General features: G+C 68.7%; 48 protein-coding genes, 2 pseudogenes and 1 riboswitch (1 of these 51 cut by a window edge). Of the genes and pseudogenes, 30 read left to right on the top strand and 20 right to left on the bottom strand.

Annotated elements, in window-relative coordinates:
- Positions 1-39: 39 nt before the first annotated feature.
- The 3 genes and pseudogenes from ACIGHN_RS22945 to dnaA all read right to left on the bottom strand — a co-directional run.
- Positions 40-1509 (bottom strand): annotated as a pseudogene (locus ACIGHN_RS22945) (ATP-binding protein); the annotation flags it as partial.
- Between the two features lie 181 nt (positions 1510-1690).
- The gene (dnaN, locus tag ACIGHN_RS22950) at positions 1691-2809 is read right to left on the bottom strand and encodes a DNA polymerase III subunit beta (RefSeq protein WP_056171502.1); all 1119 of its coding nucleotides are present in this window, start codon (positions 2807-2809) and stop codon (positions 1691-1693) included.
- A 166-nt stretch (positions 2810-2975) separates the two neighbouring features.
- Positions 2976-4400 carry a chromosomal replication initiator protein DnaA gene (gene dnaA, locus ACIGHN_RS22955; RefSeq protein WP_056171500.1) on the bottom strand — a complete coding sequence of 475 codons (1425 nt, stop codon included), beginning with the start codon at positions 4398-4400 and terminating at the stop codon, positions 2976-2978.
- A gap of 488 nt (positions 4401-4888) precedes the next feature.
- Here dnaA and rpmH point away from each other — a divergent pair, with 488 nt between their 5' ends.
- The 7 genes from rpmH to ACIGHN_RS22990 all read left to right on the top strand — a co-directional run bounded on the left by rpmH (position 4889) and on the right by ACIGHN_RS22990 (position 11101).
- Positions 4889-5023 (top strand): 50S ribosomal protein L34, encoded by a 135-nt coding sequence (gene rpmH / locus ACIGHN_RS22960; RefSeq protein WP_005798102.1) that lies wholly within the window; start codon positions 4889-4891, stop codon positions 5021-5023.
- Positions 5024-5096: 73 nt separating this feature from the next.
- The gene (locus ACIGHN_RS22965; protein ID WP_396506306.1) at positions 5097-5675 is read left to right on the top strand and encodes a ribonuclease P protein component; all 579 of its coding nucleotides are present in this window, start codon (positions 5097-5099) and stop codon (positions 5673-5675) included.
- Positions 5672-5974 (top strand): membrane protein insertion efficiency factor YidD, encoded by a 303-nt coding sequence (yidD, locus tag ACIGHN_RS22970; protein ID WP_056171749.1) that lies wholly within the window; start codon positions 5672-5674, stop codon positions 5972-5974. The genes ACIGHN_RS22965 and yidD overlap by 4 nt, the downstream gene beginning before the upstream one ends.
- Positions 5971-7686, top strand: a complete 1716-nt coding sequence (yidC, locus tag ACIGHN_RS22975) for a membrane protein insertase YidC (RefSeq protein ID WP_056171498.1) — start codon at positions 5971-5973, stop codon at positions 7684-7686. Before yidD ends, yidC begins: the two co-directional genes overlap by 4 nt.
- 90 nt (positions 7687-7776) lie before the next feature.
- Positions 7777-9267: a tRNA uridine-5-carboxymethylaminomethyl(34) synthesis GTPase MnmE gene (gene mnmE, locus ACIGHN_RS22980; protein ID WP_396506307.1), complete on the top strand. Its 1491-nt coding sequence runs from the start codon at positions 7777-7779 to the stop codon at positions 9265-9267.
- A 188-nt stretch (positions 9268-9455) separates the two neighbouring features.
- Positions 9456-9947, top strand: a complete 492-nt coding sequence (locus ACIGHN_RS22985; RefSeq protein WP_056171495.1) for a Crp/Fnr family transcriptional regulator — start codon at positions 9456-9458, stop codon at positions 9945-9947.
- A gap of 110 nt (positions 9948-10057) precedes the next feature.
- On the top strand, positions 10058-11101 hold the full coding sequence (locus ACIGHN_RS22990; RefSeq protein WP_396506309.1) for a hypothetical protein: 1044 nt from the start codon (positions 10058-10060) through the stop codon (positions 11099-11101).
- Positions 11102-11258: 157 nt separating this feature from the next.
- On the opposite strand, the gene ACIGHN_RS22995 is transcribed toward ACIGHN_RS22990, so the two are convergent.
- On the bottom strand, positions 11259-11813 hold the full coding sequence (locus ACIGHN_RS22995; RefSeq protein ID WP_056410858.1) for an adenine phosphoribosyltransferase: 555 nt from the start codon (positions 11811-11813) through the stop codon (positions 11259-11261).
- 209 nt (positions 11814-12022) lie between these two features.
- Here ACIGHN_RS22995 and ACIGHN_RS23000 point away from each other — a divergent pair, with 209 nt between their 5' ends.
- Complete coding sequence (locus tag ACIGHN_RS23000; RefSeq protein WP_056410862.1) at positions 12023-15076, top strand: EAL domain-containing protein; 3054 nt, start codon at positions 12023-12025, stop codon at positions 15074-15076.
- 218 nt (positions 15077-15294) lie between these two features.
- On the opposite strand, the gene ACIGHN_RS23005 is transcribed toward ACIGHN_RS23000, so the two are convergent.
- Entirely contained in the window at positions 15295-17280 is a 1986-nt protein-coding gene (locus tag ACIGHN_RS23005) for a monovalent cation:proton antiporter-2 (CPA2) family protein (protein ID WP_056410865.1), read from the bottom strand.
- A 128-nt stretch (positions 17281-17408) separates the two neighbouring features.
- On the opposite strand from ACIGHN_RS23005, the gene ACIGHN_RS23010 reads away from it, so the two are divergent.
- The 4 genes from ACIGHN_RS23010 (at position 17409) to ACIGHN_RS23025 (ending at position 20600) form a co-directional block, all read left to right on the top strand.
- Entirely contained in the window at positions 17409-18410 is a 1002-nt protein-coding gene (locus ACIGHN_RS23010; RefSeq protein WP_396506312.1) for an SIS domain-containing protein, read from the top strand.
- 109 nt (positions 18411-18519) lie between these two features.
- On the top strand, positions 18520-19080 hold the full coding sequence (locus ACIGHN_RS23015; protein WP_056410875.1) for an HAD family hydrolase: 561 nt from the start codon (positions 18520-18522) through the stop codon (positions 19078-19080).
- Between the two features lie 70 nt (positions 19081-19150).
- On the top strand, positions 19151-19762 hold the full coding sequence (gene lptC / locus ACIGHN_RS23020; RefSeq protein ID WP_396506450.1) for an LPS export ABC transporter periplasmic protein LptC: 612 nt from the start codon (positions 19151-19153) through the stop codon (positions 19760-19762).
- Between the two features lie 61 nt (positions 19763-19823).
- The gene (locus ACIGHN_RS23025; protein ID WP_396506314.1) at positions 19824-20600 is read left to right on the top strand and encodes an SDR family oxidoreductase; all 777 of its coding nucleotides are present in this window, start codon (positions 19824-19826) and stop codon (positions 20598-20600) included.
- 257 nt (positions 20601-20857) lie between these two features.
- On the opposite strand, the gene ACIGHN_RS23030 is transcribed toward ACIGHN_RS23025, so the two are convergent.
- Positions 20858-21394, bottom strand: coding sequence for an RNA recognition motif domain-containing protein (locus ACIGHN_RS23030; RefSeq protein ID WP_396506316.1), 537 nt, complete (start codon positions 21392-21394; stop codon positions 20858-20860).
- Positions 21395-21793: 399 nt separating this feature from the next.
- On the bottom strand, positions 21794-22216 hold the full coding sequence (locus ACIGHN_RS23035; protein WP_056411609.1) for an RNA-binding protein: 423 nt from the start codon (positions 22214-22216) through the stop codon (positions 21794-21796).
- Positions 22217-22542: 326 nt separating this feature from the next.
- Positions 22543-22716, top strand: a riboswitch (yybP-ykoY riboswitch).
- 22 nt (positions 22717-22738) lie between these two features.
- Here ACIGHN_RS23035 and ACIGHN_RS23040 point away from each other — a divergent pair.
- The 4 genes from ACIGHN_RS23040 (at position 22739) to ACIGHN_RS23055 (ending at position 26694) form a co-directional block, all read left to right on the top strand.
- A complete protein-coding gene (locus tag ACIGHN_RS23040) occupies positions 22739-23308 on the top strand; it encodes a TMEM165/GDT1 family protein (protein WP_056410882.1) in 570 nt (189 codons plus the stop codon).
- Between the two features lie 239 nt (positions 23309-23547).
- The gene (locus ACIGHN_RS23045) at positions 23548-24753 is read left to right on the top strand and encodes a homoserine O-acetyltransferase (protein ID WP_396506319.1); all 1206 of its coding nucleotides are present in this window, start codon (positions 23548-23550) and stop codon (positions 24751-24753) included.
- Positions 24750-25334, top strand: a complete 585-nt coding sequence (gene metW / locus ACIGHN_RS23050; RefSeq protein WP_396506320.1) for a methionine biosynthesis protein MetW — start codon at positions 24750-24752, stop codon at positions 25332-25334. The genes ACIGHN_RS23045 and metW overlap by 4 nt, the downstream gene beginning before the upstream one ends.
- Before the next feature lie 208 nt (positions 25335-25542).
- Positions 25543-26694 carry a glycerophosphodiester phosphodiesterase gene (locus ACIGHN_RS23055; protein WP_396506322.1) on the top strand — a complete coding sequence of 384 codons (1152 nt, stop codon included), beginning with the start codon at positions 25543-25545 and terminating at the stop codon, positions 26692-26694.
- Here ACIGHN_RS23055 and ACIGHN_RS23060 read toward each other — a convergent pair.
- Positions 26660-27325, bottom strand: coding sequence for an NAD(P)H-dependent oxidoreductase (locus ACIGHN_RS23060; protein WP_396506324.1), 666 nt, complete (start codon positions 27323-27325; stop codon positions 26660-26662). The genes ACIGHN_RS23055 and ACIGHN_RS23060 overlap by 35 nt on opposite strands.
- 102 nt (positions 27326-27427) lie before the next feature.
- Positions 27428-27895, bottom strand: a complete 468-nt coding sequence (locus tag ACIGHN_RS23065) for a MerR family transcriptional regulator (RefSeq protein WP_396506326.1) — start codon at positions 27893-27895, stop codon at positions 27428-27430.
- A gap of 183 nt (positions 27896-28078) precedes the next feature.
- Between ACIGHN_RS23065 and otnI the strand changes: the two genes are divergently transcribed.
- The 4 genes from otnI to ACIGHN_RS23085 all read left to right on the top strand — a co-directional run bounded on the left by otnI (position 28079) and on the right by ACIGHN_RS23085 (position 32977).
- Positions 28079-28909 (top strand): 2-oxo-tetronate isomerase, encoded by an 831-nt coding sequence (gene otnI / locus ACIGHN_RS23070; RefSeq protein ID WP_396506327.1) that lies wholly within the window; start codon positions 28079-28081, stop codon positions 28907-28909.
- A gap of 115 nt (positions 28910-29024) precedes the next feature.
- Entirely contained in the window at positions 29025-30266 is a 1242-nt protein-coding gene (locus ACIGHN_RS23075) for a GGDEF domain-containing protein (protein ID WP_396506328.1), read from the top strand.
- Positions 30267-30437: 171 nt separating this feature from the next.
- Entirely contained in the window at positions 30438-31910 is a 1473-nt protein-coding gene (locus ACIGHN_RS23080; protein ID WP_396506330.1) for a M20 family metallopeptidase, read from the top strand.
- Positions 31911-32110: 200 nt separating this feature from the next.
- Positions 32111-32977 (top strand): lysophospholipase, encoded by an 867-nt coding sequence (locus ACIGHN_RS23085; RefSeq protein ID WP_396506332.1) that lies wholly within the window; start codon positions 32111-32113, stop codon positions 32975-32977.
- Positions 32978-33011: 34 nt separating this feature from the next.
- On the opposite strand, the gene ACIGHN_RS23090 is transcribed toward ACIGHN_RS23085, so the two are convergent.
- The 4 genes from ACIGHN_RS23090 to ACIGHN_RS23105 form a co-directional block, all read right to left on the bottom strand.
- Complete coding sequence (locus ACIGHN_RS23090; RefSeq protein ID WP_396506334.1) at positions 33012-33422, bottom strand: hypothetical protein; 411 nt, start codon at positions 33420-33422, stop codon at positions 33012-33014.
- A gap of 70 nt (positions 33423-33492) precedes the next feature.
- Complete coding sequence (locus tag ACIGHN_RS23095; RefSeq protein WP_396506336.1) at positions 33493-33927, bottom strand: DUF2628 domain-containing protein; 435 nt, start codon at positions 33925-33927, stop codon at positions 33493-33495.
- A 214-nt stretch (positions 33928-34141) separates the two neighbouring features.
- Positions 34142-34624: a YidB family protein gene (locus ACIGHN_RS23100; RefSeq protein WP_396506338.1), complete on the bottom strand. Its 483-nt coding sequence runs from the start codon at positions 34622-34624 to the stop codon at positions 34142-34144.
- Positions 34625-34919: 295 nt separating this feature from the next.
- A complete protein-coding gene (locus ACIGHN_RS23105) occupies positions 34920-36284 on the bottom strand; it encodes a M20/M25/M40 family metallo-hydrolase (protein ID WP_396506340.1) in 1365 nt (454 codons plus the stop codon).
- Positions 36285-36444: 160 nt separating this feature from the next.
- Between ACIGHN_RS23105 and ACIGHN_RS23110 the strand changes: the two genes are divergently transcribed.
- On the top strand, positions 36445-37350 hold the full coding sequence (locus ACIGHN_RS23110) for a LysR family transcriptional regulator (protein ID WP_396506342.1): 906 nt from the start codon (positions 36445-36447) through the stop codon (positions 37348-37350).
- Here ACIGHN_RS23110 and ACIGHN_RS23115 read toward each other — a convergent pair.
- A complete protein-coding gene (locus ACIGHN_RS23115) occupies positions 37313-38518 on the bottom strand; it encodes an MFS transporter (RefSeq protein ID WP_396506344.1) in 1206 nt (401 codons plus the stop codon). The two genes, ACIGHN_RS23110 and ACIGHN_RS23115, sit on opposite strands and share 38 nt — an antisense overlap.
- A 330-nt stretch (positions 38519-38848) precedes the next feature.
- Here ACIGHN_RS23115 and ACIGHN_RS23120 point away from each other — a divergent pair.
- Positions 38849-40467 (top strand): annotated as a pseudogene (locus ACIGHN_RS23120) (long-chain-fatty-acid--CoA ligase).
- A gap of 121 nt (positions 40468-40588) precedes the next feature.
- Positions 40589-41836 carry a branched-chain amino acid ABC transporter substrate-binding protein gene (locus ACIGHN_RS23125; RefSeq protein WP_396506346.1) on the top strand — a complete coding sequence of 416 codons (1248 nt, stop codon included), beginning with the start codon at positions 40589-40591 and terminating at the stop codon, positions 41834-41836.
- Between the two features lie 155 nt (positions 41837-41991).
- Here the strand turns inward: ACIGHN_RS23125 and ACIGHN_RS23130 are convergent, their stop codons facing one another.
- Together ACIGHN_RS23130 and ACIGHN_RS23135 are read right to left on the bottom strand one after the other, a co-directional pair.
- Positions 41992-42798, bottom strand: coding sequence for a VOC family protein (locus tag ACIGHN_RS23130; RefSeq protein ID WP_396506348.1), 807 nt, complete (start codon positions 42796-42798; stop codon positions 41992-41994).
- Positions 42799-42861: 63 nt separating this feature from the next.
- Positions 42862-43452, bottom strand: a complete 591-nt coding sequence (locus ACIGHN_RS23135; RefSeq protein ID WP_396506349.1) for an OsmC family protein — start codon at positions 43450-43452, stop codon at positions 42862-42864.
- Positions 43453-43762: 310 nt separating this feature from the next.
- On the opposite strand from ACIGHN_RS23135, the gene ACIGHN_RS23140 reads away from it, so the two are divergent.
- The 7 genes from ACIGHN_RS23140 to ACIGHN_RS23170 all read left to right on the top strand — a co-directional run bounded on the left by ACIGHN_RS23140 (position 43763) and on the right by ACIGHN_RS23170 (position 51682).
- A complete protein-coding gene (locus ACIGHN_RS23140) occupies positions 43763-45472 on the top strand; it encodes a TIGR04028 family ABC transporter substrate-binding protein (RefSeq protein ID WP_396506350.1) in 1710 nt (569 codons plus the stop codon).
- Positions 45473-45628: 156 nt separating this feature from the next.
- Positions 45629-46567 (top strand): ABC transporter permease, encoded by a 939-nt coding sequence (locus tag ACIGHN_RS23145; RefSeq protein WP_396506351.1) that lies wholly within the window; start codon positions 45629-45631, stop codon positions 46565-46567.
- A gap of 11 nt (positions 46568-46578) precedes the next feature.
- A complete protein-coding gene (locus ACIGHN_RS23150) occupies positions 46579-47559 on the top strand; it encodes an ABC transporter permease (protein ID WP_396506353.1) in 981 nt (326 codons plus the stop codon).
- Positions 47556-49280 (top strand): dipeptide ABC transporter ATP-binding protein, encoded by a 1725-nt coding sequence (locus tag ACIGHN_RS23155; protein ID WP_396506355.1) that lies wholly within the window; start codon positions 47556-47558, stop codon positions 49278-49280. The genes ACIGHN_RS23150 and ACIGHN_RS23155 overlap by 4 nt, the downstream gene beginning before the upstream one ends.
- Complete coding sequence (locus ACIGHN_RS23160; RefSeq protein ID WP_396506357.1) at positions 49213-50370, top strand: putative FMN-dependent luciferase-like monooxygenase; 1158 nt, start codon at positions 49213-49215, stop codon at positions 50368-50370. Before ACIGHN_RS23155 ends, ACIGHN_RS23160 begins: the two co-directional genes overlap by 68 nt.
- A complete protein-coding gene (locus ACIGHN_RS23165; protein WP_396506358.1) occupies positions 50367-51065 on the top strand; it encodes a CMD domain protein in 699 nt (232 codons plus the stop codon). The genes ACIGHN_RS23160 and ACIGHN_RS23165 overlap by 4 nt, the downstream gene beginning before the upstream one ends.
- Positions 51062-51682: an alkylhydroperoxidase domain protein gene (locus ACIGHN_RS23170; protein ID WP_396506360.1), complete on the top strand. Its 621-nt coding sequence runs from the start codon at positions 51062-51064 to the stop codon at positions 51680-51682. The genes ACIGHN_RS23165 and ACIGHN_RS23170 overlap by 4 nt, the downstream gene beginning before the upstream one ends.
- Positions 51683-52025: 343 nt before the next feature.
- Here the strand turns inward: ACIGHN_RS23170 and ACIGHN_RS23175 are convergent, their stop codons facing one another.
- From ACIGHN_RS23175 to ACIGHN_RS23190, 4 genes are all read right to left on the bottom strand, one after another.
- A complete protein-coding gene (locus ACIGHN_RS23175; RefSeq protein WP_396506362.1) occupies positions 52026-52844 on the bottom strand; it encodes an SOS response-associated peptidase in 819 nt (272 codons plus the stop codon).
- Between the two features lie 204 nt (positions 52845-53048).
- Positions 53049-54182: a diguanylate cyclase domain-containing protein gene (locus ACIGHN_RS23180; protein ID WP_396506363.1), complete on the bottom strand. Its 1134-nt coding sequence runs from the start codon at positions 54180-54182 to the stop codon at positions 53049-53051.
- Between the two features lie 187 nt (positions 54183-54369).
- Complete coding sequence (locus tag ACIGHN_RS23185) at positions 54370-55134, bottom strand: 16S rRNA (uracil(1498)-N(3))-methyltransferase (RefSeq protein ID WP_056410932.1); 765 nt, start codon at positions 55132-55134, stop codon at positions 54370-54372.
- A gap of 75 nt (positions 55135-55209) precedes the next feature.
- Positions 55210-55903, bottom strand: partial view of an aminoglycoside phosphotransferase family protein gene (locus tag ACIGHN_RS23190; RefSeq protein ID WP_396506365.1) — the 3' portion only. The gene runs 485 nt beyond the window's last position; 694 of the gene's 1179 nt are visible here — the last part of the coding sequence; its start codon lies off the right edge, out of view; the stop codon is at positions 55210-55212.

Genomic DNA, 55903 nt, shown 5'->3' on the forward strand with positions numbered 1-55903 from the left:
GGGCAGGAAGGCCTGGAACTTGCGGTCGCGGCCTTGCTAGGCAGAGCCGCCGGCGGAGTCACCCTCGACGATGTAGATCTCGCACAGGGCGGGGTCTTTTTCCTGGCAGTCGGCCAGTTTGCCGGGCAGGCCCATGCCGTCGAGCACGCCCTTGCGGCGGGTCATTTCGCGGGCCTTGCGGGCGGCTTCGCGGGCGCGGGCGGCCTCGACGATCTTGCCGCAGATGATCTTGGCGTCGTTGGGCTTTTCCTGCAGGTAGTCGGTCAGCAGCTTGCCCACGATGTCTTCCACGGGGGCGCGCACTTCGCTCGATACCAGCTTGTCCTTGGTCTGGCTGCTGAACTTGGGCTCGGGCACCTTCACGCTCAGCACGCAGCACAGCCCTTCGCGCATGTCGTCGCCGGTCACTTCGACCTTGGCCTTCTTGGCGAATTCGTTTTCTTCGATGTACTTGTTGATGACGCGGGTCATCGCGGCGCGCAGGCCGGTCAGGTGGGTGCCGCCGTCACGCTGGGGGATGTTGTTGGTAAAGCAGAGCACTTGCTCGCTGTACGCGCTGTTCCACTGCATGGCCACTTCGACGCCGATGTGCGTGCCGGGGATGCCGCCATACGTCTCGGCGGGGCGCTCGCCTGCCGCGTAGAACGAGGTGGGGTGCAGCACCGTCTTGCCCTTGTTGATGAACTCGACAAAGCCGCGCACGCCACCGGCGCCCGAGAAGTCGTCTTCCTTGCCGCTGCGTTCGTCCTTCAAGCGAATGCGCACGCCGTTGTTCAAAAACGAGAGTTCGCGCAAGCGCTTGGCCAGGATCTCGTAGTGGAAGTCGTTGTTCTCTTTGAAGATCTCGGTGTCGGGCAAGAAGTGCACTTCGGTGCCGCGCTTGTCGGTGTCGTCCAGCACCTGCATGGGCGAGACTTCGACGCCGTTCACGGTCTCGACGATGCGGTTCTGCACAAAGCCCTTGCTGAACTCCAGCACATGGACCTTGCCTTCGCGGCGCACGGTCAGGCGCAGCATCTTGCTGAGCGCGTTCACGCAGCTCACGCCCACGCCGTGCAGGCCGCCGGAGACCTTGTAGCTGTTCTGGTTGAACTTGCCGCCCGCGTGCAGCTCGGTCAGCGCGATCTCGGCGGCCGAGCGCTTGGGCTCGTGCTTGTCGTCCATCTTCACGCCGGTGGGTATGCCGCGGCCGTTGTCGGTGACGCTGATGGAGTTGTCGCTGTGGATCGTCACCACGATGTCATCGCAGTGGCCGGCCAGGGCTTCGTCGATGGAGTTGTCGACCACCTCGAACACCAGGTGGTGCAGGCCGGTGCCGTCGGACGTGTCGCCGATGTACATGCCGGGGCGCTTGCGCACGGCCTCCAGGCCTTCCAGGATGGTGATGGCGCCTTCGCCGTAGCTTTCGCTGGCCCCTGCCTGGTTGGTGTCGATCTTGGCGAGGGTGGGCTCAACATGGCCGGAGACGCCGGTGTCTTCGGGCTCGGAAGGGATGTTGTCTGCGGTCATGGTGGGCCTTGGGATCCGTGGAGGCCGGGGTCGGCGTCCAATGTGTTCAATAGGGGTCTAATAGCACTCTACCGCTTGTCCATCCTGCGGTAGCAGCTATCATTACAGTAGCAAAAGCGAAGCAGCCCCGTTCAGGCCATGCACATGCGGACGCACAGGCATGCCGGGCCGGGGCCGGTGGCTAGATGCGCATCGGCATCACCACGTACTTGAAGCTTTCGTTGTCGGGGATGGTCATCAGCGCGGAGCTGTTGCCGTCCGAGAGCTCCACCTTCACCATGTCTTGGCCCATGTTGGCCAGGGCGTCGATCAGGTAGGTCACGTTGAAGCCGATCTCGATGGTGTCGCCACCGTAGTCGATGTCGAGCTCGTCCACGGCCTCTTCCTGCTCGGCGTTGTTGGACGCCACGCGCAGGGTGCCGGGCTCCAGGTTCAGGCGCACGCCCTTGAACTTGTCGCTGGTCATGATGGCGGTGCGCTGCAGGCTGGCCAGCAGCGGCGCGCGGCCCAGGGTGATGCTGTTCTTGTGGTTCTTGGGGATCACGCGGTTGTAGTCGGGGAACTTGCCCTCGACCAGCTTGGTGACGAACTCCATGCCGCCGAAGGTGAACTTCGCCTGGTTGTTGGCGAACTGCATCTCGATGTGGGGCTGGTTCTCGCCGCCGGCGTCCGACAGCAGGCGCTGCAGCTCGATCACGGTCTTGCGCGGCAGGATGACTTCCTGCTTGGGCACTTCGACATCCAGCGTAGCGCTGGCAAAGGCCAGGCGGTGGCCGTCGGTGGCCACCAGGGACAGTTGCTTGCCCTCGGCCACGAAGAGGATGCCGTTGAGGTAGTAGCGGATGTCCTGCACGGCCATCGCGAACGACACCTGGGACAGCAGGTCCTTCAGCACCTTCTGCGGCACGCTGAACGCGGGGCCGAACGCGGCGGATTCCTGCACCAGCGGGAAGTCTTCGGCCGGCAGGCTTTGCAGCGTGAAGCGGCTCTTGCCGCCCTTGAGGATGAGTTTGGACTGCTGCGACTCCAGGCTCACCGTCTGGTCGCTGGGCATGGTGCGCAGGATGTCGATCAGCTTGCGCGCGCCCACGGTGGTGGTGAAGTCGCCGGTGTCGCCGCCCAGCTCGGCCGTGGTGCGGATCTGGATTTCGAGGTCGCTGGTCGTCAGCTGCAGGGCATTGCCCGTCTTGCGGATCAGCACATTGGCCAGGATGGGCAGGGTGTGCCGGCGCTCGACGATGCCAGCCACGGACTGGAGTACCGCGAGAACCTTGTCTTGTGTTGCCTTCAGGACGATCATGTCATCAACCTCTTGTGGATTTTCTAAAACGGTGCGTCGGCAGCGGCACGGGTGGTGCCCCCCTGCTGCCCAATCCGTCATTTTGCCTTGTAAGAACGTGTTTGCTGCCTCGGCATGGCAACGAACAAGTTCTTACAAAAGCGGGCCTGGCTGGACACACGGGAGTTCAGCCTTTCAGCGTCTGCTCCAGCACGTGCAGCTGCTGGTTCAACTCGGTCAACTGCTGGCGCTCGCCGGAGATCTTGCGCACGGCATGCAGCACGGTGGTGTGGTCCCGCCCGCCGAACAATTCTCCGATCTCCGGAAGGCTCTTTTGCGTCAGCTCCTTGGCCAGGTACATCGCGATCTGGCGCGGGCGGGCAATGCTGGCCGGGCGCTTCTTGCTGTACATGTCCGCGACCTTGATCTTGTAGTAGTCGGCCACCGTCTTCTGGATGTTTTCCACACTGATCTGCCGGTTCTGGATGGACAGCAGGTCGCGCAGCGCCTCGCGGGCCAGCTGGATGGAGATTTCCTTCTGGTTGAAGCGCGAGTACGCGAGGATCTTGCGCAGCGCGCCTTCGAGTTCGCGCACGTTGGAGCGCACGTTCTTGGCGACGAAGAAGGCGACTTCCTCGGGCATTTCGGTGCCTTCGACGCGGGCCTTGTTGATCAGGATGGCCACGCGCATTTCGAGTTCGGGCGGCTCGATGGCCACCGTCAGGCCCGAATCGAAGCGCGAGACCAGCCGCTCGTGGATGTTGGCCAGGCCCTTGGGGTAGGTGTCCGACGTCATCACGATGTGCGACTTCTTGGCCAGCAGGGCCTCGAACGCGTTGAAGAATTCTTCCTGCGTGCGGTCCTTGTTGGCGAAGAACTGCACGTCGTCGATGAGCAGCAGGTCGAGCGAGTGGTAGCGCTCCTTGAACTCGTCGAAGGTGCGGCGCTGGTAGGCCTTAACCACATCCGACACGAACTGCTCGGCATGGATGTAGAGAACTTTGGCGTCGGGCTTGTCCTGCAGCAGGCGGTTACCCACAGCGTGCACCAGGTGGGTCTTGCCCAGGCCGACACCGCCGTAGATGAACAGCGGGTTGTACAGATGGCCCGGCATGCCGGCCACGTGCATCGCCGCGGAGCGTGCCATGCGGTTGGCCGTGCCCTCCACCAGGGTCTCGAAGGTGAGGGCCGCGTTCAGGCGGTTGCGGAAGGCACCGGCCGAGGCGTCGTCGCTGCTGGCGGCGGGCGATTCGGCGGGCTGCGGGGTGTTGGTCGGCTCGGCTGCGGCGGGGCGAACGTAAGTGCGGGCCACGGATTCCCGCTGAGCGAGCGCTAACTCTAGCGTGACGGGCTGGCCGTACAGGCCTTCGAGCAGCGACGCGATGCGGCCCGCGTACTGCGCGCGGATCCAATCGAGCTTGAAGCGGTTGGCCACCAGCAGGGTGACCTTGGAGAAGTCTTCGGCCACCTGGGCGGTCAGCGGCTTGATCCAGGTGTTGAACTGCTGCTCGGGCAGGTCTTGCGCCAGTTGCTCTACGCAGGCTTGCCACAGGCCCTGGCCGGCGTCGGAGCCGGACGATGGAAGGGTGCTGCGGGAGGGTTCCTCGGTCATTTCGGGGGAATTCTTGTTGTGGATAGGAGGAACGGGGCTGGGCGGGGGATTGTACCTTGTCAAGGAGTTATCCACAATTTGCGGCCTGCCCGCAGCCGGGTGATTCCCGGGGTTGAGTTTTGGTCGTGGCTGTGCTCGCTGGAGGGCTGTCGGGACCCGCTCGTCGGTGAACATATCTGTGCTTTGGCCGCGCGTTTTAGTGGGGCTCAAGGGGTACGACAACGCGCCGGCCAGCCCGGCCAGGCCTGTCTTTCAACGGCCCCGGCCAGTGCGAACAAGGCCCGTCCAGCCGAAAGGCATTGCCAGCGGCCACCAAGCCTGCGATAATTTTGGGTTTCCCTGAATGTGTTCAGGGTGATTTGACCCGGCGCGCCGTTATTTCTGCCCCGTGGGTCTGCCGCCGAAGCGCTGTTTTATATGGTGTGGCTGTGCAGATTGCAGGGGGTTCAAGAGCAGCAGTCCGGAACTGAACCTCAAGGAATAGCACCATGAAACGTACTTACCAGCCCTCCAAGACGCGCCGCGCGCGCACCCACGGTTTCCTCGTCCGCATGAAGACCCGCGGCGGCCGTGCCGTCATCAACGCACGCCGCGCCAAGGGCCGCAAGCGTCTGGCCGTCTAAGGCAGACCCGGTCTACGGCCTGCACGCCGCCTGCTCCCGGTTTGTACCGTCAGGTTCCAAACGGGGCGCTTGCATGCAACGGCTGAAAACCCGTCCGCAGTTCCAGGCCGCCATGGCGGGGGGCACCGTCTCCCGCACTGCGCATTTTGCGTTGCACCGCCTGGTGCTGGGGGCTGAAAGCAGCCTCGCCGCTGCCGACTCCGCCAGTGCGGCACCCACAGGGCCCGGTTCCTTGCCTTCAACGCAGGGGCCGCAGGCCCTGTTTGCCGTGCAGGGCGTTTGGCTGGGTGCCATGGTGCCCAAGCGCTGGGCGCGTCGCGCCGTGACGCGCAACACCATCAAGCGGCAGATCTACACCGTGGGCGACACCTTCGAGTCGCGGCTGGAACAGGTCGCGCCGCAGTCCGCCCATGTGGTGCGCCTGCGCTCGGGGTTCGACCGCAAGCAGTTCGTGAGCGCCACGTCCGACCAGCTCAAGGCCGCGGTGCGCGCCGAGCTGCTGCAGCTGTTTGGCTATGCCACGCGGCGTGCGGGCGGCAGTGCGCCGGCGGCCAGCGCTGCCGTCACGGCTGCGGGCGCGACGACTGTGACTGTGACTGCTGCCGCCATGGCCCCGCCCCAGCCCCCGGCCGAGGTGCCTGCGCCATGCTGATGCAGCGCCTGCTCATCGGCGTGGTCAAGGGCTACCGGCTGTTCCTCAGCCCCTGGCTGGGTTCGGCCTGCCGCTTCGAGCCGACCTGCTCGGTGTATTCGCTCAAGGCGCTGGAGTTGCACGGCGCCGGCGTGGGCAGCTACCTCACGGTGCGCAGGCTGGTACGCTGCCACCCCTGGTGTGACGGAGGCCACGATCCGGTGCCTCCGGGCCCGCACGATCTGCCGCGCAGTCTGCGGCTGTTTTCGCGGCTCTCCGATTCCAACACCCAACCATCCTCACCAAAGAAGTCTTCATGAACGACATTCGCCGCACCATCCTGTGGGTGATTTTTGGCTTTTCCATGGTTCTGCTGTGGGACAAGTGGCAACTGCACAACGGCAACAAGGCCACGTTTTTCCCCAGCGCCACCGAAGCCGCGGCACCTGCTCCCGTGGGCACGGCCTCCGGTGCGGCGGGTGCGGCCAGCGTGCCGTCTTCGTCCAGCACCCCGGTCGCGGCCACTGCGGGCGCGGCGGCAGTGCCCGGCCAGCAGGCACCCGCTGCGGTGCCCGCTGCCCCGGCCGCGCGTGAGCGTGTGCAGGTGACCACCGACGTGTACCGCCTGACGTTCGACAGCGAAGGCGGCTCGCTCACCCATGCCGAGCTGCTCAAGCACGCCGACATGGCGGACAAGGCCCGCAACTTCCTGCTGCTGGACGAGAGCGCACAGCGCGTCTACGTGGCGCAGACGGGCCTGATCGGCGGCAACTTCCCCACGCACAAGACCCCGATGACGGTGGTGCCCGGCCCGCGCGAGCTCAAGGACGGCCAGGACGAACTCAGCATCCGCTTCGAATCGCCCGACCTGGGCGGCCTGAAGCTGGCCAAGACCTGGACGATCAAGCGCGGTGTCTACGACATCGCCGTCAAGCACGAGGTGGTCAACACCGGCACCGCAGCCGTGTCGCCGCAGCTGTACTTCCAGCTGGTGCGCGACGGCAACAAGCCGCCGGGCGAGTCGTCGTTCTACTCCACCTTCACCGGCCCAGCGGTCTACACCGAAGCCAAGAAGTACCAGAAGATCGAGTTCAAGGACATCGAGAACGGCAAGGTCGACATCCCCAAGGATTCGCCCAACGGCTACGTGGCCATGGTGCAGCATTACTTCGCCACGGCCTGGCTGCTGGCCGACGGCACGCAGCGCGAGCTGTTCACCCGCAAGGTCGACACCAACCTGTACTCCGTGGGCATGCTCACGTCGCTGGGCGCCATCGAGCCCGGCGCGACCAAGACCGTGGACGCGCGCCTGTTCGCCGGCCCGCAGGTCGAGACCATGATGGAAAAGCTGTACCCCGGCCTGGAGCTGGTCAAGGACTACGGCTGGCTGACCATCTTGTCCAAGCCGCTGTACTGGCTGCTGGACCAGCTGCACAAGCTGTTGAACAACTGGGGCTGGTCCATCGTGGCGCTGGTGCTGCTGCTCAAGATCGCGTTCTACTGGCTCAACGCCAAGGCCTACGCCAGCATGGCCAAGATGAAGGCCATCAACCCCAAGATCATGGAGATGCGCGAGCGCCTGAAGGACAAGCCGCAGCAGATGCAGCAGGAGATGATGCGCATCTACCGCGAGGAAAAGGTCAACCCGATGGGCGGCTGCTTCCCCATCATGATCCAGATCCCCGTGTTCATCGCCCTGTACTGGGTGCTGCTGTCCAGCGTGGAAATGCGCAACGCGCCCTGGATCGGCTGGATCCACGACCTGTCGGCCCCGGACCCGTTCTTCATCCTGCCGCTGCTGATGACGCTGTCGTCGCTGCTGCAAACGGCGCTGAACCCCGCGCCACCCGACCCGATGCAGGCCAAGATGATGTGGTTCATGCCGCTGATCTTCAGCGTGATGTTCTTCTTCTTCCCGGCCGGCCTGGTGCTGTACTGGCTGACCAACAACATCTTGTCGATTGCGCAGCAGTGGCTTATCAACACCCGCATGGGCGTGCCGCCGCAATTTAACTTGCCTAGCTTCAAGTGACCTTGAGTCGCTGAGAAAGCACGAACCCCGAAGGCCGCGCAAGCGGCCTTTTTCATTCCACCCGCACCCCACCCTTGTAAAGTCACCCCCATGCTTGCCCGCCACCAGGACCCCATCGTCGCCATCGCCACCGCTCCGGGCCGGGGTGCCGTCGGCATCGTGCGGGTGTCCGGCCGGGCCATCGGTGGGCTGGTGCAGGCGCTGTGCGGCCGGGCGCTCAAGCCCCGCGAGGCCACCTACCTGCCCTTTCGGGATGCGCAGGGCCAGGCCATCGACCAGGGGCTGGCGCTGTACTTCCCCGGCCCGCACAGCTACACCGGCGAGGACGTGCTGGAGCTGCAGGCCCACGGCGGCCCCGTGGTGCTGCAGCTGCTGCTGGCCCGCTGCCTGCAGGCGGGCAGCGCGCCCGACGCCGCCACCGGCCAGGCCTGCCTGCCCGGGCTGCGCGTGGCGCAGCCCGGCGAGTTCACCGAACGCGCCTTCCTGAACGACAAGATCGACCTGGCCCAGGCCGAGGCCATCGCCGACCTGATCGACGCGAGCACCGAGGCGGCGGCCCGCAGCGCCAGCCGGTCGCTGACGGGCGCGTTCTCGGCCGAGATCCACGGCCTGCGCGACGCGCTCATCCACCTGCGCATGCTGGTGGAGGCCACGCTCGACTTTCCGGAAGAAGAAATCGACTTCCTGCGCAAGGCCGACGCGCACGGGCAGCTATCGAATCTGCAGCAAACGCTGGCCTCGGTGATGCAGCGCGCACGCCAGGGCGCGCTGCTGCGCGAGGGCATCAAGGTGGTCATCGCCGGCCAGCCCAATGCGGGCAAGAGCTCGCTGCTCAACGCTCTGGCGGGGGCCGAGCTGGCCATCGTCACGCCTATTGCCGGCACCACGCGTGACAAGGTGCAGCAGACCATCCAGATCGAGGGCGTGCCCCTGCACATCATCGACACCGCCGGCCTGCGCGACAGCGAGGACGAGGTGGAGCGCATCGGCATTGCCCGCGCATGGGACGAGATCGCCGGGGCCGATGCCGTGCTGTTCCTGCACGACCTGGAGCGTGCCGATGCTATTGAATACATAGCTGCTGACGCTGACATAGCAAGCGCTATCGCCCAAAGGCTGCCCGCTTCCATCCCGGTCATCGACGTCTGGAACAAGCTGGACCGTGCACCGGCCGCACCGGCCGCACCCGCTGCAGCGCTGCCCGCGGACACCACGGCAGCTGCGTCCACTGCCGCTGCGGTGCCAGCCCCCGCCAATGCCGGCGCGCGGCCCAGCGTTCGCCTGTCCGCCCGCACCGGCGAGGGGCTGGACAGCCTGCGGCGCGTTCTGCTGGACGTGGCCGGGTGGCAGTCAGCGCCCGAGGGCATCTACATCGCCCGCGCCCGGCATGTCGAGGCGCTGCAGGCAGTCGGCGCCCACCTGCAGGAGGCCGCCGACCAGCTCGGCGCCCAGGGCCCGGCGCTCGACCTGCTGGCCGAAGAGTTGCGGCTGGCGCAGAACGCACTGAGCGCGATCACCGGGGAATTCACCTCCGACGACCTGCTGGGCGTGATCTTCTCGAGCTTCTGCATCGGCAAGTGAACGGTCGACCGGCCGCTTTTGGGTCTAGCCGGTCACTGCCTGCGCAGGGTCGAAAATCAGGCCGCCCCCCTTGGCCCCGCCCCGGTTTGCCCCGTAGAACAGCCCCAGCCCGCCGCCTGTCGCTAATGTTGTAAACGGACGTAAACAGCGCTTGTGTCCAACCTGTAACAAGGGTAGCTTCGCGCCCCATGAACGTTTCCTCTCCATTGGCGCCCAAGGTTGACCTGCAGGGCCTGATCGACGCCATCGCGCAGGCCAGCGCCGATGACAGCATGACCAACCCCTTGACCCCCGCGCAGTGGGAAATCCTGTCGTCGTACCTGCTGCCCGTGGTCATGCCCGCCGGGCAGGTGCTGTTCTCGCAAGGCGCGACGGACCGCACGCTGTACCTGGTGGAAAGCGGCAGCCTCAGCGTGCACTACCAGGACGAAAAAGAGCGGTTGCGCCTGGCCATCGTCGGCGCGGGCTCCGTGGTGGGCGAAGGCGCTTTCTTCTCGCACCGCTCGCGCAGCGCCACCGTGCAGGCCAGCGCGCCGTGCAAGCTGTGGAGCCTGCCGGCCCTGCGGTTCACGGAATTGACCAATCGCCAGCCCGCCATTGCGCTCGGCCTGGTGATGGCGGCCGGGGCCGTGCTGGCCAAGCGGCTGGGTAACCGCCGCCGCCGCGTTGCGGCCACCTGACAGGCGGGCGGTTCAGGCGGGCCTGCGGGCTTTTGCGGGGCGATATCGGGTGTACACCGCGTTACACTCAATTTTCGATTTCCCCGGGCGCCATCTGTAGAAAGCAAGTCATGTCCCTGTTCAGCTGGTTCAGCCGCAAACCTGCCCCTCCCAAGCCCCGCCCGGCCGCCGAGCCCTCGGGCTTGCTGAATGCCGACGCCACCGTGCCCCTGTCCCCGGGCCGCCTGGGCAAACCGCTGCTCGAACCCGTGCCCCCGGAGCATGCCGCCAACCGCAAGAACGAGCGCATGGAGCGCCGCGAGCTGCTGTACACCGTGGTGCGCGATGCGATGGTGCGTGCCGGCGTGCTGTCGGCCAGCTACAAGTTCAAGGTGCTGTCGCTGGACCAGCGCGGCCGCCAGTTCCTGGTGATGATGGACCTGGCCCGCGAATACGGCGGCGAAACCGTGCGCCTGTCCGAGATCGAAGCCCTGATCGCCCAGACCGCCAAGACCCGCTACGACATCCTGGTGACCGCCGTGTACTGGCGCATCAACGACCACGTGGCGGTGGGCATTCCGCAAAAGGGCGTGGCGCCGCTGGGCGCCTCGCTGCAGGCGGCTCCGGCGCCCGCCGTGCGCCGCCCGGCGCCCGTGCTGGCAACGCCCGCCCCCGCCCCCGCCCCTGCGCCCGCTGCCATGCCGGCACGTGCGGCCGCTGCGCCCGTGCCTGCGGCGCCAGCCCCGGCGCCTGCGGTGCGCCCGGCTGTTGCAGCGCCCGCGCCAGCGGCATCCGCCCCTGCGGCGGCCGTCCCGCCGGTGCGGCCGGCCGCGCCCACACTCGCGGCCCAGGCCACGGCGCCCGCGCCGCTGCTGCCGGCCGCTCCCACCCTGGCCCCGGCCCCGGCCCCCGCGCCAGCCACGCGCCCGTCGCCGCGCTACGAGCCCATCGAGGCCGACGAGGTGGCCGCCTTCAAGCGGGCGCTGGCCAATGCCGCAGGTGCCAGTGCCGCGGCGCCCGCAGCCGCCGCTGCCGCCCGGCCGGGTGTGCCGGTGCGCTCCGGCCCGCTGCTGCCGCCGTCGTCGCACTCCACAGGTTTCGAAGACACCGAGATGCCTGGCTCGGACGGTCCGTCCCCCGACCTCAGCAGCACCCAGTATGGCGAGCTGAACTGATTGCATGGACCGGATCGGTGGCGGCGGGCGTGGGTGCCCGCCCCGCCGCTGATGGATGCAAGCCCTCCGCATGGAGGGCTTTCCTTTTGGCGCGCCCGAAGCGACGGGTGGGGCTGGTGTCCCGCCCTGCTGCCGCTGCCTGCGCCGTGGCGTGGCCTCAGTGCCCGGCGAAGTCGACCAGGGTGTACAGCGGCAGGCCGCCGTCGCGCAGGCGCTGCGAGCCGCCCAGCTCGGGCAGGTCCACGATGGCGGCGCCTTCGGTGACGGTGGCGCCCAGCTTTTCCAGGAGCTTCTTGCCGGCCATCATCGTGCCGCCGGTGGCAATCAGGTCGTCGATCAGCAGCACGCGGTCGCCCGCCTTCACGGCGTCGGTGTGCAGCTCCACCGTGGCGCTGCCGTACTCCAGCTCGTAGGTTTCTTCCACCGTGGTGAAGGGCAGCTTGCCCTTTTTGCGGATGGGCACGAAGCCCACGTTCAGCTCGTACGCCACCACGGCGCCCAGGATGAAGCCGCGCGCATCCAGCCCGGCCACCACGTCGGGACGCAGCGCCTTGTCCATGTAGCGGTGCACGAACGCATCGATGAGCACGCGGAACACCTTCGGGTCCTGCAGCAGCGGCGTGATGTCGCGAAACTGCACGCCCGCCGCGGGCCAGTCGGGCACGGTGCGGATGTGCTGGCGAAGAAAGTCGTTGACGCTGAGTGGCTGCATGAGCGGGCGGTGTGGGCTTGTGGGAGAGAGGGGCGGTGCGGCGCCACGGGGCTGCGCGCCGGGCGCGCGGGAGGGCACGAGTGTAAACACCGGACAACGGTGGGCCAGACAGGTGCCGCGCGGGGCTGTCAACCGCCATAATGTTTCTGTGTTGTTACATACTCCCGCCCGCACCTGCCGCCGCGCACCCCTGCACTGAAGATCGGCACATGCCCATCACCGTCCTGCTGATCGAAAACGACCCCGCCCATGCCCAGGCGGTGGCGGATGCCTTGGCGGACCCGTGGTCGGGCTGGCGCGTGGACGTGGTGGGCTCGCAGGCCCAGGCGGGCGCGTACCTGCAGCACCAGCGGCCCGACATCGTGCTGGCCGCCCAGCGCACGGTGGGTGGCTCGGCCTTCGACCTGCTGCAGTTGCTCGGCGGCGTGCCCGCCATGATCCTCGTGCGCGCCGGCGCCGAAACCCATGCGGCGCAGGCCATGCGCTACGGGTTCGAGGACTTCGCGGTGCAGGACCCTGCGCTTGATTACCTGCTGGAACTGCCCGCGCAGATCGACACCGTGCTCGAGCGCCACTCCAGCGCGCGGGCGCGCCAGGTGGCCGAGGCCATGCTGGCCCGCCAGCACCGCCTGCTGCAGGCCATCTCGCGCGCGCAGGCCATGTTCATCGCCAGCTCCGGGCCGCGGGCCGCGTTCGAGGCGCTGCTGCAGGAGCTGATGTCGCTCACGCACAGCGCCTTCGGCCTGGTGGGCCAGGTGGTGCGTGCGGAGGACGGCCACCCGCTGCTGCGCGTGCATGCGATGACGGACATCAGCTGGGACGAGGCCTCCCGGGCCCGCTACGCCCAGCACGCCGACGAAGGCATGGTGTTCGACAACCTGCAGTCCCTGCTGGGCGCGGCGCTGGTGTCGGGCGAGCCCGTGCTCACCAACGATGCGCGCCAGGACCCGCGCAGCGCGGGCACGCCCCCGGGCCATCCGCCCCTGACCACCTACCTGGGCCTGCCCATCCATGCCGCGGGCGAGCTGGTGGCGCTGGTGGGCCTGGCGAACCGCAGCGAGGGCTACACCGCCGCCGACGTGGAGTTCCTGCAGCCCCTGCTCAACACCATCGGCCAGTTGGAGATGGCCCGCCGCGCCGAACTCGCGCGCCGCGAGGTCGAGGCCGAGCTCGAGCGCACCAGCGGCCTGCTCGCGGACAAGACGCGTGCGCTGGAGGCCACGCTGGCCAGCGTGTCGCAGGGCATCACCAACGTGGACGCCGAGGGGCGCATCCGCGTCTACAACCGCCGCTACCTGGAGCTGCTGGACCTGCCCGAAGCGCTGCTGGCCACGCAGCCGCGCTTCGAGGAAGTGGTGCGCTTTCAGACCGAGCGCGGCGACTTCGGGCCGGGCTTTCAGTACATCGAGCCCATGGCGCGCAGCTATGTGTCGTCGCAGGCCGACACACCCGACGGCAACGTGCAGATGCCGGCCGCTTACGTGCGGCGCACGCACACCGGCCGCTACATCGAGGTGCGCACGCGCAGCCTGGAGCAAGGCGGGCGGGTGCGCACCTTCACCGACGTCACCGACTACCTGAGCACGCTGGAGGCCCTGCGCCTGAGCGAGGCGCGCTGGCGCAGCCTCACGCAGCTGTCGTCGGACTGGTACTGGGAGCAGGACGCGCAGTTCCGCTTCGTGCGGCTGGATGGCAACCCCTACCGCGAGGCGGGTGTGCCCGACGAGATGCACTACGGCCGCACCCGCTGGGAGCTGCCCGACACCTTCGTGACCGACGGGCAGTGGCGCGAGCACCGCGAGAAGCTCGAAGCCCGCCAGGTGTTCCACGACTTCGAGATGCAGCGCATGACCGAGGACGGCAAGCCGGTGTGGGTGTCGATCAGCGGCGAGCCCATCTTCGACGCCGAGGGCCAGTTCACCGGCTACCGGGGTGTGGCGCGCGACATCACCGAGCGCAAGCTGGCCGAGGCCGAGATCCAGCGCCTGGCCTTCTACGACGAACTCACCGCCCTGCCCAACCGGCGCCTGCTGATGGACCGCCTCGAGCGCGCCGTCACGGCCTGCGCGCGCGAGGGCTGCCACGGCGCGCTGCTGTTCCTGGACCTCGACAACTTCAAGGGCGTGAACGACACCATGGGCCACGAGTGGGGCGACCGGCTGCTGGTGCAGGTGGGCCACCGCGTCAGTGCCTGCGTGCGTGCCACCGACACCGTGGCCCGGCTGGGCGGCGACGAATTCGTGGTGGTGATCCAGGGCCTGCACGCCCACGCGGACGAAGCCGCCGCCGAAGCCGAGGCCGTGGCGCAGAAGGTGCTGGCCTCGCTCAACCAGCCCTACCTGGTGCAGGGCAGCGAGGTGCACAGCACGCCCAGCATCGGCATCGCGCTGTTCCGCGACGTGGAGCTGCCGGTGCAGGAACTGCTCAAGCGCGCCGACCTGGCCATGTACCAGGCCAAGGCACAGGGCCGCAACACGATGTGCTTCTTCGACCCCGCCATGCAGGCCGCGGCGTCGGCGCGATCGGCGCTGGAGGGCGACATCCGACAGGGCATCCTGCGCAGCGAGTTCGTGCTGCACTACCAGCCGGTGGTGAACGAGTCCGGCCAGGTGCTGGGCGCCGAGGCCCTGGTGCGCTGGAACCATCCGCAGCGCGGCATGGTGCCGCCGGGCGAGTTCATCTCGCTGGCCGAGCAGACCGGCCTGATCCTGCCCCTGGGGCGCCAGGTGCTGGGCATGGCCTGTGCGCAGCTGGCCCGGTGGTCCCACACGCCGCACAAGGCCCACTGGAGCGTGGCCGTCAACGTGAGCGCGCACGAGTTCCGCCAGGCCGACTTCGTGCAGGAGGTGCTGGCCGTGCTGGAGAGCTCGGGCGCCGACCCGCGCCGGCTCAAGCTGGAGCTGACCGAGAGCCTGCTGCTGCAGGACGTGGAAGACAGCATCCGCAAGATGCAGGCCCTGCGCACGCTGGGCGTGGGGTTCTCGCTGGACGACTTCGGCACCGGCTACTCGTCGCTGTCCTACCTCAAGCGCCTGCCGCTCGACCAGCTCAAGATCGACCAGAGCTTCGTGCGCGATGTGCTCACCGACCCCAACGACGCCACCATCGCCTGCACCATCATCACGCTGGCCCACAGCCTGGGCCTGGACGTGGTGGCCGAAGGCGTGGAAACCGAAGGCCAGCACGCCTTCCTGCTGCGCAACGGCTGCCAGCGCTTCCAGGGCTACTTCTTTGGTCGGCCCGGACCTGCAGAATTGTTGTGAATGCTATACAAAAGATAGCTGTTGGCGCTTGATACACAATCGCCAGAGGCTGTTTTTGCCATCAATTCGCCACAGCGGGCAAAACGGGCACGCCCCCGGCCAGCGACCGCCGCGCAAGGGCCGCCCCGCCGCGCTGGCGGTGTCCCCCTTCCCGAATGGCGCAGCCGTTAGAGAGAAGGGGGAAGGCGCGAAGCGCCTCAGGGGGATGCACGTCTTGCTTATCCCTTGAGCAGCTTTTCCTCGGCCAGCGACAGCGCCGCCGGGTGGCCCGAGAGCACCAGCGTGTCGCCCACCGCCAGCAGCGCGTCGTCCACCGCCGAGCTCATGTGGCCGCTGCTGCGCCGCAGGTTCACCACCCGCACGCCCATGGCCGACAGCGCCAGCTGCCCCAGGCTCTGGCCCAGCGCGGTGGAGCCCGGCGGCAGGTTGATGGTGGACAGGCGCTCCTGGTCGCGCTCGTTGGCGGTGTCGTCGTCGGCGCCGTGGAAGTAGCCGCGCAGCAGGTTGTAGCGCGCGTCGCGCTGGTCCTGCACCAGGCGCAGCACGCGGCGCATGGGCACGCCCACCAGCGCCAGCGCATGGCTGGCGAGCATCAGCGAGCCCTCGATGGCCTCGGGCACCACCTCGGTGGCGCCGGCGGCCTGCAGCTTGTCCAGGTGGGCGTCGTCCTGCGTGCGCACCACCACCGGCACCTGCGGCGCGTGGGACCGGGCATTGGCCAGCACCTTCAGGGCGGCGGGTACGTCGATGTAGGTGATGGCGACGGCGCTGGCGCGCACCAGGCCCGCGGCCATCAGCGCCTGCAGCCGGGTGGCGTCGCCATACACCACCGAGTCGCCGGCCGCGGCGGCCTGGCGCACGCGGTCCGGGTCCAGGTCGAGCGCCATGTACGGGATGCCTTCGTGCTCCAGCATGCGCGCCAGGTTCTGGCCGCAGCGGCCGTAGCCGCAGATGATCACGTGCTTGCTGGTGTTGATGGACTTGCGCGCGATGCTCGTCATCTGCAGCGACTGCTGCAGCCAGTCGCTGGCCACCAGCTTCATCACGATGCGGTTGCTGTACATGATGAGGAACGGCGTGGCCAGCATCGACAGCACCATGGCCGCGAGGATGGGGTTCATCAGCGCCGGCTGCACCAGGCCGTTGGCCTGCGTGAGCGACAGCAGCACGAAGCCGAACTCGCCCGCCTGCGCCAGGTACAGCCCCGTGCGCAGCGAGATGCCGGTGGTGGCCCCCATGCCGCGCGCCAGCACCAGGATGATCACCAGCTTGAGCACCAGTGGCACGGCCAGCAGTCCCAGCACCATGGCCCAGCGGTCGACCAGGATGTGCCAGTCCAGCATCATGCCGATGGTGATGAAAAAGAGGCCCAGCAGCACGTCGTGGAAGGGCCGGATGTCCGTGCCCACCTGGTGCTTGTACTCCGTCTCGGACACCAGCACCCCCGCGATGAAAGCCCCCAGGGCCAGGCTCAGCCCCGCTACCTCCGTCAGCCAGGCCAGTCCCAGCGTGATCAGCAGCAGGTTGAGCATGAACAGTTCGTCGCTCTTGCGCCGCGCCACCAGCGTGAGCCACCAGCGCATCACCCGCTGCCCGCCGGTGAGCAGCAGGCCCACCAGCACCGTGGCCTTGATCAGCGCCCAGCCCAGCGCGGGAAGCAACTGCTCGGGCGACGAACTCAGTGCCGGGATCAGCACCAGCAGCGGCACCACGGCCAGGTCCTGGAACAGCAGGATGCCCATCACGCGGCGGCCGTGCTCGCTCTCCAGCTCCGCGCGCTCGGCCATCAGCTTGACCACGATGGCCGTGCTGCTCATGGCGATCACGCCCGACAGCGCCAGCGCCGTCTGCCAGCCCATGTCCCACACGCCGCCCACGAAGCGCGACAGCAGCAGTGCTGCGCCGGCCACGATGGCCATGGTCAGCACCACCTGCATCAGCCCCAGGCCAAACACCTGCCGGCGCATGGCCCGCAGCTTGGGCAGGCTGAACTCCAGGCCGATGGCGAACATCAGGAACACCACGCCGAACTCGCCCAGGTGGCGCACGCCTTCGGAGTTCTGCGCCAGCGCCAATGCGTGCGGCCCGATCAGCACGCCCGCCGCCAGATAGCCCAGCATGGGCGGCAGCTTGAGGCTGCGGCAGGTCACCACCCCGAGGACGGCGGCCAGCAAATACAGCAGGGTGAGGGCGAGCGAAGACATGGTTTCGATGCTATCCGAGGCGTGGGGCGTGGTTACAGTTTTTTCGGCCCTGCATGCATGCGCCGTGCCACCGAAGGACAAAATGCTGTCGCCGCGGGCGGGCATGCCCCGCTCGATAGAATCGCCGGATGACTCCCGCCCCTGCCGCGCTGCCCCCCTTCGATGCCGAACAGGCCCTGCGCCTGGCCCGCGAGACCTTCGACATCGAGGCCGCCGCCCTGCACGGCCTGTCGGCGCGCGTTGACGGCGTGTTTGCGCAGGCCGTGTCGATGGCCCTGGAGACGCGGGGCCGCGTGGTGGTCATGGGCATGGGCAAGAGCGGCCACGTGGGCCGCAAGATCGCCGCCACCCTCGCCTCCACCGGCACGCCGGCGTTCTTCGTGCACCCCGCCGAAGCCAGCCATGGCGACCTGGGCATGGTCACCGGCGACGACCTGGTGCTGGCCATCTCCAACAGCGGCGAGAGCGGCGAGCTCACCGCCATCCTGCCCGTGCTGCGCCGCCTGGGCGCACCGCTGATCGCCATGACCGGCGGGCTGGAGTCCACCCTGGCGCGCCACGCCGAGCTGGTGCTGGACACCAGCGTGGAGCGCGAAGCCTGCCCCCTGAACCTGGCGCCCACCGCCAGCACCACGGCCCAGCTGGCCATGGGCGACGCGCTGGCCGTGGCCCTGCTGGACGCCCGGGGCTTTCGCCCCGAAGACTTCGCCCGCTCGCACCCCGGTGGCGCGCTGGGCCGCAAGCTGCTCACCCATGTGAGCGACGTGATGCGCACCGGCAGCGAGATCCCGCGCGTCGCGCCCGAGGCCTCGTTCAGCGACCTCATGCGCGAGATGAGCGCCAAGGGGCTGGGCGCCTCGGCCATCGTCGACCCGGCGGGCCAGGTGCTGGGCATCTTCACCGACGGCGACCTGCGCCGCCGCATCGAAGCCGGGGCCGACCTGCGCACCGCCACCGCCGCGCAGGTGATGCACGCCGGGCCGCGCCGCATCGCACCCGACGCGCTGGCCGTGGACGCGGCCGAGCTGATGGAAGCGCACGCCATCACGAGCGTGCTGGTGGTGGATGCCGCCGGCCTGCTGGTGGGGGTGGTGCACATTGGTGACCTGATGCGCGCGAAAGTCATATGACCCCCTGTGTCGCTTCGCGCCTTACCCCAAGGGGGACGCACCCGGTGGCCCGGCTGAGCCGGTTCCACGGGTGCGCTGGTGTGCGCCGTGCCTGTTCAAACGCTGTGTGATGACCTCTGACGTGACCTTTCCTGTGCTGCAATTTCCGCCCGAGCTGCTGCTGCGTGCCCAGGATGTGCGCGTGGCGTTCTTCGACGTCGACGGCGTGCTGACCGATGGCAGCCTGTACTTCAGCGAGGCGGGCGAGACGATCAAGCGCTTCAACACGCTGGACGGGCATGGGCTCAAGCTGTTGCAGAAGGCGGGCATCACCCCCGCCGTGATCACGGGGCGCGACTCGGCGCCGCTGCGCGTGCGCCTGAAGGCGCTGGGCGTGGAGCACGCGGTGTTCGGCACCGAGGACAAGCGCCCCGCGGCCGAGGACATCCTGGCGCGGCTGGGGCTGGCCTGGGCCCAGGCCGCGGCCATGGGCGACGACTGGCCGGACCTGCCGGTGATGCGGCGCAGCGCGTTCGCGTGTGCACCCGCCAATGCCCAGGCCGAGGTGCGCCATGCCGCGCACTTCGTCACCCAGGCGCGTGGCGGCGACGGCGCGGCGCGCGAGCTGTGCGACCTGCTGTTGGTGGCGTCGGGTCGCTACGCGGCACTGCTGGCGGAATACACCGCATGAGCAAGGCACCCATGAACGCGTGGCTGCACCGCCGCCGGCCTGCCGGTGCGGAGGGCTGCCTGTGAACCGCATGGTGCGCCAGGGCTGGGACCAGTTCTCGCTGTATTTGCCCGTGGTGCTCATGGGCCTGCTGGCCCTGGGCACCTGGTGGCTGGTGCGCAACGCGCCCGCCCCGGTGCTGCCCGCCGTCGCGCGCACGCAGGGGCACCAGCCGGACTATTTCATGAAGGGCTTTTCGGTGAAAAGCTTCGACGCCACCGGCCGCCTGCAAAGCGAGGTGCAGGGCGAGGTGGGCCGCCACTACCCCGACACCGACACGCTGGAGATCGACAAGGTGCGCATGCGCTCGGTCGCGCTCGACGGCCGCGTGACCGTGGCCACGGCCGACCGTGCGCTGTCCAACGCCGACGGCTCCGAGGTGCAGCTCTTTGGCAATGCCATCGTCACCCGCGAGCCCCTGCCCGCCAAGCCGGGCAAACCGGCCGAGCCCCGCCTGGAGTTCCGCAGCGAGTTCCTGCACGCCTACACCAACACCGAGCGGGTGCGCTCGGACAAGCCCGTCGTCCTCACCCGGGGCAACGACCGGTTCACGGCCGACGGCATGGACTACGACAACCTGGACCAGGTGATGCAGATGCGCGGCCGTGTGCGCGGCGTGCTGCAGCCCGGTGCCGCCAAGTAGCCGCCAGCCCTGCGCTGCCTGCCGCTCCCACCCCCGCCTGTCCCCGCCCGCCGGAGCCCGTATGACCACCCCTCTCGTCTTCATCACCGGCGCTTCCAGCGGCATCGGGCAGGCGCTGGCCCTGCGCTTTCACCAGGCCGGCTACCGGCTGGCCCTGGCCGCGCGCCGCACTTCCGAGGTCAAGACCTGGGCTGCCGCGCAGGGGATCAGCGCCGACAGCTATGAAATATATAGCGCAGACGTCGCGGTGACCGACAGCATCGTCGCCGCGGGCCGGGACTGCCTGCATCGCCAGGGCGTGCCCGACGTGGTCATCGCCAATGCCGGCATCAGCGTGGGCATGGACACCGCCGTGCGGAACGACCTGGACGTGATGGCCCGCACCTTCGCCACCAACAACCTGGGCCTGGCCGCCACCTTCCACCCGTTCGTGGACGCCATGGTGCAGCGCGGCAGCGGCACCCTGGTGGGCATCGGCAGCGTGGCGGGCATCCGCGGGCTGCCCGGGCACGGCGCCTACTGCGCCAGCAAGGCGGCCGTCATCAGCTACTGCGAAAGCCTGCGCGGCGAGATGCGCCCGCACGGCGTGCGCGTGGTCACCATCTCGCCCGGCTACATCGACACCCCGCTCACGCAGCAAAACCGCTACGGCATGCCGTTCCTCATGCAGCCCGGCGACTTTGCCGACCGCGCGTACCGCACCATTGCTGCCGGGGTGAGCTACCGCGTCATTCCCTGGCAGATGGGTGTGGTCGCCAAGCTGCTGCGCCTGCTGCCCAATGCGGTGTTCGACAAGCTGCTGGCAGGCCGCCCGCGCAAGCGCCGAATCGACGAATAGCAGCCCTCCCTGTCTGTGGCGCTTTGCGCCTTTTCCCGCAGGGGAACGCTCCCGGCAGTAGCGGGCCGGCCTTTGCGCAGGCGCAGTGGCCGTCTCGTGCCGCCTTGCGACGACGGGACCACGGAATTCGAACTCGTCACGCCGTGGCATGAAAGATGGCCGCTGATGCCCAGCGGAGCGCTTTTCACTCTGCAGCGGCCCGGACATGAAAAAAGCTCCCGAAGGAGCTTTTCTCAAGAATGCAGTACCTGCGAGGTTCAGTAGCCGCTGTTGCCGCCGCCGCCGTAACCGCCGCCGCCACCATTGCGGCCACCGCCGCCGCCATTGCGGGAGCCCGAGCCGTAGGGGCTGCGAAAGCCGCCTTCGCCACGGCCACCACCGCCGCCGCCATATCCACCGCCGCCGTCGCGGCCGCCACCACCACCGTAGCCACCGCCGCCGCCTTCACGGCCACCGCCGTAGCCGCCGCCGCCACCACTGCGGCCACCGCCGCCAAAGCCGCCACCACCACCGCCGCCGAATCCACCGCTGCGGGGTGGGCGGGCTTCCATGGGACGGGCTTCGTTGACCACGATGGAGCGGCCGCCCAGGGGCTGGCCGTTCATGCCGTTGATGGCGGACTGGGCTTCTGCGTCGCTGCCCATCTCCACGAATCCAAAGCCCTTGGAGCGTCCCGTGTCGCGCTCCATCATGACCTTGGCGCTGGTCACGGCGCCAAATTGGCCAAAGGCCTGTTCCAGATCACTGTCGCGCACCGAGTACGGCAGGTTGCCGACATACAGTTTGTTGCCCATCGAGGGACTCCTCAAAAACACATGGATAAAGCGAAGGGAGTCCCGAAAACGCAGCCAGCTGATCTCAATGACATTCTTAGCGCGAAACTGACGGACACCGCAGACTTGGACGACGGGGGAAAATCCCGTCAGCACACTATGCTCCACACTTTGGCTGAAAATGCAAGCGCTATCGCATGCTGTGGTGACTTTGCTGCGCATCCATGAATGGCCCTCGCTCCTTGGCCTTGCCGCACCTTGCCGGCGGCCGTGCGGGGCGGCTGCGCCAGGCGGGTTTTTGCGCTGCAGCGATGGACGCCGCCAGTGGCATGGCGATCGTCCGGACATGAAAAAAGGAGCCCGAGGGCTCCTTTGTCTTGCCTTCAGCAGACACCGCGAAGGGTCTGCTGATCAGGTCTTTCAGTAGCTGCCGCGGCCACCGCCGTAGCCACCGCCACCACCTTCACGGCCACCGCCGTAACCACCACCGCCGCCGCCGCCGCTACGGCCACCGCCGTAACCGCCGCCGCCACCACCGCCGTAACCGCCACCACCGTTGCCGCCGCCGAAGCCGCCGCTACGTGGAGCGCGTGGCTCCATAGGACGGGCTTCGTTGACCACGAGGTCACGGCCGCCGAAGTTTTGGCCATGCACGCCTTGGATGGCGGCTTGTGCTTCGGCATCGCTGCCCATTTCCACAAAGCCGAAGCCCTTGGAACGGCCGGTGTCACGTTCCATCATGACCTTGGCGCTGCCAACGGAGCCGAATTGGCCGAAAGTCTGTTCCAGATCTTGGTCGCGGAACGAATAGGGCAGGTTGCCCACGTAAAGTTTGTTGCCCATGAAGGACTCCTCAAAAAACACAAAAACGCGATGGAGTCCGACGCAATCAACAAACCTGTGACGACTTCAGAGACGCGAAACTGACCATACACCGCTAAGCTATTTGCCCCCTGCGAGCAGAAGAGCGGATTCATTATCAATCACTTTATGGACCCCGTGGGGGTTTATTTGGTCATCGGGCGACCGAATCCGCAGAAAGTTGAAGGGATTGGGGCCTTTCTTTGCAGAATCTGCGGGGAAACCCGCAAAAAACGGAAGCCGGCCTCCCGCCCGGGGGCGCCGCCGACGCGCTGCCGGACCACAGCGCCGCGCCGGTCTGCTAAAATCCGCCGGTCTTTGGGGAGTAGCCCGCCCGGTGCGCAACGCGCCGGGGGCATGCGTCAACAAACTTGGGTCCTGTGGGCCTATGGCGCATGCGGTTCTTGAGCTGGGCGAGACCATTGACTGCATGCCGATCCAATGGCCGGAGTCGGGGTGCAGTCAATGCGTTGTCTATAACTATCCGGCCGGATAGACCCCCACATGGAACCGTTCTTCATCTCCACCGCCATCGTCGCGCTCGCCGAAATGGGCGACAAGACGCAGCTCCTGGCGCTCGTTCTCGCCGCCCGCTTTCGCAAACCCTGGCCCATCGTCCTGGGCATCCTGGTGGCCACCCTGGTCAACCACGGCCTGGCCGGCGCCGTGGGCTCGTGGGTGACCACCTTCGTGGGCCCGCAGGTGCTGCGCTGGATCCTCGCGGCATCCTTCATCGCGATGGCCATCTGGATGCTGATCCCCGACAAGCTCGACGAAGGCGAGGCCGACGGCTCGCCGCGCTGGGGCGTGTTCGGCACCACGCTGATCGCGTTCTTCCTGGCCGAGATGGGCGACAAGACGCAGATCGCCACCGTCATGCTGGCCGCGCAGTACAACGCCTACGTGTGGGTGGTGGCCGGCACCACGCTCGGCATGATGATCGCCAACGCACCGGTGGTGTGGCTGGGCGAGCGCATCACGCGCCGGGTGCCGATCCGCGCGGTGCACATCGTGTCGGCCGTGATCTTCCTGGTGCTGGGGTGCCTGGCCATCTTCATGCCTGCCGGCACCTGATGGATGGACGAAGTGGCAGGCGCTTTGGTATATTTACCGCCAGCGCCGATTTGCCACAGCTTGCGGGCGCTCTATAAATTCTGCTAAAGACCCGTCCGACGTACCTGCCCGGCCTCGTTTTTAGCGACGCCGGGTATTTTTTTGCCGCGGGCTGCCAGCCAGCCCCGGCCAAAGCGGCTCCTGCAGGGAGCATTCGGCGAATGCAAGCGGTGGAACGTGAGGGCTTACCAGTTCCAACTATGTCGTTCATCGCCACACCCCAGACCATGCACTTTGCGGAGGTGCTGCCGCTGCAAAGCGGCGCGACCATCCGCGCCTTCGACCTGGCCTTCGAGACCTACGGCACGCTCAATGCCGACCGCTCCAACGCCGTGCTTGTGTGCCACGCGCTCAACGCCTCCCACCACGTGGCGGGCGTCTACGCCGGGCAGGACAAGAGCGAAGGCTGGTGGGACAACATGATCGGCCCGGGCAAGCCGGTGGACACCGACCGCTTCTTCGTGATCGGCGTGAACAACCTGGGCTCGTGCTTTGGCTCCACCGGCCCCATGCACACGCACCCCGACACGGGCGAGGTCTACGGCGCGGACTTCCCGGTGGTCACGGTGGAGGACTGGGTCAACGCCCAGGCCCGCCTGCTCGACCGCCTGGGCATACGGCAACTGGCCGCCGTGCTGGGCGGCAGCCTGGGCGGCATGCAGGCCCTGAGCTGGACGCTGCAGTATCCCGAGCGCATGCGCCACGCCGTGGTGGTGGCCAGCGCGCCCAACCTCACGGCCGAGAACATCGCCTTCAACGAGGTCGCCCGCCGCGCCATCGTGACCGACCCGGACTTCCACGGCGGCCACTTCTACCGCCACGGCGTGATCCCCAAGCGCGGCCTGCGCATCGCCCGCATGATCGGCCACATCACGTACCTCAGCGACGATGTGATGAACGAGAAGTTCGGCCGCAGCTTGCGTGCGCCCACGCTCCCCGCTTCGCGTGGTTCGCTGCCCCCCGAGGGGGCTGGTCCGGCGCGGGGCGGCCCAGCGCCGGACCTCCGCGACTATCTGTACAGCACCCAGGACATCGAATTCCAGATCGAGAGCTACCTGCGCTACCAGGGCGACAAGTTCAGCGACTACTTCGACGCCAACACCTACCTGCTGATCACCCGCGCGCTCGACTACTTCGACCCCGCCCGCGCGCACGCCGGCAACCTCACGCGGGCCCTCGCGCGGGCCACGGCGCGGTTCCTGCTGGTGAGCTTCACCACCGACTGGCGCTTCTCACCCCAGCGCAGCCGAGAGATCGTCAAGGCCCTGCTCGACAACCGCCGCAGCGTGAGCTACGCCGAGATCGACGCACCCCACGGTCACGATGCCTTCCTGCTCGATGACGCCCGCTACATGGGCGTGATGCGCTCTTACTTCGATAGCATTGCCAAGGAGGTGCAGCCATGACCGACAAAGCCGCCATGGAGGCGCTGGCGCGCCTGGTGCCCCAGGGCAGCCGGGTGCTCGACCTGGGCTGCGGCAACGGCGCCATGCTCGACTACCTGCAGCGCGAACGCGGCTGCAGCGGCTACGGCGTAGAGATCGCCGATGCCAACGTACTGGCCTGCGTGCAGCGCGGGGTGGACGTGATCCAGCTCAACCTGGACGAAGGGCTGGCCATGTTCGGCGACAACAGCTTCGACGTGGTGCTGCAGATCGACACGCTGCAGCACCTGCGCAATGCCGAGGTCATGCTGCGCGAAACGGCGCGCGTGGGCCGCACCGGCGTGGTGGCCTTTCCCAACTTTGCGCACTGGCCCAACCGCATGTCCATCCTGCGCGGGCGCATGCCCGTCACGCGCCGCCTGCCCTACCAGTGGTACGACACGCCCAACATCCGCGTGGGCACGTACAAGGACTTCGAGGTGCTGGCCACCAAGAACAGCCTGCGCATCCTGGAGTCCTTCGGCCTGCAGGACGGGCAGGAAGTGCGCTGGCTGCCCAACATGCGCGCCAGCACGGCAGTGTTCCATTTTGAACATGCGTAGCGATGCGGCGTCCATCGGCTTGAACCGTTCACGCTGACGCAGTCGAAGCGCCGCGCAAGGATTCGACAGGCTCGGCCCGAACGGTGGGTGCGAGTGCAAAGAGGCCCATGCCATGGCGGCTCCCGACGGGCGCGAAGCGACGCGACACGCCGCTGTCAACCGCATCGGCTAAGGTGCGCTCTTCCTGCAAGGACTGAAGGAGACCCGCATGAACCGCATTGCACTGCGCACCGTGGCTGCCGCCGCGCTGCTCGCCACCTGGGCCCTGGGCGCCGTGGCGCAACAGGCCTGGCCGCCCACGCCCACCGTCATCGCCCACCGCGGCGCCTCGGCCCTGCGGCCCGAGCACACGCTGGCGGCCTACCAGAAGGCCATCGACGACGGCGCCGACATCATCGAGCCCGACCTCGTGATCACCAAGGACGGCGTGCTCGTGGCGCGGCACGAGAATGCCATCGCCATCCTGGGCGCCGACGGCGCGGTGAAGGAAGCCACCACCGACGTGGTGGACCGCCCCGAGTTCGCCGCGCGCAAGGCCACCAAGACCATCGACGGCCAGTCCATCACCGGCTGGTTCACCGAGGACTTCACGCTGGCCGAGCTGAAAACCCTGCGCGCCCGCGAACGCATTCCTGCACAGCGCCCGGCCAATGTGGCCTACAACGGCCAGTTCGAGATTCCAACGCTGCAGGAAGTGATCGACCTGGCCAAGGCCCAGAGCACCAAGACGGGCAGGACCATCGGCATCTACCCCGAGACCAAGCACCCCACCTACTTCCAGTCCATCGGCCAGCCGCTGGAGGCGCCGCTGCTGGCGGTGCTGGAGAAGAACGGCTGGAACCACCAGAACGCACCCGTGTTCGTGCAGTCCTTCGAAGTGGCCAACCTGCAGGCCATCCGCAAGCTCAGCACCGTGCGCCTGGTGCAACTGGTCGCGCCGTCGGGCCGGCCCTACGACTTCGTGGCCCAGGGCGCGGCCAATACGCGCAGCTATGCCGACCTGCTCACGCCGGGCGGCCTGCAGCAGGTGGCTGCGTACGCCAACGCCATCGGCCCGTTCAAGACCCTGGTGGTGCCGGTGAAGGACGGCCTGCCCGGCGAGCCCACGGGCCTGGTGGAGCGTGCCCGCGCCGCCGGCCTGGCCGTGCACATCTGGACCCTGCGGCCCGAGAACGCCTTCCTGCCTGCAGGCCTGAAGAAAGCCCCCGCCACCGACGGCACGCAGCGCGGCGACAGCGCGGCCGAGATCACCGCCTACCTGCGCGCTGGCATCGACGGCTTCTTCACCGACGACCCGTCCGTGGGCCGTGCGGCGGTGCAGGCCTTCACGGCGTCGTCGTCGTCGTCGGCGAAGAAGTAGCGGCGGTCGCGAGGCCGGGCCCGGTGCGCCGGCCTCGCGGCGCGCGCCGCGCCTGCCGCGCGCCCAGCTGGCGCGCCGCCTCCACCCACTGCGCCAGCCGCCCGGTGCTGGCGCTGCGCACCGGGCCGAAGCTGTGCACGCGCACCGGCCGGATGCCGCAGAACTCCAGGATGGCCTTCTTCATCTGGTGGTGCCCCGGCATGCGCGTGACCCAGCGGAAGTACCACGGCGGCGAGTCCATCGTCACCAGCAGCTCGGCTGACCGCCCGGCCAGCAGCTTGTCCCACAGCGACGAACCGGGGCGGTACTTGAATGCGTACCCGGGCAGGAACACCCGGTCGATGAAGCCCTTGAGCAGCGCCGGCATGGCGCCCCACCAGATCGGGTAGACCCACACCAGGTGCCCCGCCCAGGCGATGTCGGCCTGCGCGGCCGCGAGGTCGGGCTCCAGCGGCTGGGCCACGCCGTAGCCCTGGAACCGCGGGTCGAACGCCAGCTGCCCCACGTTGAGACGCCGCACCTCGGCGCCCGCCTGGCGCGCGCCATCGGCATACGCATGCGCCATGCCGGCACACAGGCTGTCGGCCGACGGGTGGCCCAGGATGATGAGAATGCGCTGCTGCTCTGCCACAAAACCTCCATGCGCCTGCACGGCGTGAGAGCCTGCTCAGGCTCTTGGTTGTCGATGCAGGCATGGTCACCCTGCCCCGCGGGGCAGAGTCAAGCAGCGGGATCAAACCCTGGCGACAAAGCCCCGTGGTGGCATGGTGCGTGCAGGCGTGGCGGGGGTCGTGGATGGCGGGTGCAGTGGCGTGACAGGTTCGGTCGCGCAGGCCGCGGCGCTCGCGGGCACGGCCTGCGCGTCGCACTGCTGCAGCTCCCGCTCCAGCTGCGCCAGTTCGGCATCGAGCAGGGCCAGGCGCGCGCGCTCGGCGGCCACGGCAGCGCGGCGGTCTGCGATGAGTTGGCCCACGGCGTTCCACCCCGTGGCGGAATCGAGCGCAGGCAGACCGCCCAGCTCCGCCAGCCGAAACCCCAGCGCCTGCGCGCGCCGGATCAGCAGCACCCGCGCCACATCAGCCTCGCCATAGTCGCGGTAGCTGCCTGAGCGCGCCACCGCGCCCATCAGGCCGCGTGCTTCGTACAGGCGCACGGCCTTGGGTGTGGTGCCGGTGCGTTGGGCGAGTTCTCCGATGCGCATCGAGGGTCCTTCACGGTGACTGGAAATGGTGTGGAAATAGCAATGCTATTAATTTATGAGCTGCTGGCGCTCGTCCATCAAGCGGTAGCGGCCATTTTGGCTTGTAGGTGTCGGTGTGCCGTGCTGCAGCCTGCCTGCTGCACGATAAGCTGCCGGGTCCTGAACGCCACTGCACCCGCTGCCATGCCCCAGTTTGCCGCCAACCTGACGCTGATGTACTCCGAGCTGCCCTTCCTGGACCGCTTTGCCGCCGCGGCGCGCGACGGTTTCAGCGCGGTGGAGTTCCAGTTCCCGTATGCCTGGGCCGCGGGCGAGATCGCGGCGCGGCTTCAGGACAACGGTTTGCAGCTGGTGCTGTTCAACGCGCCGGCGGGCGGCGCCGACCCCGCCGGCATGGCCGCCGCCTGGGACCAGAGCGCGCGCGGCACCGCCGCCCTGCCCGGGCGCGAAGCGGAGTTCCGCGCCGGTGTGCAGGAGGCCCTGCGCTACGCCGACGTGCTCGGCTGCCCGCGCATCCACGTGCTGTCGGGCATCGTGCCGCCGGGCGTGGAGCGCGAGTCGCTCAAGGGCCTGTGCGCGGGCAACCTGCGCTGGGCGGCGGACGAAGCCGCGCGCTCCGGGCGCGAGATCCTGATCGAGCCCATCAACCTGCGCGATGTGCCGCGCTACTTCCTGAACCGGCAGGACCACGCGCACGAGCTGCTCGACGCGGTGCAGGCCGACAACCTCAAGGTGCAGATGGACCTGTACCACTGCCAGATCGTGGAGGGCGACGTGGCCACCAAGGTGCGCCGCTACCTGCCCACCGGCCGCGTCGCGCACATCCAGATCGCGGGCGTGCCGCAACGCCACGAGCCCGACCAGGGCGAGCTGCACTACCCCTACCTGCTGGACACCATCGACGCCCTGGGCTGGCGCGGCTGGGTGGGCTGCGAATACCGGCCGGCGGCGGGCACCACCGAAGGCCTGGGCTGGCGCGACCGCGCCCTCGCCCGGGCCGCCGCGGCGGCCTGAGCGCGGCGCACCGCCGGGCGCCTTGCGCCGCAGGCCTGCACATTTGCCGTTTCCTGCGCCGCGGTCCTTGGTTTATGCTGGGCCGACCCACCACAAGCACCGCCTCCAGCGCTCCATGGCTGCCCACGTACCCACCATGCTGGCAATGATCATTGTCAGCTCCCTCATGATGGCGGCCTCGATGGCCGTGGTGGGCTGGGGCCGCCGGCGCGACGGCCTGGCGCGCTGGGCCGGGGCGCTCCTGGTCAATGCCATCGGGCACAGCCTCATCATGCTGCGCGGCGTGGTGCCCGACGTCCTGTCGGTGGTGGTGGGCAACGTCCTCCTGTCGTGCGTGTTCGTGGGCATGATCGCGGCGATCTACCAGTTCCAGGGGCGGGCGGTGCGCTGGATGCTGCTGTGGGCGCCGCCTGCGCTGGTCGCCGGGGTCGTCATCGTCTTCATCGACAACTTCGCGGCGCGCGTGAGCTTCGTCAGCCTGGTGATCGGCCTGCAGGCCGTGTGGACGCTGGTCTCCGCGCTCGAGCGCCGCCACGCCACGGTGGGGCGCGGGCAGTGGCTGCTGGTGGCGGGGCTGGGCATCGAGGCGGCCGTGCTCGGCGGCCGCGCGCTGCTGGCGCTCAGCAGCCATTCCACCGCCATGAGCATCCTGCAGGGCAGCGTGCTGCAGACGCTCACGTTCATGGGCACCTTCTCGGTGGTGCTCATCAGCACCATGGGCTTCGTCTTCATGGCGCGCGACCGCGCCGATGAAAACAACCGCATCATGGCCGCGGTCGATCCGCTCACCGGCGTGGCCAACCGCCGCTCGCTCATCGCCGCGCTCGACCGCGATGCCTCGCGCGCCGTGCGCACGCGCGAGTCCATCGCACTCATGATGGTGGACATCGACCACTTCAAGCGCGTGAACGACCGCTACGGCCACCCCGCCGGCGACCAGGTGCTGTGCCACGTGGTCAACGTGCTGCGGGCCCGCGTGCGCGCGCAGGACCTGGTGGGCCGCTACGGCGGCGAAGAGTTCATGGTGCTGCTGCCCGACACCACCCTGCTGGGCGCCGAGCAGCTCGCGCGCGCGCTGTGCCGCGAGGTGGCGGACTCGCGCTGCCGCATCCGCGCGGCCGACGGCACCGAATCCAGCGAAGGGGTCAGCATCCCCGTCACCGTGAGCATCGGCGTGTTCGGCGGGCGGCTGGAGCCCGGCGACAGCTGGGACATGCTGATCGCCGCCGCCGACCGCGCGCTCTATGAGGCCAAGGAAAAAGGGCGCAACCGCGTCGAGGTGGCCACGTCGCTGCGCCGCCCGGCGGACCCGGGCCCGCGCAGCAGCCCCGACACCCAGCCCGCGTCGCGGTACTGAAGGGCTCCTGGTTCCTGGCGGGCGCTGCCGCCTGCGCGCTACTGCCTGCGCGGCGCTGCATGGCGGGGCACTCCAGGGACATGCCTTTGCGCCATGGCGCCCGCGCGGGTGTTGTGTTGGAATGGTGGTTTTGGTCCACGAGACCCATCCCACCTTCGAGGAGAGCCGCCCATGAACGCCCGCATTCCCGCCCATGCACTGCAACCCGACCTGGCCCTGGAACGGGTGAGCCAGGCGTGGGACAACGACATCGTCCGCCAGCTGACCGACTACATCGCCATCCCCGCCAAGTCGCCCATGTTCTCGCCCGACTGGGCCGAGCAGGGCCTGCTCGATGCCGTGGTGCGCAACGCCGCCGCGTGGGTCGAGTCGCAGAAGGTCGCAGGCCTCACGCTCGAAGTCGTACGCCTCCCAGGCCGCACCCCCGTGCTGTTCTTCGAGATCGAATCCACCCAGGCCGGCGCCACCGACACCGTGCTGATGTACGGCCACCTCGACAAGCAGCCCGAATTCAGCGGCTGGCGCAACGACCTGGGGCCCTGGACGCCCAAGTACGAGGACGGCAAGCTCTACGGCCGCGGCGGCGCCGACGACGGCTACGCGGTCTACGCCAGCATCGCCGCCGTGCAGGAGCTCAAGCGCCAGAACGTGCCCCACCCGCGCATCGTCGGCCTGATCGAGACCTGCGAGGAAAGCGGCTCGCGCGACCTGCTGCCCTACATCGATGCGCTCAAGTCCCGCATGGGCAACGTCGCGCTGGTGGTGTGCCTGGACTCGGGTGCGGGCAACTACGACCAGCTGTGGCTCACCACCAGCCTGCGCGGCATGGCCACCGGCACGCTCAAGGTCGAGATCCTGACCGAAGGCATCCACTCCGGCGACGCCTCGGGCCTGGTGCCCTCGTCGTTCCGCATCATGCGGCAGGTGCTCGACCGGCTGGAAGACAGCGCCACCGGCCGCCTGCTGCCGCACAGCTTTCACTGCGAAGTGCCTGCCGACCGCCTGGCCCAGGCCCGCGCCACGGCCGCCATCCTGGGTGAAGAGGTGTACAAGCGCTTCCCCTGGGCGCACTACGACTGCGGCGGCGCCACCACCTTTGCGCTGCCCACCACCACCGACCCGTTGCAGGCACTGCTCAAGCGCACCTGGGAGCCCACGCTCAGCGTGACCGGCGCCGAGGGCTTCCCCGCGCTGCAGGACGCCGGCAACGTGCTGCGCCCCTACACCGCGTTCAAGCTCAGCCTGCGCCTGCCGCCCCTGGTGGATGCCGGCCAGGCCGTGCAGGAGCTCAAAGCCCTGCTCGAAGACAACGCGCCCTACCAGGCCAAGGTCACCTTCCAGGGCACCAGCGGCGCCACCGGCTGGAACGCGCCCAGCGCCACGCCGTGGTTCGAGCAGGCGCTCAACGACGCATCGCAGGCCCACTTCGGCGCGCCCTGCGGCCACATCGGCCAGGGCGGCACCATCCCGCTCATGAACATGCTCAGCGAAGGCTTTCCCACCGCGCAGATGATGGTCTGCGGCGTGCTGGGCCCCAAGAGCAATGCGCACGGCCCCAACGAGTTCCTGCACGTGCCCTATGCCAAGAAGCTCACCGCCGCCGTGGCACAGGTGATCGCGGCATTGCCGGTGGCGTCGGCCTGATACCGGCCTACCCGCGCGCCTTCGATCCCACAAACCCCGCTCACGCCGAGCCGCCCCAGCGCCGCGCAGGCCTTGTCCGGGGTGCGCACGGGTGGGCGGATGGAAGAAGGGCACATCCCGGTGCGCTGCCGCGTCCGCGCCTGTCACCGCCCCCACCCTGCTCTTGCCTGTTTTTATTGCCCCCTCATCGCTGCTCCCCTATGTCCGAACTCGCCGTCTCGACCCTGCGCACCTTCACCGCCGCCGATGGCGAAAACCTGGCCATGCAGGACTGGGCCCTGGCACCCGGCGAACCCTGCCGCGGCACGGTGCTGCTGGTGCACGGCCTGGGTGAGCATGTGGGCCGCTACGACCCTGTCGCGCGCCGGCTCAACAGCTGGGGCTTCGCCGTGCGCGGCTACGACCAGTACGGCCACGGCGAGTCCGGTGGGCCGCGCGGCGGGCTGACCAGCGACATGCGCCTGCTGGCCGACCTGGCCGACATGGTGGACGCCACCCGCGCCCGCATGCCGGCCGGCCAGCCGCTGGTGCTGCTGGGCCACAGCATGGGCGGGCTGGTCGCGTCGCGTTTCGTGTCGCTGAACCTGCGGCCGGTGGATGCGCTGGTGCTGTCGTCCCCCGCACTGGACGCAGGGCTCGGCCCCGTGCAGAAGCTGCTGCTGGCCACGCTGCCGCGCCTGGCACCCAACCTGCGCGTGGGCAACGGGCTCGATGCGCAGTACCTCTCGCACGATCCGGCCGTGGTGGCCGCCTACCTGGCCGACCCGCTGTGCCATGACCGCATCAGCGCACGCCTGGCGCGCTTCATCGCCCAAGGCGGCCCCGCCACCGTGGCCTGCGCGGCGCACTGGACGGTGCCCACGCTGTTGATCTGGGCTGGCGCGGACAAGCTCGTCAACCCCGCTGGCAGCCGCGCCTTTGCGGCCGCCGCACCCGCGGCCGTGGTGCAGTCGCATTGCTTCGAGCCGCTGTACCACGAACTTTTCAATGAATGCCCCGAGCTGGCCGAGCCCGTGTTCGAACGGCTGCAGCGGTGGCTGGTGGCGCGGCACTCCGCGGCGGCCTGAGGCCGCCGCGCCAGCACTGCGGGTGGGCGCCGCGTCACTGCCAGCGGTGGAGCCGGTGCCAGGCCACCGTGCCGTAAACCCCTGCTGCATAAAGACACACCAGGACGACCATCACGAACAAACCGCCGCTGAGGCAGGCGTCCAGGCTGTCCACGACATCGGCCCAGGCCACGCCGCCATCGTCATCGTGCAGCAAGAGGTCGTTCCACACCCAAAGCGCCTTGGACAGCAGAAAGTAAGCCAGCATCAATGCCGCCGCGATACGGCTGCGCCAATGGATGCCCGCCGTGAGGCCCGCAGGGATCAACACCTCCAGCAGCAAGGGCCAGCTGAAAGGCACACCGTTCGTGCCCATGGCCGCGCCTGCAGTGACGGAGATGGTGAGGACGGTGGTCAGCAGCCCGGTGGCCGCCGCAGCATGGATGCAGCGCTGCGCCCTTCGCAAGGCCGGTGACGCTGGCGCTGGCTGCGGGGACTGCTGTGGCAGTGGGTGGGACGTTGCCGGCGCAGGCAGGTCAAAACCACCCGTTGTCATGGAGCACGACCTTCTTGTAGTAGTCGCGGTTGGCCATCATGCCGAACAGTGCAGCCCAGGCTCCGGTGTAGTGCACACCTTTGAGAACATGCCCGAACCCGGCCAGCGTGATGATCAACTCCAGCAGCAAAATGCCTGCAAATGCCATTCCCCAGTAAGCCAGCCCGCGCTTCCACATGCCCTTGGCGGCGTAGTAGAACGGGCCGAAGATGGCTGCCAGCAAATTGAAGTTGCAGGCCATGCGCTCGCGAAAGTTCAGTTCCTTGAGCTTGGGCATCTTCACGCCCCCTGCGCGTTCGATCAACGCGAAACGCTTTTGCCAGGCCTCCGACAACTCCACCGTGTCGGTGGCGCTGGCCGGGGCTGCGGGTTGGAAAGACGGCGTGCCGGTGTGGTCGGCGTTGGGTTGGCTCATGCTGAAAATCCCTCTCGTTGGTGTTGTGACGCGACATGCCTGCGCAGTGGCAGAGACGGCGGCACAAGATGCTAAGCGCACCACCTTGGGGAGGGCTGTGAGAACTTCTCTGAGCTGTGAAGAAAGGTAACCTGGCGCACCGGCACACACCGACGCACAGCGGCCCACATGCCCGGGAACCCTGCAGCGCTTGTTCAGTCAGCGCTACGTGCTTCTATTTTTGTAGCAAACCGCCCAGCATGCCGAACAGATCGTTGGCATTGCCAAACCCGCCTTGCGGTGCCTGGCCTTGGGGGCTCAACTGATCCACCAGGCCCGGCAGCACCTGGGCCAGTTGCCCGGCTGCGGCACCGGAGCCCACGCCCAGTTGCGCCGCGATCTGCGACAGCGGGCCGCTGCCCAGCACCTGCGACAGCTGATCGCCCGAGATCGCCTGGTTGGGCCCCGAGCCCAGCCACGACGCAATCACATTGCCCAGCCCCGCCTGCTGGAACTTGGCCATCAGGCCCGGCAGGCCACCCACGGGGCCGTCGTTGCTGATGAGGGACATCACCGCCTGGATGAGCTGCGGGTTCTGCGCCGCGAGGCTGATGAGCCCGCCCAGCCCATCGGCTGCACCGCCGTGGCTGGCAGCATTGGCGCTGCCCTGCGAGGCGTTGTTGATGACGGCACCCAAAACGGAATCGAGCAAGCCCATGGCGATCTCCTGCGCAAGACAACAAAAGGCAGATGTTACGCAGTCGGGGGCACGCCCTGTGTCAACAAAGGTGAATTCAGTGCTCTATCGCCCTGCATGTCTGGCGGCGCAGCGCCCTGGCTTCGACAGGCTCAGCCCGAACGGGTTGCGGTGGTTCAGCAACACAACGGCGGCACCCCTGTCCGCGCACGCCCGTCGACACCGGCGCGGCCCAAGCCAGTGCAGCCGCGCAAGGGCCGCCCCGCCGCGCTGGCGGCGTCCACCTTGGGGGAAGCGGCGAAGCCGCTCAGGGGGGCTACCTTATCTGCCGCTTTTCCAAAAGCGGTTCGCTCACGCCTTGCACACCCACCAGGCCCAGCACCGTGACCAGCGAGGTCTGCGCGCCCTTCCAGGCGTCGGTCAGGTCGATCCACTCCGACAGCGCATGAAAGCCGCCCGTCTTGCCCCCGCCCCCGATCACGATGGCCGGGATGCCCAGCGACATCGGCACATTGGCGTCGGTGCTGGCACCGCCCAGCACGGTGGTGCGTCCGAACGCGGTGTTGGCGCGCACGGCGGCCTCCACGATCACCGAGTCCGCCGCGGTGCGGCCACCCGGCCGGTCGCCGATGAGCTTGGTCGATGCCGACAGCGTGTTCACGCTCCAGCGTGCGTTCTCTTCCGCCACGGCGGCGTCGATGGCCGACAGCACCTGCTTTTCGGTAGCCAGCAGCGGCGCCATCTCGTCGGAGCGGATGTCCACCGCCATGCGCGCATCGGGCGCAATGGTGTTCACCGACGTGCCGCCGCCCACCGTGCCCACGGTGAAGGTGGTCTTGGGTGTTGCGGGCGTGCGGATCTCGGCGATCTTGGCGATCGCGCGGCCCATGCCGTGAATGGCACTGGGCACCTGGCCGAAGGCCGCGTAGCTGTGGCCGCCGGGGCCCTTGAAGGTCACCTCGTGGCGGTGGCTGCCCGTGCCCAGCACCAGCACCGTGCCGTCGGGCGCGGGCTCCAGCGCCACCATGCCGTCGATGTCCAGGTGCTCCTTGAACAGGTGCTTCATGCCGCGCAGGTTGCCCAGCTCTTCCTCGCCCACATTGCCGACGAACACCAGGTCGCCCACGGTGGCGATCTTCTGGTCGTTCAGCACCTTGAGCCACGACAGCAGCACGGCCAGGCCGCGCGTGTTGTCCGAAATGCCGGGCGCGTACAGCTTGCCGTCGCGCTCCTTGACCTTCACGTCGGTGCCGGCCGGGAACACCGTGTCCAGGTGCGCCGAGATCACGAGCTTGGGGCCGTGGCCCGTGCCCTTGCGGATGCCCACCACGTTGCCTTCGGCGTCGATGGCGGCACTCGTCAGGCCCAGGGCCTTCAGGCGCGCGAGGAACGCCTCGGCGCGCTTTTGCTCCTTGAACGGCGGCGCCTCGATCTCGGTCAGCATCTTGAGGTCATCGGTCGCGCGGTCATGGTCGGCCTTGACGGCGTCGAGCAGGCGTGCGACCTGCGGCGCGGCCATGAGCTGGGTGTAGGCCTTGTCCACCGCCGGGCGCAGCGTGGTGGGCGTGGGCGCGACGGCGCCCTGGGCAAGGGCGGCCACGGGGCCGAGCAACGCGGCAGCGGCCAGGGCCGCGGCGCCAGCCAGGGGAGTGAAGCGAAGGGTGCGGGCAGGGTTCTTCATGGTCAGACAAAAGAGGGCGAGACAAGGGATGCAGGCCAGCATGGCTTCATCGATGAAGCCCGTGGCACAGCACAAAATGCCATGCAATTGTTGGACCGATTCGCACCCGCCGGTTCTGCTTTAATCTGCCGAGCCGGCAGTTTTTCTTACACCTCATCGCATGCGCCACCACATCCCCAGCACTCGCGCCCTGCTCGTCTTCGACGCCGTGGCGCGCCACCACGGCGTGAGCAAGGCCGCCGAGGAGCTGTGCCTCACGCACAGCGCCGTCAGCCAGCAGCTGCGCCTGCTCGAAGGGCAGCTCGGCCTGCAGCTGGTGCAGCGCGGCGCGCGCGGCTCCACGCTCACCGACGTGGGGCGCCGCTACCACGCGCAGATCGTGGGCGACCTGCTGCGCCTGCAGAACCACACGCTCGAAGCCATGGCCCAGCGGCCCGACGGCGCGCGGCTGCTGGTGGGCTGCGTGCCCGTGTTCGCCGAGCGCTGGCTGCTGCCGCGCCTGCCCACCTTCCTGGCCGCGCACAAGGCCTGCAGCCTGCACCTGCAGGTCTACCCCACGCACACCTACATGCAGGAGGTCCCCTTCGACGTGGCCGTGCAGTACAGCGATGCGGCCTGGCCCGGCGCGCAGCCCGTGCCGCTGATGAGCGAGGTCTGCGTGGCGGTGTGCGCACCCGCGTCGCGCCACCGCCGCGCCATGGAGCGCAAGGACTTCCGCGCCGTGCCGCTGCTGCAGCTGAGCTCGCGGCTGGGCGCGTGGGACGCATGGTTCAGCCGCGCCGGCATCACCCGCGTGCCGGCGCACAGCCTGGGCGGCCACCGCTTCGATCTGTTCTCCATGCTGGTCGAGGCCGTGCGCGCCGACCTGGGCGTGGGCCTGGTGCCGCGCTACTTCGTGGAGCGCGAGCTGCAGTCGGGCGAGCTGGTGCTGGCCCACCCGCACCACGACAGCGACGCGCGCGGCTACAGCCTCTTCGTCGCGCAGGACCGGCGGGAGGACGCGGCCGTCGATGCCTTCGTGCAGTGGCTCATGGCCGCGGTGCAGGACCAGGGCCGGGCGGGATAGCGCGCCGGCGCTGCACCGCCAGCCAGGCGAGCGCGAGGCCCGTGACCGCCATCGGCACGAGCGAGCCGGCATTGAGCAGCGTCCAGCCCTGCGTGGTGACCAGCACGCCCGACGCGAACGAGCTCATCGCCAGCGTGCCGAACACGCAGAAATTGATGGCGGCCTGCGCGCGGTCCTTCTCTTCGGGCCGGTAGGCCGTCATCGACAGGGTGGTGGCGCCGGTGAAAAGAAAATTCCAGCCCACGCCCAGCAGAAACAGCGCAATGCCGAAGTGGTGCAGCTCGATGCCCATCAGCGCCACGGCCACGCAGGCGAGGTTGAGCAGCACGCCCGCGCCCATGATGGGCAGCACGCCCAGGCGCTTGATGAGGTGGCCGGTGAAGAATCCCGGCGCGAACATGCCGATCACATGCCACTCCAGCACCAGCGCCGAGTCGTTGAAGCCGAAGCCGCACACCTGCATCGCCAGCGGTGTGGCGGCCATGAGCAGGTTCATCACGCCATAGCCCAGCGCGGCCCCCAGGATGGCCACCACGAACACCGGCTGTCGCATCAGCTCGGACAGCGGCCTGCCCTGTACGGGCTGGCCAGCGGCGTCGCGCGGCGCAGCGCGTGGCGCGAACCGTATCGCGGCCATGCACAGCATCGACAGCAGCGCCACCCCCATCAGAGCGACATAGGCGCCCGCAAACGGTACGGGAAACAGCGTGCGCGTGGCGCTGGCCAGGTTGGGCCCGGCCACCGCGCCCAGCAGGCCCCCGGCCAGCACCAGGGACACGGCCTTTTCGCGGTAGTCCGGCGCGGTCAGCTCGGCAGCCGCAAAGCGGTACAGGCTGCCGTTGGCGCTGTAGTACCCCGCCACCAAGGTGGCCGCGCACAGCATCCAGAAGTGGGCCTGGAAGGCCGCCCACGCGCACAGCCCGCAAGACACCACGGCCACGGCCAGCCCGATCTGGAACGACGCCCGCCGCCCCCAGCGCGCCTGCGTGCGCGCCACCAGCGGCGTGGAGAGTGCGGCACCCACCACGTAGCCCATCACGGGCAGCGTGGCCATCCAGCCGAAGGGCGCCAGCTGCAGCCCCACCAGACCGTTGATGGCGATGAATACGACGTTGTTGGTCAGGAAAAGGCCCTGGCACAGGGCCAGCAGCCAGAGGTTCTTGTTCACTTTGATGGAGGGCAGGGAAGGCGCAGGCCAAGGGGTTGAAGGGGGGCCGAGTGTCGAGCGGGATCGGCCCCAGCCCCGAGCGCATGGCTGTGGGATTGTGCACGGCGGGTGGACCAAGGGCCGGCGGCGCGCGCCGGGGCCTGGGCAGGGTGCCAGCTCCCGGACTGGCTGGACGAGTCGCGCGGACGACATGCGCGCCCGGCGTTGTTTGCGACGCTGCGCCAGCCCCGATGAAGAGGGCCCTGCACCGGCACCCACGAATGCCGCGATGCAGCACAGCGCACCTCCCAGGAGACAACGGCAATGCAACAGCAGCACCCGCCCGGCAGCATGATGGACCGGCCCTTACTGGTCTCGGCCATCCTCGAGCACGGTGAGCACCAGTACGGCGGCCAGCAGATCGTCTCGCGCAATACCGAGGATGGCGGCCTGCACCGCTACCGGTTCGCCGACCTGGCCCGGAGCGCCCGACAGCTGGCCAACGCACTGCAGGCGCTGGGCCTGCGCCCCGGCACCGTGGTGGGGTCGCTCGCCTGGAACAACCACCGCCACCTGGAGGCGTACTACGCGTATCCGGCAGCGGCATGGTCATGCACACCTGCAACCCGCGTCTGCACAGTGAGCAGCTGGCCTACATCGTCAACCACGCCGATGACGAGGTGGTGCTGTTCGACACCACCTTCGCCCCGCTGGTGCGCGCCATTGCGCACGCCTGTCCGCGGGTGCGCCACTGGATCGCACTGTGCGATGCGCCCGCGCTCGCCGCCATCGACCTCGACGGCGTGCCGTCCGTGCGGGCCTACGAGCCGTGGATCGCAGAGCACAGCGACCGCTTCGACTGGCCCGAATGCGATGAGAGATCCGGCGCGGCCCTGTGCTACACGTCTGGCACCACGGGCAACCCCAAGGGCGTGCTGTACTCGCACCGGGCCCTTGCGCTGAGTGCCCTGTCCGCGTGCCTGCCCGGCGTGCTCAGCATCAGCGCGCAGGAGACGGTACTGCCCGTGGTGCCCATGTTCCACATCAACGCATGGTGCCTGCCCTACGCGGCTTTGATCGGTGGGGCCAAGCTCGTGCTGCCGGGCCCGCGGCTGGATGCCGCCAGCCTGTACGAGCTGATGGAGACCGAGCGTGTCACGGTGAGTGCCGGCGTGCCCACCATCTGGATGGGGCTGATCCAGTACGTGGAGCAACACCAGCTGCGCTTTACCACCATGCGCCGCACGGGCGTGGGAGGCTCGGCCATGCCCAAGGCGCTGATCGCCAAGTTCAACGACGTGTTCGATGTGGAGGTGCGCCACGGCTGGGGCATGACCGAATCCACCGCCATCGCCACCATGAGCAGCCTGGGCGCACAGGACGTGGGCCTGTCGCCCGCCGAGCGCCACGCCCTGGTCGCCAGGCAGGGCAAGTCGGTGTTCGGCATCGAGCTCAAGCTGGTGGACGAAAACGGCGCCACGCTGCCACGCGATGGGGCCGCGCAGGGCGAGCTGATGGTGCGCGGCCAGTGGATCGTAGAGCGTTATCACAAGGCCGAGCGCTCCGCGCTGGTGGATGGGTGGTTCCCGACCGGCGACATCGCCACCATCGACGCGCAAGGCGTGGTGCAGATCCGCGACCGCACCAAGGACGTCATCAAGTCCGGCGGCGAGTGGATCAGCTCCATCGACCTGGAAAACGCTGCCGTGGCCCACCCCGCTGTGGCCATGGCCGCCGTGATCGGTGTGCGGCACCCGAAGTGGGACGAGCGCCCCTTGCTGTTCATCGTGCGCAAGCCCGGCCAGGCGCTGGACAAGCCACAGATCCTGGATTTTCTGGCCGAGCGGGTGGCCAAGTGGTGGCTGCCGGACGATGTCCTGTTCGTGGACAGCCTGCCGCTGGGCGGCACGGGCAAGGTCCAGAAAAACGAGCTGCGGCAGCGGCATGGCAACGCCTTCAGTGGTGACTGAGCGCTGACCGCTGTCCACTGACCGCTGACCGCTGACCACTCGCAGATTGATGGATCGACGGATCGACTGATGGATTCACGCGACGGATCTTTTTTGCACACCACAACCCCAGGAGACAACCATGAACACGGTCCAGAGGAAATGGCTCAAGGCTTGCGCATGCGCCGCGGCGCTGGTGATGGCGGCGCACGCCGGGGCGGCCGAGACGGTCAAGATCGGCTTCATCGACTTGCTGTCGGGCCCGTTCGCGCTCACGGGCCAGAGCTCGCTCAACCAGCTGCGCGAGGTGGTCTCTCAGGTCAACGCCAAGGCGGGACCCAACGAGCCGAAGTTCGAGGTGGTGGATTTTGACAACAAGGGCACCCCGCAAGAGAGCCTCAACGCGCTGAAGGCGGCTACTGACCGCGGCATCCGCTACGTCACCCAGGGCGGCGGATCGGGTGCGGCCCTGGCGCTGGTGGATGCACTCAACAAGCTGGCCGAGCGGGACCCGGAGCGGGCGACGGTCTACCTCAACTACGCCGCCATGGACCCGCAGCTCACCAACGAGCGCTGCAGCTTCTGGCACTTCAGGTTCTATCCCTCCAGCGAAATGAAGATGGAGGCGCTGACCACCTACCTGCAGGGCCGCAGCGATGTGAAGCGTGTCTACCTGCTCAACCAGGACTACACCCATGGCCGCCAGGTGTCCAAGGCCGCCAAGGAATACCTGGCCCGCAAGCGGCCGGACATCGAGGTGGTGGGCGACGATTTCGTGCCCATCGCCCAGACGCGCGACTTTGCCCCCTTCGTGGCCAAGATCGCCGCCGCCAAGGCCGACACGGTCATCACCTCCAACTGGGGCAGCGACCTCACGCTGCTGTTCAAGTCCTCCCGCGACTACGGCCTGAACATCAACTACTTCACGCTCAACGCCAACAACCCCGGCACCCCTGCGCAGATCGGGCCGTGGGGCGAAGGCAAGGTCGGGGTGATCTGGAACTGGGTGCACAACGCGCCGACCCCCGAGCTCGAAAAGATCTACGTGGACTACAAGAAAAAAACCGGTGACGACTTCGTGTTCGCTGCGCACTGGAACACCATGCACATGCTGCGCGAGGCCATGCGCAAGGCGCAGTCCACCGATGCGAAAAAGGTCGCGCTGGCGTTGGAGGGGATGACGTTCAAGAGCCCCATGGGCGAGGTGCGCATGCGCAAGAGCGACCACCAGCTCGAAGCGCCGCTGTACCTGGGCATCTGGGCCAAGCAGGGCAGCAAAGGCGTGAAGTACGACGCCGAGAAGACCGGCTATGGTTTCCGGTCGGAAGTGGCCTGGGATTCGTACATCAGCGCGCAACCTACTTCGTGCCAGATGAAGAGGCCGTCCTGAAGCCGGGAGCCTGAAACCGGACTGGCGCAGTGCCGTGTCAGTCCCGTCCCCTTCGGCCACCCTGGCCGCCTTCTTTCAGGCCAGGTTCGCAGCGCTGAGCGTGCTGCGCGGCCGGCCTGGCGACGAGGCTATCTCGCACGCCGCACCGGCAGGATTCACACGGCAGCAAATTCGATGGCGGCGCCGTGCGTGCGTGTGGTGGTGGGAGCCACGGGAACATCACCCGTGGTGCCCAGCACCAGCGCATAGGGGCCCTCGCCACGGGTGTCCAGCCGGGCTGCGGCCGATTCCCCCGCACCACCCGGCAGCGGCCCGGCCTGCGTCAGCACCAGCGTGCTGCGCCCCAACGTCACCGTACCCACCCGCGCACCCGTGCCGGGCTGCAGAAAAGGCGCGCTCACGTTGGCGGCCTGGGCCTCGCCCAGCAGGGCGCGGTAGTGGGCCAGGCTGGCGTCCAGGTCCTTCACGGCCAGGGCCAGGCTGGTCACGCCGCGGGCGCCGTTGGGGTGCACGCGGGCGTCGCCTTCGGGCACGCGCAGGGCGCGCGGGGTCTGGTCGCCGCACAAGAAGGGCAGGTCGTGCGACGGGGGGCGTGCCGTCTGCCACTGCAGGCGCTCGCCATCAGGCCGCACGCGGCCGCCGTCGTGGGGGCCGCTGTAGGCCAGGCCCCGGTCCTTGGCGCCGGCCACCGTGGTGGCAGTGTCGGGCGGCAGCAGCGCAAAGTCCACGATGCCGTCGCCGTGCGCGTTCAGCAGTTCCCACCAGCGCTCGCCGGGCGATGGCGAGCGCCAGGCGATCAGCTCAAAGTAGGAGCCGTCCGCAAAGACGACCAGCGCGTTGTAGGTGGGCCGGCCCGGGTGGTCGCCGCCCTGCAGCACGTTGAATCCGAGGGCGCGGTAGTCGGCGATGGTCTGGTCCAGATCCTTCACCGCGATCACGATGTGGTCGAGTGTCAATGCCATGGGGGCTGTGTTCCTTGCGGGGTCAATGGGTGGTAAATGGGTCGACGTGCGTTCAGTCGGTGATCACGCGGGCACGGCTTCGGCGGGCTGTGCGGCGGGCTGCGCTGTGGCGGCGCTGGAGTTGGTCAGCGCCACGCTGGCGCGCACCTGCTGCGGGTTGCGCAGCAGGTTCAGGATGGGGCAGGTGCGCTCCACCGCTTCGAACAGTGCGTCGATGTCGGCCCGGCTCGCGGGCGAATCGATGTGCACGGTGTAGGCGATGTCGTGCGGCCAGATGGGCGTCTCTTCGTGCCCGGGCTTGCCGCCGCGCGGGTCGATCACGCCGGTGACCTCGACCTCCAGGCTGGTCAACGGCACCTGGCGCGAGGCGGCCTGGATCAAGAAGATGTGCGTCACGCAGCTGCCCAGCACACCGAGCTGCAGCTCGGGCGAACTGGGGCCCAGGTTGTAGCCCGCGAAGTCGGGCGGGCTGTCGCTGATGACCTGGTGGTCGCGGATGCGGATGCGGCGCACGCCGCTGCGGCCTTCGGCGCTCACGCGGGCTTTCAGCGCCGCGGGCTGTGCGGTGCCGCGCTCGATGGCTGCGTCGCGCGCCAGCACGGCAGCGCGTTTTTCGGCCAGGTAGTCGTTGAGGTGGGCATGAAGCTGGGGCATGGCGGGGTGCTTTCTGCTGCTGGCCGCCGCGGACATCGGGCGCAATACAAGCAGCGTGTTGCCGCCATTGTGGAAAGCCGCGCACCCCCACGCCAACAAAGAAAACCGCGCTCGCATATGCGGGTTCCGGATAAGCGCGCGGGCTTGTTCACTGCATTGTTTTGCGCATATCGATGCTACTTAATACATGCCTGCAACCGCCCTTGCGCCGATAGCATGAATACATATGAACTGGCCCGCCGCAGTGCGCACACCGCGCTGCAGCCTGTGACAACAGGTCCGCAAGGACGGCGCCGGATGTGTCATTCCAATGCCGGTACGGCGACGAGGTCATCACGTGTTTTTCGCAAAAAAGAAGTCGGTGGGATGGTGGGCTGCGGGTGCAGTCGCCGTGGCGGTAGGGGTGCTGTTGGCTGGCTGCTCCAAGCAGGGCAGCGAGCCCGCCGCGACCGCAGGTGCCAGTGCCGACCAGCCGGTGCAGGGCGGCACGCTGGTCTACCTGGAGCAGCAGGCGCACACCAACCTGTACCCGCCAGCGGGGGGCTTCTACCCGAACGGCGGCATCCTCAACCAGATCACCGACAAGCTCACCTACCAGGACCCGAAGACGCTGCAGATCCAGCCCTGGATCGCCGAGTCGTGGACCGTGAACGACACCGCCACCGAGTACACCTTCAAATTGAAAAAAGGTGTGACCTTCTCCGACGGCACCCCGCTCGATGCTGCTGCCGTGGCCAGGAACTACGACACCTACGGCCTGGGCAACAAGGAGCTCAAGCTGCCCGTGTCCGAGGTGATCAACAACTACGACAAGAGCGAGGTGGTGGACCCGCTCACCGTCAAGTTCTACTTCAAGAAGCCCTCGCCGGGCTTTCTGCAGGGCACGTCCGTCATTGGCTCAGGCCTGGTGTCGCTGGCCACGCTGGCACGGCCGTTTGAAGAGCTGGGCGATGCGACGAAGATCATCGGCTCGGGGCCCTTCGTGGTGACGGCCGAGACGCTGGGCAAGGAGCTCACGCTCACCGCCCGCAAGGAATACACCTGGGGCCCCGCCCAGCACGCCCACCAGGGCCGTGCGCGGCTCGATGAGATCAAGCTCATCGTCACGCCCGAAGACAGCGTGCGCATCGGCGCGCTGCTGTCGGGCCAGGCGGGCTTCATCCGCCAGGTGCAGGCCTATGACGAAAAGCGCGTGCAGGACCAGAAGTTCGAGATCTACGCACCTTCCACGCGCGGCGTGAACAACAGCGTGGTCTTTCGCCCCGACAACGCGCTGGTGGCCGATGTGAAGGTGCGTCAGGCGCTGCTGTACGCCACCAACACCAAGGAGATCGTGCAGACGCTGTTCTCGGCCAACTACCCGCAGGCCACCTCGGTCATCGCGTCCACCGCGCTGGGCTATGTGAACCTGTCGGCCAAGCTGGGCTACGACGAGGCCAAGGCCAAACAGCTGCTCGACGACGCCGGCTGGAAGCTCAATGCCAACGGCCTGCGCGAGAAGGACGGCAAGGAGCTGGTGCTGGCCGCGTACGAGTCGCTGCCGCAGCCGCAGAACAAGGAAACCCTGCAGCTCGTGGCGCAGCAGTGGGCCAAGGTGGGCGTCAAGCTCAACGTGCTGGCGGGCGACGCCGGCAGCCGCGTGGTGGACAACCTCGACCCCGAGAAGACCCCCGTATCCCCCGGCATGGTGGGCCGTGCCGACCCCGACGTGATCAAGAGCAACTACTACCCCACCAACCGCAACGTGCTGCTGCAAAAGGGCGGTGTGAGCGGCAAGGTCAAGGCGTTTGAGGACACGAAGCTCAACGGCCTGCTCGACGCCATCGCCGCCGAGACCGACGCGGCCAAGCGCCTGGCGCTCACGGCCGATGTGCAGAACTACCTGATCGACCAGGCGTATGTGATCCCGGTGTTCGAGGAGCCGCAGGCCTTTGCAGGATCACCGTCGGTGAAGGGCGTGGGCTTTGAGGCGGTGGGCCGACCCAGCTTCTACGGCACGTGGATCGCCGCAAGACATTGACTCCCCCTGAGTCGCTGCGCGCCTTCCCCCTGGGGGGGACGCCACCGGTGGACCGGCGAAGCCGGCTCCACGGTGGCACTGGCTTGGGACGCGCCAGTTTCTAACGCTGTGCGGCTGCTGGCTGCTGCTGTTGCTTTTGCTGAAGGAGTGACTTCCATGTTCAAGTACCTTGTCCATCGCACGGGCCAGGCCCTGCTGGTGCTGTGGGCGGCGTTCACCGCGTCGTTCGTGCTGCTGCAGTTGCTGCCGGGCGATGCGATTTTGATCAAGTTCCTGAACCCTGAGTTTGGCCTGGGCCCGCAGGAAATCGCGGACATCCGTGCGGCCTACGGCGCGGACACGTCGGTGTGGCAGCAGTACCGGCACACGCTGCTGGGCTTTTTCAGCGGCAACTTCGGGTATTCGGTGCAGGCGGGGGTGCCGGTGAGCCAGGGCTTGGCCACCAACCTGCCGCCCACGCTGCGCCTGGCGGGGCTGGGCTTTGCGGCGGCGCTGCTGCTGGCGGTGGTCCTCGCGTTTGCCTCGCAGCTCACGCGCTGGGGCTGGCTGCGCTCGGCGCTGCAGTCGCTGCCTTCGCTGTTCATCTCGGTGCCGGTGTTCTGGCTGGGGATCATGCTGATCCAGGTGGTGTCGTTCCGCCTGGGGTGGATTCCGGTGATCAACCCCGGCAAGTGGCAGGGCCTGGTGCTGCCCACGCTCACGCTCGCCATTCCCATCGCCGCGCCGCTGGCGCAGATTTTGATCCGCAACATCGACGAAGTGCTCACGCAGCCCTTTGTGGCCGTGGCGCGGGCCAAGGGCGCGACGCGCCCCTGGGTGCTGTGGAAGCACGTGGCGCGCAACGCGGTGCTGCCCACGCTGACCATCGCGGGCGTGCTGTTCGGCGAGCTGCTGGCGGGCGCTGTGGTGACCGAGGCGGTGTTCGGCCTCAACGGCCTGGGCAGCCTCACGCAGCAGGCGGTGGGCAACCAGGACACCGCGGTGCTGCAGGCGGTGGTGGTGGTCTCGGCCACGGCCTTCGTGTTCATCAACCTGGTGGTGGACCTGCTGTACCCCGTGTTCGACCCCCGCCTGCGTTCGCGCCTGGGCACCTGAGGAGATCCCGCATGACCACCACGTCTTCCACCGCCGACCTGGGCGTTTTCACGGGCACCGCGCAGCCGGCCCCGCACCGCTTCGAGCGCGCCGTGGCAGCGCCCGCCGCTGTCGTGGTGCCCACGGCGCCCATCCCTGCCGCCCCGCCGCCGCACACACACGGGGGCACGTGGGGCCAACGCCTGGTGCAGCGCGCGCGCAGCGCACCCATCAGCCTGTGGCTGGCCTGGGGCGTGATCGCACTGGTGGCGCTGTGGGCTGTCGCGCCCGGTGTCTTCACCAGCTACAGCGCCACGGTGGGCGTGGCCGGCCAGCAGCTGCAGGCGCCGTCGGCCGCGCACTGGCTGGGCACCGATGCGCTGGGCCGCGACGGCTATGCGCGCCTGGTGTTCGGTGCGGTGCATTCGCTGTCGGGCGCGTTCCTGGCAGTGGCCGTGGGGCTGGTGCTGGGCACGCTGCTGGGCGTGCTGGCGGGCTCCATCGGCGGCTGGGTGGAGGACGTGATCATGCGCACCGTCGACGTGCTGCTGTCGGTGCCTGCGCTGCTGCTGTCGCTGTCCATCATCATCATCCTGGGCTTTGGCACGCTGAACGCCGCAGTGGCGGTGGGCGTGGCGTCGGTCGCCAGCTTTGCGCGGCTGACCCGGTCCGAGGTGGTGCGCGTGCGCCGCTCCGACTATGTGGAGGCAGCCTTCGGCAGCGGCGGGCGCTTTGGCGCTGTGCTGTGGCGCCATGTGCTGCCCAACTCGCTGACCTCGGTGATTGCCATGGCGGCGCTGCAGTTCGGTTCGGCCATTTTGTCAATCTCGACGCTCGGCTTCCTGGGCTACGGCGCGCCGCCACCCACGCCCGAGTGGGGCCTGCTCATCGCCGAGGGGCGCAACTACATCTCGACGGCCTGGTGGCTCACCACCGTGCCGGGGCTGGTGGTGGTGGCCGTGGTGCTGGCGGCCAACCGCATCAGCGCGGCGTTGACGAAGGGGCGCGCATGACCACCATCGCCCAGGCCGTGGCGCAGCCGCCGGTGCTGGAGGTGGAGAACCTCTCCATCGCCTACCGCGACAAGGACCACGAACAGCGGGTGGTGCACGGCGTGTCGTTCGCCATCGCGCCCGGCGAGGTCGTGGCGCTGGTGGGCGAGTCGGGCTCCGGCAAGACCACCACCGCGCAGGCCCTCATCGGCCTGCTCGCCGACAACGGCCGGGTGGAGCAAGGCGCGATCCGGCTCAACGGCACGGACATCGCCGGGTGGTCGCCCGACCGCTTCGACACGGTGCGCGGCCGCGTGCTCAGCCTCATCCCGCAGGACCCGACCAGCTCGCTCAACCCCGTGCGCACGGTGGGCGAGCAGGTGGGCGAGATCTTGAAGATCCACCGCTACGGCGACCGCCAGGCCATCGCGCGGCGCGTGGTCGAGCTGCTGGCCAAGGTGGGCCTGTCGCAGCCCGAGCTGCGTGCGCGGCAGTACCCGCACGAGCTGTCGGGCGGCATGAAGCAGCGGGTGCTGATCGCCATTGCCATTGCGCTGCAGCCCGCGCTCATCATTGCCGACGAGCCCACCAGCGCGCTCGACGTGACGGTGCAGCGGCGCATCCTCGACCTCATTGACGAGCTGCGCAGCGAGTTCGGCACCGCCGTGCTGCTGGTCACGCACGACCTGGGCGTGGCGGCCGACCGCGCCAACTGGCTGGTGGTGCTGCAGGGCGGGCGCATCCAGGAGCAGGGCGACACCGCCAGCGTGCTGCGCAACCCGCACAGCGCCTACACGCGCAAGCTGCTGGCCGATGCGCCGTCGCTTGCGCAGGGCGCGTTTCGCCCGGCCCGTACCGCCGCCGCCAACGACGCGCCCGAGCGGCCCGAGGACTTCGCCATCGTGGTGGACGGCCTGGTGCACGACTTCGACGTGGCCGGGCGCAAGGAGCCGTTCCGCGCGGTGGACGGCGTGTCGTTCCGCGTGCGGCGCGGCACCACACACGCTATCGTGGGCGAGTCGGGCTCGGGCAAGACCACCACCATCCGCGACGTGGTGGGCTTTCGCCAGCCCACGGCGGGCCGCATCGTCATCGAGGGCACGGACCTCACCACCCTGCGTGGCGAGGCGCTGCGGCAGTTCCGCCGCACGGTGCAGCTGGTCTACCAGAACCCGTTCAGCTCTCTGGACCCGCGCCAGACCATCTTCCAGATCATCGAAGAGCCCCTGCTCAATTTCGCGCCGCTGCCCATTGCCGAGCGCGCACGCCGCGTGCACGACATCCTGGCCCGCGTGGGCCTGCCGCCGGCCGTGCTGGAGCGCCGCCCGCGCGCCCTGTCGGGCGGCCAGCGCCAGCGCGTGGCCATTGCGCGCGCCTTGGTGCTGCAGCCGCGCGTGCTGGTGCTCGACGAGGCGGTGTCGGCCCTGGACGTGACCGTGCAGGCGCAGATCCTGGCGCTGCTGGAGACGCTGCAGCGCGACCTGGGCCTGACCTACCTCTTCATCTCGCACGACCTGGCCGTGGTGCGCCAGATTGCGGACACCGTCTCGGTGCTGCAGGGCGGCCGCCAGGTGGACGCGGGCCGCGTGGAAGACGTGTTCCTGCGCCCTGGCAGCGACTACACGCGCGAACTCATCGACGCCATCCCCGGCAAGAAAAACATCCACCCTCACCATGACCCTCTCGACACTCACAGCACCCACACTACCCAAGCGCCTGGGCTTCTTCAGCAGGCTGCTTGACGACGCGCCTGCGGGCGAACGCTACCGGCTGGTGACCGAGCAGATCGCCCATGCCGAGGCCTTCGGCTTCGACTCCGCCTGGGTGGCGCAGCACCACTTTCATGAACACGAAGGCGGCCTGCCCTCGCCCTTCGTCTTTCTGGCCCACGTGGCGGCGCGCACGCGGCGCATCCGCCTGGGCACCGGCATCGTGACCCTGCCCATGGAGAACGCGGTGCGCGTGGCCGAGGACGCCATCGTGCTCGACCTGCTCTCGGGCGGGCGGCTGGAGCTGGGCGTGGGCACGGGCGGCACGCCCGAGTCGTTCGCCGCGTTCGGCATCACCAGCGATGACCGCAGCGCGGTCTATGCGCGCCACCTGGCCCTGGTGCGGGACGCATGGGCCGGCAGGCCCCTGCCCGGTGGCGACCGGCTGTACCCGGCGGCCGAGCAGCTGCTGGGCCGCGTCTGGCAGGCCACGTTCTCGGTGGCGGGCGGCGAGCGCGCGGGGCAGGCGGGCGACGGGCTGATGCTGTCGCGCACCCAGCCGCGCACGGCCGAGGCACCGGGCGCCGCGCTGCACGACCTGCAGCACCCCATCATCGACGCCTACCTGGCCGCACTGCCCGGCGGCGCCACGCCGCGCATCGTCGGCTCGCGCAGCCTGTTCGTGGCCGACGACCGCAAGGAGGCACTGCGCTTGGCGGATGTGGGCCTGCGCCGTGCGGCCGCGCGTTTTGCCGCGGCCGCGCTGCAACCCGGCCAGGCACCGCGTCCCGGGCCCGACGCGCCCCTGGAGACATTGATTGCCGCGTACGACGTGCACGTGGGCACGCCTGACGATGTGATCGCCACGCTGCAGGCCGACACGGCGCTGGCGCGCGCCACCGACATCGTGTTCCAGGTGCATTCGGTGGACCCGCCGCACGCGCACATCCTGCGCTCCATCGAACTCACGGCCACGCGCGTCGCGCCGGCGCTGGGCTGGGTGCGCAAGCACACGGGCGCTGCCAACACCACTCCCACCACTGCAGCCGCAACCACAACGGCACCAACACCCACACCAACAACACCCACAGCTTCCTCCACCCGCACCGAGGCCATCGCATGAGCACCCCTGCCCCCATTCCCTCCCCCAGCGCAACGCCGCCCACTGCGGCACTGCCCGACGTGATCGACCTGCTCGCGGGCATCGAGCCCGGCGACCACCTGGACACCATCCGCCGCCACCGGCTCGATGCGCGCACGCATGCGCAAGAGAGTTACCGCGCGCTGTTCGCGCCCACCGCGCCGGCGCCGGGCACTGTCACGCTGGCCGAGCGCCTGGCGGTTGCGGCATTTGTCGCAGGCCTGCACCAGCAGGCCGACGCAGCGGCGTTCTATGCCGCCGCGCTGGTGGCGCAGGACGCGGGTGCAGGGCTGGCCCAGGCGATTGCAGCCGAGGTCAGCCGGGGCGCGGCGCAGGGCCCGTACGGCCACTACCCCGCCGGCCCGCTGAGCCGCGAAAACACCGACGGCTCCGCCTACGCCGTGGGCGAGGCGCAGCGCGCCGTGCTGGGCCTGCGGCTGTCGGCGGGCCTGGCGCATGCGCACCTGCTCACCTTCCACCCGCGCGACGCGAGCCCCGAGGCCTTGCAGGCGCTGCTGGACGCAGGTTGGTCGGCCACCGACGTCGTGGTGCTGTCGCAGCTCGTGGCGTTCCTGTCGTTCCAGATCCGCGTGGTCGTGGGCCTGCGCCTGCTTGCAGCGCATCCGGCACCTGCCGCGTCGTCGTCCACCCCCCACACCGCAGAGGCCCAGCCATGAGCGATGCCGCCGTCATCACCCACCCCGACAACCATGAGCCCACGGCCTTCACGCAGGCGCAGCTCGAATGGCTGCCCTGGCTGCCCCCGCTGGCCGAGGACGAGTTGACCGAGCGCCACTACGCCGGCCTGGTGGACGCCGCACGCGCCAAGTCGCCGTACTTTCGCCTGCTGGCGCGCGACCCGGACACGCTGGGCGCGCGCACCCGCACCGACAAGGACATCTTCTACAACCCGGATGCAGGGCTGCCCCGGGCGGAGCGCGAGCTGTCGGCCACGGCCACCTCGCGGGCCAACGGCTGCATCTACTGCGCGTCGGTGCATGCGCGCTTTGCCGCGCACTTCTCGCACCGCCAGGCCGATGTGCAGCGCCTGCTGGACGAGGGTGTCGGGGCCGATCTCGACCCGCGCTGGAACGCCATCGTCGCGGCCTCGGTGGCCCTCACGGCGACCCCCGCGGCGCTGGACGGGACCCATATCGAAAGCCTGCGCGCTGCAGGGCTCGACGACTTCGCGATCTCCGACGCGCTGCACGGCGCGGCGTTCTTCAACTGGGCCAACCGGCTGATGCTGTCGCTGGGGGAGCCGCAGCAGCAGACTGCGGCGGCTGCGGCCTGAAGCGGGTGATGATCGATCTTCCCTGCGCTGAGTGATCGACCTCGGACCTATGGGGCGGGCCACTCCGGTTTGCTTTCCGTTCCACTTCGGCCACTTCGGCCACTTCGGCCACTTCGGCCGCTTAGGCCCATTTCGGTCATGGCCTCCCACCATCGCTCACTCCCCCAACCGTTCGGACTGAGCCTGTCGAAGCCCTGCGCGGCGCTTCGACAGGCTCAGCTCGAACGGTGGGTGGTTGGGTTGGGCGAGGTTAGGTTGCGTGAGGTTGGGTGAGATTGGGTGAGATTGGGTGAGGTTCGCTGGGCTCGGTGGGGTGCGACGGCATCCAGGGCCGCAGCCAGCCTCAGCCCAACAATCCCTTGGGCACCTTGTCCGCCTTCTTCTCCACCGGGTTGGCCGTGAGCCACTGCGGCGCGTACTGGCGCATGAACTCCTTGGCCTTGTCCTGCCGGGCCGTGAGCCAGGCGTCGTAGGCGCCTTCGTTCAGGATGGCGGGCATGCTCTTTTCGCTGCCGGGCTGCTGGTAGCGGTGCAGCAGCGCGTGGTTGTTGGCGTTCACGGTGAGCAGGCAGTAGCTCACGATGACTTCGCCGTCGCTACCCTGCCAGCGCGCCCACAGGCCCGCCACGCCCATGGGCTTGCCGTCCACCCGCGAGATGCGGGTGGGCAGGGCCTTGCCGGCGCGGTAGTCGTCTTCGTAGAACGCCTGCATGGGCACGATGCAGCGCTGGCCCTTGAGCCATGCGTCGCGGAACGCGGTGCCGGTGGAGGCGAGGTCGGACTTGGCGTTGACCAGCTTGGGCGCGCGCAGCTTCGCGTCGGATGCGGACTTGACCCAGTGCGGCACCAGGCCCCACTGCGCAGGCACGAACACGCGGGTGGTCGCAGCGGTGGCTGCGGCAGTGCCTTCGCCGGGGGCGGCTGCCTCTGCCTCGGCAGCGGCAGCTTCCGCGTCCTGGGCGCTGTCGCCGGGGGCCTCGACGGCGGCGGCGGTGGTCGCTGCAGTCGGGTTGGCAATGGCGGCGGCGGTGGCGGCGTGGACGATGAAGCCCCCGGGCTTGCGCGGCCACAGGTGGCGCTCGCCGGGATCGGCGGGGGGCTCCACGGCGAACGCCTCGCGGTAGGTGTCGGCGGGGTGCAGGGTTTCGTAGTGCGTGCTCATGGTGCGATGGTACCGGGCTGTGCCGAGGTTTCCATTAAAAATGCCCGCTACCGCTGAATTGGCAAGCGCGGGTAGCTATCAAAAAAGGAGTGCCTTTGCGCGGCCAAGTGTGGAGCTGTGATGCTGTGGAGCTGCGGCACCGGTGGCCCGCCTGAGGCACCTTGGCGCTTGCCTGGCCGTGGCCACCGGTGCGCCTGCAGGCGCTCAGGCGCGGGCGCCGAGCGGCTGGCCGGGGCCTTTGCCGCCGGCGCGCGGGTGGATCGGGGCGACGACGATGCGGTTGCGCCCGAGCGACTTGGCGGTGTACAGCGCCTGGTCGGCGCGCTCCAGCGTCAGCTCCACCGTGTCGCCCGGCAGGTGCAGCGCCAGGCCGGCCGACAGCGTCATGTGCAGGCTGCCCGAGGGGTGCGGGATCTCCATGCCGGCCACCGCCAGGCGCACGCGCTCGAGCAGTTCGCGCGCGTCGTCGCTCTGGGTGTCGGACAGCAGCAGCACGAATTCTTCGCCGCCCCAGCGGCCCAGCACGTCGGTGTCGCGCACGCTGGCCCGCACCACGCCGGCAAAGGCCTGCAGCGCGCGGTCGCCGGTGGCGTGGCCGTGGCTGTCGTTGATGCGCTTGAAGTGGTCGATGTCCAGTTCGGCCAGCAGCATGGGGCGGCCGCTGCGCAGGCTGCGGCGGTGCTCCAGGTCCATCAGGTCCTGCATGGCGCGGCGGTTGGGCAGGCCGGTGAGTTCGTCGCGCGTGGCCAGCTCGCGGTTCACGGCCAGGGCCTGGGCCAGCGCCTGGCGCTGCTCGCTCAGCCGCGCTCGGATGCGCTGGATGCGCAGGTTCAGCGCAATGCTGCCACCCAGCACGATGAGCACCATGAGCGCGTAGGCCGTGTCCAGGTAGCCGAAGGGAGAGGTGCTGAAGCGCGTGGTGGCCGCCACCGCGCAGCTGAAGGCCAGCAGCGCGTACACGCCGATGCCGATCACCTCCGCCACGCTGAGGCCGAAGGTGCCGAAGAAGAGGATCATGGCCAGCACGCTGGGCACGATGCCCCGCGCTTCGCCGGCCAGCACGTACGCCACGGCGCCGCTGGTGATGGTCCAGACCATCTGCGGCACGGTGAGGGACGGGTCGGCCAGGCGCGCTGTGTGGCCGGATCGGATGAAAGCGGTCATCACGGCCAGCCCGCCCACCGAGATGGCGGCCCACCACTGCACGGCGGGCGCATTCGTCGCATCGCTGGCCCCGGCCACCAGCAGCATCACGCCCGAACTGGCGCTCATCAGCACCAGCGCGAGCAGCGCCACGCTCATCAGCGTGCGCCGACGGGGGTCGGTGGAGAGAACCACGTCCCTCAAGCGTTTCCAGCGTGACGGTGCGCGCAAATCGAAGCTCCTGATGGACCAATCACCGCGCAAGGCACGGAGCAGCAGGCCGCCCCGGGAGGGCCTGGGCCTGACGTCGTTTCATTCTAGGCCTCGGCCTGCGGGGCGTACAGGCCCACAGGGCGGGATGACGCGGGGTGCGGGTGGCCGCCTACAGGGTGAGCGCGGCCAGGGCGGCCAGTGGCGCCGTTTCGGCCCGCAGCACGCGCGGCCCGAGCGTGGTGGGGGCAAAGCCATGCTGCAGTGCAAGATCTTCCTCGGCGGCGCTGAGCCCACCCTCGGGGCCCGACAGGAAGACCAAGGCCCGTTCTTCGCTCCCCGGCTCGATGGCGCCGCGCAGGGGTGCCGTGCCGGCGCGCAGCGACAGCAGCAGGCGCTGCGCACCCGCGGGTGCGCCGGCCAGGCCCGTGGCCGCGCCCTGCGCGCGCACCCACCCGGCCAGGTCGACCGCGTCATGCACCACGGGCACGCGGTTGCGGCCGCACTGCTCGCAGGCGGCCACGGCCACGGCCTGCCAGTGGGCGAGCTTCTTCTCGGCGCGCTCGCCCTTGAGCTTGAGCACGCTGCGCTCGGCCACCAGCGGGGTGATGCTGGCCACGCCGAGCTCGGTGGCTTTCTCCACCAGCCAGTCCATGCGCTCGTTGGCGGTGATGCCCGCCAGCAGGTGCACGGCGCGCGGTGCCTCGCGCTCGACGGCGTGGTGCGCGCCCACCACCACGCGCACGTCGCTGCGGCCCATGCGCAGCACGGTGGCGTCGAACTCTCCGCCGGGGTCGCCCGCGCCCTGCCCGCCATGGAACAGCGTGATGCCGTCACCCGGCTGCAGGCGCAGCACCTGCACATGGCGCGCGGCGCCGGGGGGCAGGTCCAGTTCGGCCCCGGTGATCAGGACCTCCGGGCAATGGAAACGGGGCATATGCTATTAATTTGGTAGCTGCTGGCGCTTGCTGGATGAGCGGCAGAGGCTGTTTTGATGGTGAGAGCGGCTGGCCTACATGCGGCCGTAGGCAAAGCCCACGACCGGCTGCGTGCCTTCGATCTCGTCCAGCATCTTGAGCAGCGGCCCGAGCTGGCGGTAGCGGTTGGCCGTGGCGCCGATGTAGGCCATGAAGCGTGGCGTGTCGGCCAGGTACTTGGGCTTGCCGTCGCGCAGCGTCAGGCGTGCAAAGATGCCCGCGACCTTCAGGTGGCGCTGCAGGCCCATCCACTCCACGCTGCGGTAGAACTCGCCGAAGTCGTTGCCCCAGCCGCTGGCGCTGCTCGCGCCCAGCAGGCCGGCCTTGCGCGCCTTTTCCCAGTAACGCACGGTAATGTCGATGACAAACTCTTCTTCCCAGCTGATGAACGCGTCGCGCAGCAGGCTGGCGATGTCGTAGGTGATGGGGCCGTAGACCGCGTCCTGGAAGTCCAGCACGCCCAGCGGGCCGTCGGCGGGCGTGGCCGGGCTGTGGGCGGGCCGGGCCCCCGCCGGTACAGGGGCCATCAGGTTCCGGGTCATGAAGTCGCGGTGCACATACACGCTGGGGGCGGCCAGGTTGTGCGCCACGATCGCATCGAACGCACTCTGGAGCGTGGCCTGCTGGGTGGCATCGAGCGTGACGCCGCGGTGCTTGCCGAGGTACCAGTCCGGAAACAGCGCCAGCTCGCGGCGCAGCAGGGCTTCGTCGTAGACGGGCAGCACGCCG

It is taken from the genome of Acidovorax sp. NPDC077693 (genome assembly GCF_044542805.1).
Taxonomy (GTDB): Bacteria; Pseudomonadota; Gammaproteobacteria; order Burkholderiales; family Burkholderiaceae_C; genus Acidovorax.

Coding starts and splice junctions, on each gene's coding strand:
- dnaN (WP_056171502.1), bottom strand. CDS start 2,809: ATGATCGTCCTGAAGGCAACACAAGACAAGGTTCTCGCGGTACTCCAG.
- dnaA (WP_056171500.1), bottom strand. CDS start 4,400: ATGACCGAGGAACCCTCCCGCAGCACCCTTCCATCGTCCGGCTCCGAC.
- rpmH (WP_005798102.1), top strand. CDS start 4,889: ATGAAACGTACTTACCAGCCCTCCAAGACGCGCCGCGCGCGCACCCAC.
- ACIGHN_RS22965 (WP_396506306.1), top strand. CDS start 5,097: ATGCAACGGCTGAAAACCCGTCCGCAGTTCCAGGCCGCCATGGCGGGG.
- yidC (WP_056171498.1), top strand. CDS start 5,971: ATGAACGACATTCGCCGCACCATCCTGTGGGTGATTTTTGGCTTTTCC.
- mnmE (WP_396506307.1), top strand. CDS start 7,777: ATGCTTGCCCGCCACCAGGACCCCATCGTCGCCATCGCCACCGCTCCG.
- ACIGHN_RS22985 (WP_056171495.1), top strand. CDS start 9,456: ATGAACGTTTCCTCTCCATTGGCGCCCAAGGTTGACCTGCAGGGCCTG.
- ACIGHN_RS22990 (WP_396506309.1), top strand. CDS start 10,058: ATGTCCCTGTTCAGCTGGTTCAGCCGCAAACCTGCCCCTCCCAAGCCC.
- ACIGHN_RS22995 (WP_056410858.1), bottom strand. CDS start 11,813: ATGCAGCCACTCAGCGTCAACGACTTTCTTCGCCAGCACATCCGCACC.
- ACIGHN_RS23000 (WP_056410862.1), top strand. CDS start 12,023: ATGCCCATCACCGTCCTGCTGATCGAAAACGACCCCGCCCATGCCCAG.
- ACIGHN_RS23005 (WP_056410865.1), bottom strand. CDS start 17,280: ATGTCTTCGCTCGCCCTCACCCTGCTGTATTTGCTGGCCGCCGTCCTC.
- ACIGHN_RS23010 (WP_396506312.1), top strand. CDS start 17,409: ATGACTCCCGCCCCTGCCGCGCTGCCCCCCTTCGATGCCGAACAGGCC.
- ACIGHN_RS23015 (WP_056410875.1), top strand. CDS start 18,520: ATGACCTCTGACGTGACCTTTCCTGTGCTGCAATTTCCGCCCGAGCTG.
- lptC (WP_396506450.1), top strand. CDS start 19,151: ATGGTGCGCCAGGGCTGGGACCAGTTCTCGCTGTATTTGCCCGTGGTG.
- ACIGHN_RS23025 (WP_396506314.1), top strand. CDS start 19,824: ATGACCACCCCTCTCGTCTTCATCACCGGCGCTTCCAGCGGCATCGGG.
- ACIGHN_RS23030 (WP_396506316.1), bottom strand. CDS start 21,394: ATGGGCAACAAACTGTATGTCGGCAACCTGCCGTACTCGGTGCGCGAC.
- ACIGHN_RS23035 (WP_056411609.1), bottom strand. CDS start 22,216: ATGGGCAACAAACTTTACGTGGGCAACCTGCCCTATTCGTTCCGCGAC.
- ACIGHN_RS23040 (WP_056410882.1), top strand. CDS start 22,739: ATGGAACCGTTCTTCATCTCCACCGCCATCGTCGCGCTCGCCGAAATG.
- ACIGHN_RS23045 (WP_396506319.1), top strand. CDS start 23,548: ATGTCGTTCATCGCCACACCCCAGACCATGCACTTTGCGGAGGTGCTG.
- metW (WP_396506320.1), top strand. CDS start 24,750: ATGACCGACAAAGCCGCCATGGAGGCGCTGGCGCGCCTGGTGCCCCAG.
- ACIGHN_RS23055 (WP_396506322.1), top strand. CDS start 25,543: ATGAACCGCATTGCACTGCGCACCGTGGCTGCCGCCGCGCTGCTCGCC.
- ACIGHN_RS23065 (WP_396506326.1), bottom strand. CDS start 27,895: ATGCGCATCGGAGAACTCGCCCAACGCACCGGCACCACACCCAAGGCC.
- otnI (WP_396506327.1), top strand. CDS start 28,079: ATGCCCCAGTTTGCCGCCAACCTGACGCTGATGTACTCCGAGCTGCCC.
- ACIGHN_RS23075 (WP_396506328.1), top strand. CDS start 29,025: ATGGCTGCCCACGTACCCACCATGCTGGCAATGATCATTGTCAGCTCC.
- ACIGHN_RS23080 (WP_396506330.1), top strand. CDS start 30,438: ATGAACGCCCGCATTCCCGCCCATGCACTGCAACCCGACCTGGCCCTG.
- ACIGHN_RS23085 (WP_396506332.1), top strand. CDS start 32,111: ATGTCCGAACTCGCCGTCTCGACCCTGCGCACCTTCACCGCCGCCGAT.
- ACIGHN_RS23095 (WP_396506336.1), bottom strand. CDS start 33,927: ATGAGCCAACCCAACGCCGACCACACCGGCACGCCGTCTTTCCAACCC.
- ACIGHN_RS23100 (WP_396506338.1), bottom strand. CDS start 34,624: ATGGGCTTGCTCGATTCCGTTTTGGGTGCCGTCATCAACAACGCCTCG.
- ACIGHN_RS23105 (WP_396506340.1), bottom strand. CDS start 36,284: ATGAAGAACCCTGCCCGCACCCTTCGCTTCACTCCCCTGGCTGGCGCC.
- ACIGHN_RS23110 (WP_396506342.1), top strand. CDS start 36,445: ATGCGCCACCACATCCCCAGCACTCGCGCCCTGCTCGTCTTCGACGCC.
- ACIGHN_RS23125 (WP_396506346.1), top strand. CDS start 40,589: ATGAACACGGTCCAGAGGAAATGGCTCAAGGCTTGCGCATGCGCCGCG.
- ACIGHN_RS23130 (WP_396506348.1), bottom strand. CDS start 42,798: ATGGCATTGACACTCGACCACATCGTGATCGCGGTGAAGGATCTGGAC.
- ACIGHN_RS23135 (WP_396506349.1), bottom strand. CDS start 43,452: ATGCCCCAGCTTCATGCCCACCTCAACGACTACCTGGCCGAAAAACGC.
- ACIGHN_RS23140 (WP_396506350.1), top strand. CDS start 43,763: ATGCCGGTACGGCGACGAGGTCATCACGTGTTTTTCGCAAAAAAGAAG.
- ACIGHN_RS23145 (WP_396506351.1), top strand. CDS start 45,629: ATGTTCAAGTACCTTGTCCATCGCACGGGCCAGGCCCTGCTGGTGCTG.
- ACIGHN_RS23150 (WP_396506353.1), top strand. CDS start 46,579: ATGACCACCACGTCTTCCACCGCCGACCTGGGCGTTTTCACGGGCACC.
- ACIGHN_RS23155 (WP_396506355.1), top strand. CDS start 47,556: ATGACCACCATCGCCCAGGCCGTGGCGCAGCCGCCGGTGCTGGAGGTG.
- ACIGHN_RS23160 (WP_396506357.1), top strand. CDS start 49,213: ATGACCCTCTCGACACTCACAGCACCCACACTACCCAAGCGCCTGGGC.
- ACIGHN_RS23165 (WP_396506358.1), top strand. CDS start 50,367: ATGAGCACCCCTGCCCCCATTCCCTCCCCCAGCGCAACGCCGCCCACT.
- ACIGHN_RS23170 (WP_396506360.1), top strand. CDS start 51,062: ATGAGCGATGCCGCCGTCATCACCCACCCCGACAACCATGAGCCCACG.
- ACIGHN_RS23175 (WP_396506362.1), bottom strand. CDS start 52,844: ATGAGCACGCACTACGAAACCCTGCACCCCGCCGACACCTACCGCGAG.
- ACIGHN_RS23185 (WP_056410932.1), bottom strand. CDS start 55,134: ATGCCCCGTTTCCATTGCCCGGAGGTCCTGATCACCGGGGCCGAACTG.